General features: G+C 67.5%; 61 protein-coding genes, 1 tRNA gene and 1 pseudogene (2 of these 63 only partly in view). 26 read left to right on the plus strand and 37 right to left on the minus strand.

Going from position 1 to position 54,640, the window contains the following annotated elements:
• Positions 1-79, plus strand: the 3' portion of a protein-coding gene (locus tag AB0J62_RS06365) for a TerC family protein (protein WP_363864990.1). The gene continues 1,130 nt to the left of window position 1, outside the view; only the last 79 of its 1,209 coding nucleotides appear in the window; its start codon lies beyond the left edge, outside the window; the stop codon is at positions 77-79.
• Between the two features lie 57 nt (positions 80-136).
• On the opposite strand, the gene AB0J62_RS06370 is transcribed toward AB0J62_RS06365, so the two are convergent.
• From AB0J62_RS06370 to AB0J62_RS06385, 4 genes are read right to left on the minus strand one after another with little or no spacing between them, the layout of a single operon-like run.
• A complete protein-coding gene (locus tag AB0J62_RS06370; protein ID WP_363864992.1) occupies positions 137-967 on the minus strand; it encodes a carbohydrate ABC transporter permease in 831 nt (276 codons plus the stop codon).
• Entirely contained in the window at positions 967-1,851 is an 885-nt protein-coding gene (locus AB0J62_RS06375) for a sugar ABC transporter permease (protein WP_363864994.1), read from the minus strand. Before AB0J62_RS06375 ends, AB0J62_RS06370 begins: the two co-directional genes overlap by 1 nt.
• Positions 1,848-3,158 (minus strand): substrate-binding domain-containing protein, encoded by a 1,311-nt coding sequence (locus tag AB0J62_RS06380; protein WP_363864996.1) that lies wholly within the window; start codon positions 3,156-3,158, stop codon positions 1,848-1,850. Before AB0J62_RS06380 ends, AB0J62_RS06375 begins: the two co-directional genes overlap by 4 nt.
• Before the next feature lies 1 nt (position 3,159).
• Positions 3,160-4,986: a beta-L-arabinofuranosidase domain-containing protein gene (locus AB0J62_RS06385; protein ID WP_363864998.1), complete on the minus strand. Its 1,827-nt coding sequence runs from the start codon at positions 4,984-4,986 to the stop codon at positions 3,160-3,162.
• Positions 4,987-5,108: 122 nt separating this feature from the next.
• Between AB0J62_RS06385 and AB0J62_RS06390 the strand changes: the two genes are divergently transcribed.
• Genes AB0J62_RS06390 through AB0J62_RS06400 form a run of 3 tightly spaced genes read left to right on the plus strand, consistent with a single transcriptional unit; the run spans position 5,109 to position 8,158 of the window.
• Complete coding sequence (locus tag AB0J62_RS06390; RefSeq protein WP_363865000.1) at positions 5,109-6,107, plus strand: LacI family DNA-binding transcriptional regulator; 999 nt, start codon at positions 5,109-5,111, stop codon at positions 6,105-6,107.
• Between the two features lie 53 nt (positions 6,108-6,160).
• Positions 6,161-7,339, plus strand: a complete 1,179-nt coding sequence (locus AB0J62_RS06395) for a hypothetical protein (RefSeq protein WP_363865002.1) — start codon at positions 6,161-6,163, stop codon at positions 7,337-7,339.
• A 9-nt stretch (positions 7,340-7,348) separates the two neighbouring features.
• Positions 7,349-8,158: a TrmH family RNA methyltransferase gene (locus AB0J62_RS06400; RefSeq protein ID WP_363865004.1), complete on the plus strand. Its 810-nt coding sequence runs from the start codon at positions 7,349-7,351 to the stop codon at positions 8,156-8,158.
• On the opposite strand, the gene AB0J62_RS06405 is transcribed toward AB0J62_RS06400, so the two are convergent.
• Positions 8,141-8,935 (minus strand): methyltransferase domain-containing protein, encoded by a 795-nt coding sequence (locus AB0J62_RS06405; protein ID WP_363865006.1) that lies wholly within the window; start codon positions 8,933-8,935, stop codon positions 8,141-8,143. The two genes, AB0J62_RS06400 and AB0J62_RS06405, sit on opposite strands and share 18 nt — an antisense overlap.
• Before the next feature lie 163 nt (positions 8,936-9,098).
• Between AB0J62_RS06405 and AB0J62_RS06410 the strand changes: the two genes are divergently transcribed.
• A complete protein-coding gene (locus AB0J62_RS06410) occupies positions 9,099-9,851 on the plus strand; it encodes an isocitrate lyase/phosphoenolpyruvate mutase family protein (protein ID WP_363865008.1) in 753 nt (250 codons plus the stop codon).
• Here the strand turns inward: AB0J62_RS06410 and AB0J62_RS06415 are convergent.
• Positions 9,830-11,086: an AlkA N-terminal domain-containing protein gene (locus tag AB0J62_RS06415; protein WP_363865010.1), complete on the minus strand. Its 1,257-nt coding sequence runs from the start codon at positions 11,084-11,086 to the stop codon at positions 9,830-9,832. The two genes, AB0J62_RS06410 and AB0J62_RS06415, sit on opposite strands and share 22 nt — an antisense overlap.
• Before the next feature lie 84 nt (positions 11,087-11,170).
• Here AB0J62_RS06415 and AB0J62_RS06420 point away from each other — a divergent pair, with 84 nt between their 5' ends.
• Genes AB0J62_RS06420 through AB0J62_RS06435 form a run of 4 tightly spaced genes read left to right on the plus strand, consistent with a single transcriptional unit; the run spans position 11,171 to position 13,853 of the window.
• Positions 11,171-11,707 carry an AAA family ATPase gene (locus tag AB0J62_RS06420; protein WP_363865012.1) on the plus strand — a complete coding sequence of 179 codons (537 nt, stop codon included), beginning with the start codon at positions 11,171-11,173 and terminating at the stop codon, positions 11,705-11,707.
• A gap of 34 nt (positions 11,708-11,741) precedes the next feature.
• Positions 11,742-12,425 (plus strand): RraA family protein, encoded by a 684-nt coding sequence (locus tag AB0J62_RS06425; protein ID WP_363865014.1) that lies wholly within the window; start codon positions 11,742-11,744, stop codon positions 12,423-12,425.
• Complete coding sequence (locus AB0J62_RS06430; RefSeq protein WP_363865016.1) at positions 12,422-13,306, plus strand: oxidoreductase; 885 nt, start codon at positions 12,422-12,424, stop codon at positions 13,304-13,306. Before AB0J62_RS06425 ends, AB0J62_RS06430 begins: the two co-directional genes overlap by 4 nt.
• 34 nt (positions 13,307-13,340) lie before the next feature.
• Positions 13,341-13,853: a hypothetical protein gene (locus tag AB0J62_RS06435; RefSeq protein ID WP_363865018.1), complete on the plus strand. Its 513-nt coding sequence runs from the start codon at positions 13,341-13,343 to the stop codon at positions 13,851-13,853.
• Here AB0J62_RS06435 and AB0J62_RS06440 read toward each other — a convergent pair.
• Positions 13,846-14,730 carry an LLM class flavin-dependent oxidoreductase gene (locus AB0J62_RS06440; protein WP_363865020.1) on the minus strand — a complete coding sequence of 295 codons (885 nt, stop codon included), beginning with the start codon at positions 14,728-14,730 and terminating at the stop codon, positions 13,846-13,848. The two genes, AB0J62_RS06435 and AB0J62_RS06440, sit on opposite strands and share 8 nt — an antisense overlap.
• 92 nt (positions 14,731-14,822) lie before the next feature.
• Here AB0J62_RS06440 and AB0J62_RS06445 point away from each other — a divergent pair, with 92 nt between their 5' ends.
• The 3 genes from AB0J62_RS06445 to AB0J62_RS06455 are packed head-to-tail and all read left to right on the plus strand — an operon-like array spanning position 14,823 to position 15,938.
• Entirely contained in the window at positions 14,823-15,245 is a 423-nt protein-coding gene (locus AB0J62_RS06445) for a MarR family transcriptional regulator (protein WP_363865022.1), read from the plus strand.
• A complete protein-coding gene (locus AB0J62_RS06450; RefSeq protein ID WP_363865024.1) occupies positions 15,242-15,640 on the plus strand; it encodes an alpha/beta fold hydrolase in 399 nt (132 codons plus the stop codon). Before AB0J62_RS06445 ends, AB0J62_RS06450 begins: the two co-directional genes overlap by 4 nt.
• Positions 15,630-15,938, plus strand: coding sequence for a hypothetical protein (locus AB0J62_RS06455; protein WP_363865026.1), 309 nt, complete (start codon positions 15,630-15,632; stop codon positions 15,936-15,938). Before AB0J62_RS06450 ends, AB0J62_RS06455 begins: the two co-directional genes overlap by 11 nt.
• On the opposite strand, the gene AB0J62_RS06460 is transcribed toward AB0J62_RS06455, so the two are convergent.
• From AB0J62_RS06460 to AB0J62_RS06480, 5 genes are all read right to left on the minus strand, one after another.
• Entirely contained in the window at positions 15,910-16,074 is a 165-nt protein-coding gene (locus tag AB0J62_RS06460) for a hypothetical protein (protein WP_363865028.1), read from the minus strand. The genes AB0J62_RS06455 and AB0J62_RS06460 overlap by 29 nt on opposite strands.
• 262 nt (positions 16,075-16,336) lie before the next feature.
• Complete coding sequence (locus AB0J62_RS06465) at positions 16,337-16,855, minus strand: YciI family protein (protein ID WP_363865030.1); 519 nt, start codon at positions 16,853-16,855, stop codon at positions 16,337-16,339.
• The gene (locus AB0J62_RS06470) at positions 16,852-17,940 is read right to left on the minus strand and encodes a hypothetical protein (protein ID WP_363865032.1); all 1,089 of its coding nucleotides are present in this window, start codon (positions 17,938-17,940) and stop codon (positions 16,852-16,854) included. Before AB0J62_RS06470 ends, AB0J62_RS06465 begins: the two co-directional genes overlap by 4 nt.
• A 130-nt stretch (positions 17,941-18,070) precedes the next feature.
• Entirely contained in the window at positions 18,071-21,490 is a 3,420-nt protein-coding gene (locus AB0J62_RS06475) for a phosphodiester glycosidase family protein (RefSeq protein WP_363865034.1), read from the minus strand.
• Between the two features lie 110 nt (positions 21,491-21,600).
• Positions 21,601-21,954: a YciI family protein gene (locus AB0J62_RS06480; protein ID WP_363865036.1), complete on the minus strand. Its 354-nt coding sequence runs from the start codon at positions 21,952-21,954 to the stop codon at positions 21,601-21,603.
• A 120-nt stretch (positions 21,955-22,074) separates the two neighbouring features.
• Between AB0J62_RS06480 and AB0J62_RS06485 the strand changes: the two genes are divergently transcribed.
• Positions 22,075-22,467, plus strand: a complete 393-nt coding sequence (locus tag AB0J62_RS06485) for a hypothetical protein (protein ID WP_363865038.1) — start codon at positions 22,075-22,077, stop codon at positions 22,465-22,467.
• On the opposite strand, the gene AB0J62_RS06490 is transcribed toward AB0J62_RS06485, so the two are convergent.
• The 6 genes from AB0J62_RS06490 to AB0J62_RS06515 all read right to left on the minus strand — a co-directional run bounded on the left by AB0J62_RS06490 (position 22,457) and on the right by AB0J62_RS06515 (position 28,105).
• A complete protein-coding gene (locus tag AB0J62_RS06490; protein ID WP_363865040.1) occupies positions 22,457-22,732 on the minus strand; it encodes a YggT family protein in 276 nt (91 codons plus the stop codon). The genes AB0J62_RS06485 and AB0J62_RS06490 overlap by 11 nt on opposite strands.
• A gap of 600 nt (positions 22,733-23,332) precedes the next feature.
• The gene (locus tag AB0J62_RS06495; RefSeq protein WP_363865042.1) at positions 23,333-24,259 is read right to left on the minus strand and encodes a PIN domain-containing protein; all 927 of its coding nucleotides are present in this window, start codon (positions 24,257-24,259) and stop codon (positions 23,333-23,335) included.
• A 192-nt stretch (positions 24,260-24,451) separates the two neighbouring features.
• Positions 24,452-25,048, minus strand: a complete 597-nt coding sequence (locus AB0J62_RS06500; protein WP_363865044.1) for a hypothetical protein — start codon at positions 25,046-25,048, stop codon at positions 24,452-24,454.
• The gene (locus tag AB0J62_RS06505; RefSeq protein WP_363865046.1) at positions 25,045-26,823 is read right to left on the minus strand and encodes a hypothetical protein; all 1,779 of its coding nucleotides are present in this window, start codon (positions 26,821-26,823) and stop codon (positions 25,045-25,047) included. Before AB0J62_RS06505 ends, AB0J62_RS06500 begins: the two co-directional genes overlap by 4 nt.
• A gap of 132 nt (positions 26,824-26,955) precedes the next feature.
• Positions 26,956-27,720, minus strand: a complete 765-nt coding sequence (locus AB0J62_RS06510) for a hypothetical protein (RefSeq protein WP_363865048.1) — start codon at positions 27,718-27,720, stop codon at positions 26,956-26,958.
• A gap of 299 nt (positions 27,721-28,019) precedes the next feature.
• Positions 28,020-28,105 (minus strand) — tRNA-Tyr (locus AB0J62_RS06515).
• 82 nt (positions 28,106-28,187) lie between these two features.
• Here AB0J62_RS06515 and AB0J62_RS06520 point away from each other — a divergent pair.
• Positions 28,188-28,679 carry a YajQ family cyclic di-GMP-binding protein gene (locus tag AB0J62_RS06520; RefSeq protein WP_363865050.1) on the plus strand — a complete coding sequence of 164 codons (492 nt, stop codon included), beginning with the start codon at positions 28,188-28,190 and terminating at the stop codon, positions 28,677-28,679.
• Positions 28,680-28,746: 67 nt separating this feature from the next.
• Complete coding sequence (locus AB0J62_RS06525; RefSeq protein WP_363865052.1) at positions 28,747-29,685, plus strand: phosphotransferase; 939 nt, start codon at positions 28,747-28,749, stop codon at positions 29,683-29,685.
• Here the strand turns inward: AB0J62_RS06525 and AB0J62_RS06530 are convergent.
• Both AB0J62_RS06530 and AB0J62_RS06535 read right to left on the minus strand, forming a co-directional pair.
• On the minus strand, positions 29,669-30,916 hold the full coding sequence (locus tag AB0J62_RS06530; RefSeq protein ID WP_363865054.1) for a vanadium-dependent haloperoxidase: 1,248 nt from the start codon (positions 30,914-30,916) through the stop codon (positions 29,669-29,671). The genes AB0J62_RS06525 and AB0J62_RS06530 overlap by 17 nt on opposite strands.
• Complete coding sequence (locus AB0J62_RS06535) at positions 30,913-31,197, minus strand: hypothetical protein (protein WP_363865056.1); 285 nt, start codon at positions 31,195-31,197, stop codon at positions 30,913-30,915. Before AB0J62_RS06535 ends, AB0J62_RS06530 begins: the two co-directional genes overlap by 4 nt.
• 140 nt (positions 31,198-31,337) lie before the next feature.
• Here AB0J62_RS06535 and AB0J62_RS06540 point away from each other — a divergent pair, with 140 nt between their 5' ends.
• Complete coding sequence (locus AB0J62_RS06540) at positions 31,338-32,087, plus strand: response regulator transcription factor (RefSeq protein WP_363865058.1); 750 nt, start codon at positions 31,338-31,340, stop codon at positions 32,085-32,087.
• Here the strand turns inward: AB0J62_RS06540 and AB0J62_RS06545 are convergent.
• A complete protein-coding gene (locus AB0J62_RS06545) occupies positions 32,084-32,818 on the minus strand; it encodes a hypothetical protein (protein WP_363865060.1) in 735 nt (244 codons plus the stop codon). The genes AB0J62_RS06540 and AB0J62_RS06545 overlap by 4 nt on opposite strands.
• 10 nt (positions 32,819-32,828) lie before the next feature.
• A complete protein-coding gene (locus AB0J62_RS06550; protein ID WP_363865062.1) occupies positions 32,829-33,608 on the minus strand; it encodes an AraC family transcriptional regulator in 780 nt (259 codons plus the stop codon).
• Positions 33,609-33,709: 101 nt separating this feature from the next.
• Between AB0J62_RS06550 and AB0J62_RS06555 the strand changes: the two genes are divergently transcribed.
• Together AB0J62_RS06555 and AB0J62_RS06560 are read left to right on the plus strand one after the other, a co-directional pair.
• The gene (locus tag AB0J62_RS06555) at positions 33,710-34,576 is read left to right on the plus strand and encodes a phytanoyl-CoA dioxygenase family protein (protein ID WP_202871873.1); all 867 of its coding nucleotides are present in this window, start codon (positions 33,710-33,712) and stop codon (positions 34,574-34,576) included.
• Positions 34,573-34,869: a hypothetical protein gene (locus AB0J62_RS06560; protein WP_363865064.1), complete on the plus strand. Its 297-nt coding sequence runs from the start codon at positions 34,573-34,575 to the stop codon at positions 34,867-34,869. The genes AB0J62_RS06555 and AB0J62_RS06560 overlap by 4 nt, the downstream gene beginning before the upstream one ends.
• Positions 34,870-34,872: 3 nt before the next feature.
• On the opposite strand, the gene AB0J62_RS06565 is transcribed toward AB0J62_RS06560, so the two are convergent.
• Positions 34,873-35,889: a lactonase family protein gene (locus AB0J62_RS06565; RefSeq protein ID WP_363865066.1), complete on the minus strand. Its 1,017-nt coding sequence runs from the start codon at positions 35,887-35,889 to the stop codon at positions 34,873-34,875.
• Positions 35,890-36,020: 131 nt separating this feature from the next.
• Here AB0J62_RS06565 and AB0J62_RS06570 point away from each other — a divergent pair, with 131 nt between their 5' ends.
• Positions 36,021-36,887 carry an arylamine N-acetyltransferase gene (locus AB0J62_RS06570; RefSeq protein ID WP_363865067.1) on the plus strand — a complete coding sequence of 289 codons (867 nt, stop codon included), beginning with the start codon at positions 36,021-36,023 and terminating at the stop codon, positions 36,885-36,887.
• Here AB0J62_RS06570 and AB0J62_RS06575 read toward each other — a convergent pair.
• From AB0J62_RS06575 to AB0J62_RS06625, 11 genes and pseudogenes are all read right to left on the minus strand, one after another.
• The gene (locus tag AB0J62_RS06575) at positions 36,849-38,300 is read right to left on the minus strand and encodes an NADH-quinone oxidoreductase subunit N (protein WP_363865068.1); all 1,452 of its coding nucleotides are present in this window, start codon (positions 38,298-38,300) and stop codon (positions 36,849-36,851) included. The two genes, AB0J62_RS06570 and AB0J62_RS06575, sit on opposite strands and share 39 nt — an antisense overlap.
• Positions 38,297-39,850 (minus strand): NADH-quinone oxidoreductase subunit M, encoded by a 1,554-nt coding sequence (locus AB0J62_RS06580; RefSeq protein ID WP_363865069.1) that lies wholly within the window; start codon positions 39,848-39,850, stop codon positions 38,297-38,299. Before AB0J62_RS06580 ends, AB0J62_RS06575 begins: the two co-directional genes overlap by 4 nt.
• Positions 39,847-41,613, minus strand: coding sequence for an NADH-quinone oxidoreductase subunit L (locus tag AB0J62_RS06585; RefSeq protein ID WP_363865071.1), 1,767 nt, complete (start codon positions 41,611-41,613; stop codon positions 39,847-39,849). Before AB0J62_RS06585 ends, AB0J62_RS06580 begins: the two co-directional genes overlap by 4 nt.
• Positions 41,610-41,960 carry an NADH-quinone oxidoreductase subunit NuoK gene (nuoK, locus tag AB0J62_RS06590; protein ID WP_363865073.1) on the minus strand — a complete coding sequence of 117 codons (351 nt, stop codon included), beginning with the start codon at positions 41,958-41,960 and terminating at the stop codon, positions 41,610-41,612. Before nuoK ends, AB0J62_RS06585 begins: the two co-directional genes overlap by 4 nt.
• A gap of 1 nt (position 41,961) precedes the next feature.
• Positions 41,962-42,456 (minus strand): NADH-quinone oxidoreductase subunit J, encoded by a 495-nt coding sequence (locus tag AB0J62_RS06595; protein WP_363865075.1) that lies wholly within the window; start codon positions 42,454-42,456, stop codon positions 41,962-41,964.
• A 164-nt stretch (positions 42,457-42,620) separates the two neighbouring features.
• Positions 42,621-42,842 (minus strand): annotated as a pseudogene (locus AB0J62_RS06600) (4Fe-4S binding protein); the annotation flags it as partial.
• Positions 42,843-43,033: 191 nt separating this feature from the next.
• A complete protein-coding gene (locus AB0J62_RS06605; protein WP_363865077.1) occupies positions 43,034-43,711 on the minus strand; it encodes a methylenetetrahydrofolate reductase in 678 nt (225 codons plus the stop codon).
• Between the two features lie 90 nt (positions 43,712-43,801).
• Entirely contained in the window at positions 43,802-45,007 is a 1,206-nt protein-coding gene (locus AB0J62_RS06610) for an RNA polymerase sigma factor (protein WP_363865079.1), read from the minus strand.
• Positions 45,004-45,348, minus strand: a complete 345-nt coding sequence (locus AB0J62_RS06615) for a YciI family protein (RefSeq protein ID WP_363865081.1) — start codon at positions 45,346-45,348, stop codon at positions 45,004-45,006. The genes AB0J62_RS06610 and AB0J62_RS06615 overlap by 4 nt, the downstream gene beginning before the upstream one ends.
• A 34-nt stretch (positions 45,349-45,382) precedes the next feature.
• Positions 45,383-46,588: a HAMP domain-containing sensor histidine kinase gene (locus AB0J62_RS06620; RefSeq protein WP_363865083.1), complete on the minus strand. Its 1,206-nt coding sequence runs from the start codon at positions 46,586-46,588 to the stop codon at positions 45,383-45,385.
• Positions 46,585-47,241 carry a response regulator transcription factor gene (locus tag AB0J62_RS06625; RefSeq protein ID WP_363865085.1) on the minus strand — a complete coding sequence of 219 codons (657 nt, stop codon included), beginning with the start codon at positions 47,239-47,241 and terminating at the stop codon, positions 46,585-46,587. The genes AB0J62_RS06620 and AB0J62_RS06625 overlap by 4 nt, the downstream gene beginning before the upstream one ends.
• A gap of 107 nt (positions 47,242-47,348) precedes the next feature.
• On the opposite strand from AB0J62_RS06625, the gene AB0J62_RS06630 reads away from it, so the two are divergent.
• From AB0J62_RS06630 to AB0J62_RS06645, 4 genes are read left to right on the plus strand one after another with little or no spacing between them, the layout of a single operon-like run.
• Positions 47,349-47,870 (plus strand): hypothetical protein, encoded by a 522-nt coding sequence (locus AB0J62_RS06630; protein WP_363865087.1) that lies wholly within the window; start codon positions 47,349-47,351, stop codon positions 47,868-47,870.
• Positions 47,843-48,922: a peptidoglycan-binding domain-containing protein gene (locus AB0J62_RS06635; RefSeq protein ID WP_363865089.1), complete on the plus strand. Its 1,080-nt coding sequence runs from the start codon at positions 47,843-47,845 to the stop codon at positions 48,920-48,922. Before AB0J62_RS06630 ends, AB0J62_RS06635 begins: the two co-directional genes overlap by 28 nt.
• A complete protein-coding gene (locus AB0J62_RS06640) occupies positions 48,919-49,584 on the plus strand; it encodes an ABC transporter ATP-binding protein (RefSeq protein WP_363865091.1) in 666 nt (221 codons plus the stop codon). Before AB0J62_RS06635 ends, AB0J62_RS06640 begins: the two co-directional genes overlap by 4 nt.
• Positions 49,581-50,780: an ABC transporter permease gene (locus AB0J62_RS06645; protein ID WP_363865093.1), complete on the plus strand. Its 1,200-nt coding sequence runs from the start codon at positions 49,581-49,583 to the stop codon at positions 50,778-50,780. The genes AB0J62_RS06640 and AB0J62_RS06645 overlap by 4 nt, the downstream gene beginning before the upstream one ends.
• Before the next feature lie 12 nt (positions 50,781-50,792).
• Here the strand turns inward: AB0J62_RS06645 and AB0J62_RS06650 are convergent, their stop codons facing one another.
• The gene (locus tag AB0J62_RS06650) at positions 50,793-51,740 is read right to left on the minus strand and encodes a complex I subunit 1 family protein (protein WP_363865095.1); all 948 of its coding nucleotides are present in this window, start codon (positions 51,738-51,740) and stop codon (positions 50,793-50,795) included.
• Positions 51,741-51,800: 60 nt separating this feature from the next.
• Here AB0J62_RS06650 and AB0J62_RS06655 point away from each other — a divergent pair, with 60 nt between their 5' ends.
• The 3 genes from AB0J62_RS06655 to AB0J62_RS06665 are packed head-to-tail and all read left to right on the plus strand — an operon-like array spanning position 51,801 to position 53,660.
• Positions 51,801-52,982 carry an NAD(P)H-binding protein gene (locus AB0J62_RS06655; protein ID WP_363865097.1) on the plus strand — a complete coding sequence of 394 codons (1,182 nt, stop codon included), beginning with the start codon at positions 51,801-51,803 and terminating at the stop codon, positions 52,980-52,982.
• A gap of 34 nt (positions 52,983-53,016) precedes the next feature.
• Complete coding sequence (locus tag AB0J62_RS06660; protein ID WP_363865099.1) at positions 53,017-53,238, plus strand: ribbon-helix-helix protein, CopG family; 222 nt, start codon at positions 53,017-53,019, stop codon at positions 53,236-53,238.
• Positions 53,235-53,660 (plus strand): PIN domain nuclease, encoded by a 426-nt coding sequence (locus tag AB0J62_RS06665; protein ID WP_363865101.1) that lies wholly within the window; start codon positions 53,235-53,237, stop codon positions 53,658-53,660. Before AB0J62_RS06660 ends, AB0J62_RS06665 begins: the two co-directional genes overlap by 4 nt.
• On the opposite strand, the gene AB0J62_RS06670 is transcribed toward AB0J62_RS06665, so the two are convergent.
• Together AB0J62_RS06670 and AB0J62_RS06675 are read right to left on the minus strand one after the other, a co-directional pair.
• On the minus strand, positions 53,651-54,583 hold the full coding sequence (locus AB0J62_RS06670; RefSeq protein WP_363865103.1) for a GNAT family N-acetyltransferase: 933 nt from the start codon (positions 54,581-54,583) through the stop codon (positions 53,651-53,653). The genes AB0J62_RS06665 and AB0J62_RS06670 overlap by 10 nt on opposite strands.
• A protein-coding gene (locus AB0J62_RS06675) for an NADH-quinone oxidoreductase subunit C (protein WP_363865105.1) crosses the window boundary here: on the minus strand, positions 54,580-54,640 show its 3' end. The gene runs 680 nt beyond the window's last position; the window shows 61 of its 741 coding nt (coding positions 681-741); its start codon lies off the right edge, out of view; it ends in the stop codon at positions 54,580-54,582. Before AB0J62_RS06675 ends, AB0J62_RS06670 begins: the two co-directional genes overlap by 4 nt.

Consider the following 54,640-nt stretch of genomic DNA (forward strand, 5'->3'; position numbering starts at 1 on the left):
CCTGATGGCCCTGTGCCGCCAGGTCGGCGAGGCCCACGCCGCCGCCCACTCCGACCACGAGATCCGCCCCAGCCTTTGACCTTGTGCACGCACCAACCACTTCGGACCCGGTGAAATGGTTGGTGCGTGCTCAAAGTCAGCCTTTGACGGCCCCCGAGGCGAGGCCGGTGACGTAGAAGCGCTGCAGGCCGATGTAGAGGATCACGCAGGGGATCATCGCGATCACCGCGCCGGCCACGAGTGAGCCGAAGTTGATCTCGCCGTACGCGCCGGCCTGGACGTTCACCAGCGCGACGGGCAGCGTGTAGAGCCTGTCCTTCGTCAGGAACGTCAAGGCCCCGAGGAACTCGGTCCACGCGGCCAGGAACGCGTAGAGCGCGACGGTCGCCGCGCCCGGCATGATCAACGGACGTAACACCGAGCCGAGCATCCGCAGCGTGCCGCAGCCGTCGACGTGGGCGGAGTCCTCGAGCTCGACCGGGACCGAGGCGAACGAGTTCCGCATCACGAAGACGCCGAACGGCAGGTTGACCGTGGTGTAGAACAGCACCAGCCCGAGCAGGCTGTCCGTCAGCCGGAGCGTGTTCATCTCCAGGTACAGCGGGGTCAGGATCGCCTGGAACGGGATCATCATCGACACCACGACGAGCGCGAACAGCAGCGGCGCGCTCCGGAACCGGAACCGCGCGAACCCGTACCCGGCGAACGTCGCCAGCACCGCCGTCAGGATGGCGGTGCTCAAGGCAACGATCAGACTGTTGCCGACGGCCCGGATCAGGTTGCCCGGGCCCTCGATCAGCGTCCGGAAGTTGTCCCAGGTCAGATGGAAGAACGTCGATGCGTTCGGCGCCGCGACGATCACGTCGTTCGGCTGCACCGACCGGAAGAGTGCCCACAGCAACGGTACGGCGAAGACGAGTAAGGCGCCGCCGCCGCCGATGACGTAGAAGGTGTTCTTGAGTCTCATCAGTCCTTCTCCCGAAGCAGCCGGAACTGGGCCGCGGTGACGAGGCCGACCACGATGACGAGCACGATCGACAGCGCGGTCGCGGCACCGAGCTGCAGCTGGACGAAGGCCCGGTTGTAGATGTACTGGACCACCGTCGTGGTGTCGGTACCCGGCCCGCCGCGGGTCAGGATGTAGAACTGCGAGAACGCGAGCAGCGAGCCGATCACCGAGATGATCACGGCCATCGCGATCGTGCGTCGCAGGATCGGGATCGTGATCTCCCGCTCGGTCTTCCACCAGCCGGCACCGTCCAGTTCGGCCGACTCGTAGTACTCCCGCGGGATGGCCTGCATACCGGCCATCAGCAGCATCATCGTCAGCCCGCTGACTGCCCAGATGACCAGCACACAGATCAGTCCGGTCGCGAGCGGTCCGGACACCAGCCAGGCCGTCGTACCGTCGGTGATCCCGAGCTTCTTCAGCACGATGTTGATCACGCCGCTCTCCGGCTGCGCCTCGAGCACCGTGACGAAGCTGAGCGTCGACAGTCCGACGACGAACGGGAGGAAGAAGACCGTTCGCAACAGGGTGGAGCCCCGGCGCTTGCGGCGTACCAGGATTGCGAGTGCGTAGCCGAGCACCAGGATCGGCCCGGTCACGATGACCGTGTAGAGCAGCGTGTAGAGGACGGACTTGGCGAAGGCGGCATCCGAGACGATCGCGGTGTAGTTCTTCAGTCCGGTGAACTTCACCGAGCCGATCAGCGGCCAGTTGGTCAGCGAGATCACCAACGCGAACGCCAGCGGCACGAGCACGAACACGCCGACGAAGAGCACCGCGGGGGTGACCAGCAGCAGCCCGGTACGCCCCGGGTGCGTCAAGGAGGACCGTGGTGTACTCATGCCTGCCCCTGTTTCAGGATGCGGTCGTAGTTCTGCTGGGCTTCCTTCATGGCGGCCTCCAGCTCGCCGTCGAACACGGCGCGGCGGAACATCTGCAGCCACGGCCCGTCCGGCTGGTTGTAGAGGAGGTTGTAGGACAGCGTCGTCGGCGCGTAGCCCTCCTGGATGCGCTCCAGGGGCAGGGTCGCCAGCGGATACTTCTTCGCGAACTCCGGCGTCCGAGCGTCGGACCGAACCGGCGTATAGCCACCGGCCGGCAGATCGATCTGTTGTGGCAGATCCAGTGCGAACCGCACGAACTCCCACGCCCCCGACGCATTGCGAGCGCCGCGGGGGATGCACATGTTGTCGCCGCCGTCGAAGAAGGCCGAACCGCCGTCCGGCCCGGACAACAGTCGCGGTGTGACCTTCTTGTGGAAGGCATCGTCGGAAGCCGACACGACCACGCTGTAGTTCGACGGGAAGATGCCGATCTTGCCGGCCCGGAAGTCGCTGCCCCACCGGGACGCGTCGTCGGAGAAGTTTGCCCTCGGCACCAATCCGTCGACCCACAACTGCCGGTGCAGCTCGAGCATCCGCTGGACGACGTCGTTCCCGACGATGTGCCCGGACTGGCTGCCGATCGTGCCCTGGATCAGGTCGGTGTCCGCGGCCCACACCATCGGCTGTACGACGAACCCGAGCGCGCCCGGGCTGTTCGCCGGGAAGCTCCACGCGTAGATGTCGTCCCCGAGCTTGCGGAGCTTCTTGGCCGCGTCGAGCAAGTTGTCGAACGACTTCACCGCCTCGTCCGGATCGACCTCGGCGCGGTCGCACAGCTCGGTGTTGAACCAGAACATCGAGTTGTCCGCGAGGTACGGAACGCCGTACACCCGCTCGTTCTTCGTCGCCAGCCGCAGGTGACCCGGGCTGAGCTTGTCCCGGAAGTCGAGCGCGGCCAGCGGTTCGGTCAGATCGGTGAACGCGTCGCGGTAGATGAACAGCATCGAGTTGATGTCGTCGATGTCGACCAGGTCCGGCACACTCCGGCCGCGGATCGCGGTCGCCAGCTTGGTCACGTACTGCGCGTCCAGGACCGGCGTCAGCTCGACGGTGAGCCGGTCCTGGGACGCGTTGAACTTCTTCACCAGGTCGGTCAGACCGCTCTGGGTTGCCGCCCGGCACCACACCTGTACGGTGCCGGTGGCCTCCTGCCCGAAACCCGCCGCCTGGACGTCGGGTTCGGGCAGGACCGAGCTACAGCCCGGAAGCAGACCGGCCGTGGTCGCTCCGGCCGCAAGGCCGAGGAACTGCCGACGAGTGACCATGTCAGCCCCTGGGAAGCCAGACCCGCATGGCACCGATCTCCCGGTTGGCCCATGCGTAGTACGGCACCGCGGTCACGTCGACCTCGTCGCCCAGGACATCCTGAGCGTCGACGACGAACGGCCATCCCGGCCGATGCCCCTCACCTCGGCGGCCCCGGCCCTTCAGAACGGTGACTCCGTCCAGCAGTTCCGACTCCTCGGCGGTAGGTGCCTCAGGCAACAAGTGCAGGTCGTCTACGTCTGCCTCGTTGTCGGCCTGCTCGACGGCGTACACCAACGGTCCGCGCTCGAGCGCTACGCACCCGCGCACTGCGTCGACGCGCGGATCGGCGCCTACTACGCGAGGTGTGAGCGGCAGGTGCAGCTCGATCTCGGCTGCTTCTACCCGGGCATACCCACCGGCGGCGACCGGATCACCGTTCACGGTCGCGCCCTCCGCCCACCCAGGAATGCGGAGCTCGACAACGGTCGGTTTCGGAGCCGTGATGCGAACCGTGCCGTCCCATGGGTACGCGGTCTCCACCTGCAGGTCGCCGATCACGCCGGTGGCGTACTGGTGGATCTGGATGGCGTCGTCGGTGGCAGTGGCCAGGTAGCCGTCGAGGCTCGCCAGGGTGCGCATGATGTTCGGCGGGCAGCAGGCGCAGTCGAACCAGCCGCGTCGACCGAGCGCCGGACTGCGCCCGTTGTCCGGGTGCGCCGCCCCGCGCAATTGCAGCGGGTTCACATAGAAGTACTCCGTACCGGCCAACGACACACCAGCGAGGAAGCCGTTGTAGAGCATCCGCTCGATCGCGTCGGCGTACGACGCCTCGCCCGTCGCGAGCAGCATCCGCCACGCCCACTGGATACCGCCGATCGCCGCGCAGGTCTCCGCGTACGCGCGGTCCGCCGGCAGCTCGTACTCGTCGCCGAAGGCCTCGCCCTCCCACCGCGCACCGAGACCGCCGGTGACGTAGGTCTTCGTCGACCACATGTGGTCGAACTGCCGCTTCAGCGCGTCGAGCAGCTCCGCGTCGTCGGTCTCCAGCGCGACGTCGGTCGCGCCGGCCGCCAGGTAGACCGCGCGGACCGAATGCCCCTCGACCGTCGTCGCCTCGCGGACCGGGACGCGGTCGGAGAAGTACGTCGGCGAGTGGCCGTGGTTCTCGATGATTCCGTGCCCGCGCGCCTCGACGAACCACTTGGCCAGGTCGAGGTACGCCGCCGTACCGGTTTCTCGATAAAGCTCGACCAGGGCCATCTCGATCACCGGGTGGCCGTCGACGTCAACGGTCTTGCCGTCGCCGAACGTCGCCACCAGATGATCCGCGAGCTTGGTCGCAACCTCGAGCAGGGCGGTGTCGCCGGTGCAGCGGACCTGGGCGACCGCGGCCTGGATCAGGTGGCCCGCGCAGTAGTGCTCGTGGCTCCAGACGAGCTGCTGGTAGCGCCCTTCATCGCCGTACCTGAGCTGGACGACCGAGTCGAGGTACCCGTCCTCGCGCTGCGCGGCCGCGACCACGGCGGTCAGATCGCGGATGCGCTTGAGCAGGTCCTCGTCCGGGTTGCGCCCGTACTCCCAGGCCGCGGCCTCGAGCCATTTGTAGACGTCGGAGTCGGCGAAGACCGGACCGATCGCCTCGCCCTCGCCGATGCCGGCGGCCAGGCGGAGGTTCTGCAGGTTGCCGGCCTTCTCGAGCTGGTCCTGGCCGCTGGGGATCGCGTCGAGACCGTTACGGGTCTGCCGCGGCGCCCAGAAGCCGCCGGTGATCGTGGCCTGGCCGAGTCCGAGGGGGCGCCGGCGCCCCTTGGTCGTGGCGGCCGGGCTGCGGGTGACTGCACTCATCTCTCGCGGCTCCTGAGTTAGGAAAATTCAGAACACGTTTTCCTGGACGAAGGTAGAGCCGTTGGTGGCGGCGGTCAACCCTTGGGGCTAGACTTCCGGAAACCTCGGAAAGGAGTTGCCGGATGGCGTCACCGCTGCGCTCGCAGCCGCGGATCACCGACGTGGCCGCCTTGGCGGGTGTCTCCACGAGCACAGCGTCGAAGGCTCTCAACGACACCGGTCAGCTCCGCGAGGAGACCCGCGAGCGGGTGCGACGGGCCGCCGAGCAGCTCGGGTTCACACCGGACAGCCGCGGCCGGGCGTTGTCGTCCGGGCGGAGCTTCACGGTCGGACTGATCACGACCGACAGCTCCGGGCGGTTCAGCATCCCGATCATGCTCGGCGCGGAGGACGCGCTGAGCGCCGGCGAGATGGCGCTCGTGCTCTGTGACACCAGGGACGACCCGCTGCGCGAGCAGCACTACCTGAAGTCGCTGGTCTCCCGCCGGGTAGACGGCATCATCGTCACCGGTCGGCGGACCGAGCCGCGAGCGCCGATCGACGTACCGATCCCGGTCGTCTACGCATTCAGCCCGTCGACCGATCCGGACGACACGTCGGTGATCGTCGACGACCACGGCGGCGCCGCCTCGGCCGTGCGGCACCTGCAGTCGCTCGGTCGCTCCAAGATCGCGCATGTCACCGGCCCCGACTCCCACCACAGCGCGCAGGTCCGCGCCGCGGCCACCGTCGAGGCGGCCGGTGACGCGTTCGCCGGTGAGCCGCTGCACGGCGAGTGGAGCGAACGCTGGGGCCGGCACGCGGTCGACGTGCTGCTCCGGGCGCACCCTGCCGTCGACGCGATCGCCTGCGGCAGCGACCAGATCGCCCGCGGGGTCTGCGACCGGCTGCGCGAGCTGGGGCGCTCGGTCCCGGACGACATCGCGGTCACCGGTTACGACAACTGGTCGGTGATGGCACTCGCGAGCCGGCCGCCGCTCACCACCGTCGACATGGAGCTCGAGGAGCTCGGCCGGCGGACGGCGAATCTGCTCCTCGACGCGATCGCGGGCTCGGCCCATCACGGCCCGATGGAGCTGCCTACCCGTCTGATCACCCGGGAATCGACACTGGGAACCTGAACGTCACCTTCACGACTCCCAGTAGTCGCTGAACGGGCCCTAGATTTGTTCGGGTGCTGCGCAAGCTCGTCATCGGCGTAGCGGTGATCGCCACGCTCGTGGCGGGGGTGGGCACCGCACGCCTGGTTCTGGATCCCACCGGTGGCGTGATCAAGCAGCTCGCATTCCTGCGGGCCGAGATCGAGGACGGAGCGGATCGAGCTGCGCAGAAACAGTTTCCGGAGGGGTATTTCTTCCTGAACGTGCTGTACGGACTCAGCTGGGTCCAGGTCGGTCTCGACGACCCGGCACACTCGGCCGACGCGACCGCCGAGGTCCGCTGGTCCCTCGATCGACTCGCCGGCACGGACGGTACGGCGCCCTTCGACGAGTCGCTGCAACCGCAGTACGGCGTCTTCTACGCGGGTTGGACGAACTGGTTGCGGGGCGGGCTGATCGCACTCGGCCACTCCGACGCTGCCGACCTCGACACGTTCACCAGCGAGTCGGTCGAGCTCGCCACCGCGTTCCGGACCGCGAGGACGCCGTTCCTCGCGGCGTACCCAGGTCAGGCCTGGCCCGTCGACTCGGTCGTCGCGATCGCTTCACTACGCCAGTACGACGCATTGGTCGCGCCGCGGTTCGGGCAGATCGCGCGGAACTGGGTGACGATGGCCAAGACCAAGCTGGATCCGGCGACCGGGCTGCTCCCGCATCAGGTGGCGCCGCAGGTGTCCGGTGCGCGCGGCTCGTCGCAGGCGATGATCCAGCGCTTCCTCGTCGACATCGACCCGACGTTCGCACGAACGCAGTACGAGATCTTCAAGGACAAGTTCGTCACCGGGGCCGGCGTCCGCGAGTACCCGAAGGGCGCCGGCGGCAAGGGCGACGTTGATTCGGGGCCGCTGGTGTTCGGGATGAGTCTGTCCGCGACCGTCGTTGCGATGGGAGCGGCGCGGGTGCACAACGATCCGCTCGGGGACCGGCTCGGACGGGAGGGCGAGCTGCTCGGGCTTCCGCTCTCCGGGTTGAAGACCAAGCGGTACGTGTTCGGCGCGGTGCCGATCGGGGACGCGTTCCTGGCCTGGTCGACCTCCGCGCGGCCGTTGGTCGCGCCCGAGCAGCCAAAGTTCGACGGCGGCTCCTGGTGGTGGCGACTTCCATGGCTGCTGGTGCTGTGGTTGCCTGCACTGGTTCTGTGGTGCGGGCTCCGGCTCAGGCACCGGGGCCGACGACGCAGGCGTGCACACTAAGGTGGTTCTGTGCAACGGATCTCGTCGCGGAACGCCAGGTTCCAGGTGTGGCAGGCGTCGCTGACCAATCGGACCAAGCGGCAGCGCGCCGGCGAGTTCCTGGTCCAGGGTGTGCGGCCGATTTCTGTTGCCGTAGACAACGGTTGGCCGGTGCGGACGGTGATCACGGACGCCTCCCGGCCGCTGTCGAAGTGGGCGTCCGAGCTACTGCGGCGACTCCCGGACGTAGAGCGGGTCGCGATGGCGCCGGAGCTGCTGGCCGAGCTCGGCGAGAAGGACGAGGCGGCGGAGCTGATCGCCGTACTCGAGCTGCCGGCTGACGATCTCGACCGTATCCCGGTCCGGCCGGACTTCCTCGGGGTCGTGTTCGACCGGCCGACCGGGCCGGGGAACATCGGGTCGATCATCCGGTCCGCGGATGCGTTCGGCGCGGACGGGTTGATCGTCACCGGACATGCGGCCGACGTGTACGACCCGAAGGCGGTCCGCGCGACGACGGGATCGCTGTTCGCCGTTCCCGCCGTCCGCGCGCCATCCCATCGCGAGGTCCTCGACTGGGTCCGCCGTTCCTCGATCCCGATCGTTGTCGTCGGCACCGATGAGCACGGATCGACGGACGTCTACGACTTCGACTTCACGCAGCCGGTCCTGCTCCTGATCGGCAACGAGACCGCCGGCCTGAGCACGGCCTGGAAAGAAGCGGCCGACCACCTGGTCCGCATCCCCATCACCGGCTCGGCCAGCTCGCTCAACGCGGCCAACGCCGCAACGGCAGTGCTGTACGAGATCTCTCGCCAGCGTTCACGCCCGGCACAGTAGTTCACCGTGCAGGACGGAAATGGTCGCGTCCGGCGTGGTCGTCCACGTCCGCCAAGCCTGCGAGATCGCTTCTAGCTGCTGCTCCGGTACGCCGGATGCGCGGGCCTGGTCCGCGAGGGCGGACTTGAGGATGCGATCCGCCCACATGCCACCCCAGAACGCACGGTCCTCGGGGTTGGTGAACGCCCAGGTCGACGTCGTCGCATCGACGTTTTCGAAGCCGGCGGCCAAGGCCCAGGACAGGAGGCGTCGGCCCGCATCCGGCTCGCCGCCGTTGGCGCGGGCCATCCGCTGATAGAGCGCCATCCATTCGTCCAGCTCGGATAGCTCCGGGTACCAGACGAATCCGTGGTAGTCCGAGTCGCGGACCGCGACGATCCCGCCGGGCTTGCAGACCCGGCGCATCTCGCGCAAGGCCTGCACCGGATCTGCGACGTGCTGTAAGACTTGGTGCGCGTGCACGACGTCGTACGTATCGTCCGGCAGTTCCAGCGCGTGCACATCGCCGACGACGAACTCCACGTCGAGGTCCAGATCCGCGAACGTTGCCCTGGTGATGTCGAGCGCGGCGTCATTGGCTTCCAGCGCGGTGGTCCGGCCGGGCTCGACCAGGCGGGCGAGATCGGCGGTGATCGTGCCGGGACCGGCGCCGACGTCGAGCAACGACATCCCCGGCCGCAGGTGCGCCAGCAGATAGCCGGCCGAATTCTCCGCGGTACGCCAGCTGTGCGATCGCAGTACCGACTCGTGATGTCCGTGCGTGTACACGTTGTTCATCCCAGGCTCCTTTGCCCTCTCCGACAGTGTCCACGCTAATCCACAATCTTGATTTATGAGACATATTGTCTTGAAATACGAGACAACGTACATGACCGAATATGGCCAGACCGAGGACACGGCGGTAGGCGAACCTTGAGGAACAAACCTCAGGAGGATGCGGATGCGGAGCGAGCAGAACGAGTTGGCACGACAGTTGCGTGCCCTGCACGAGGGGCCGCCGCTCGTGCTGCCGAACGCGTGGGATGCGGGTTCGGCACGAGCGATCGAGGCCGCGGGAGCGAAGGCGATCGCGACGACGAGTGCGGGTGTTGCCTGGGCGCATGGTGTCGACGATGCCGGTGGGCTCGATCAGCAGTCGGCGGTCGCGGCGCTTCGGTTGATCTGCGCGGCGGTGTCGGTGCCTGTGACCGCTGACATCGAGGCCGGGTACGGCGATGTCGCGGGCACGGTGACCGGCGTACTCGAGGCCGGCGTGGTCGGCGTGAACCTCGAGGACAGCACCGGGCGGGTGCTCGATGATCCGTCGGTCCACGTCGAGCGGATCAAGGCGGCGCGGGCCGCGGCTGTTGCCGCGGGCATCGAGCTGGTGATCAACGCACGGACCGATACGTACCTGTTCGGCGACAAGACCGGCACGCTCGAACGCGCGAAGCTGTACGCCGATGCGGGTGCCGACGTCCTGTTCGTGCCCGGCGTGGTCGACGCGGCGACGATCGCGGAGCTCGTCGAGGGATCGCCACTGCCGCTCAACGTGATGGTCGGTCCGGGCGCTCCCACCGTCGGCGAACTCGCAGAGCTCGGCGTCGCCCGGATCAGCGTGGGCCCGGCGATCACCGGCGCGGCCTATGCCTTGGCAACCACTGCGGCAAAGGAACTGCTGACCACCGGCACCTACGACGCGCTGGTCAGCTGATAGACCGCGGCGAGCGAGCGCCACGGTTTGAGGCGCTCGCTCTCACCTGCCAGGGGCCAAGCGTCGCGCGCGCCGAGCCGGAGCGCGACCTCTTGTGCCGCGCGGTTGCTCATCACCCGCGTCAACGTCTTCACGTCAGCGTCGAGAATGATGTTGCCACCGGCAACTTCGCGGGCGAGCGGACCGACCAGCTCGGCATTGGTCAACGCGGCCGGCCCGGGGAAGGCGTGCGTCAGTCCGTGATCGAGCCCGGGCACGGGTACGCCGTACACCTCGACGAGCTTGTGCAACGCCTCGGTCGCGTCCTCCGGTGGAAGCTGATCGCGGACGAGCGCCGAAACCGCAACCTCGAACGGACCCCACGCACCCGGCACCCGAACGCCGGGCCGAGCCGCAACCAACGGCCCGAACTCCGGATCCGCCGCCAGCTGCGCACGGGCCGAGACCGGCTCGTAGTCCAGACCGACCAGGCACGCGGCCCGGTCCACGACATGCATCACGCCTTCCCAGAACGGAAGATGCGCGCGAAGGACCAGGTGATCATCGCCGCCCGCGCCCACCTCCAGCACACCCGGCTCACCGTCGATCGAGATCGTCCGCCGATACACACGGCCCTCGACCGACTCGACGCCCGGGATCGCCCTCGCCTGCAGGAACGCGCACATCGCCTCCCAGTCGTACGGCGGTGTGAACGGCAGTCGCAGTACCAAACCTCCATCGGCGGCCAAGCGATCGCCGCGACGCCGGCGATCGCGCAGCTCACGCGGTGACGCGCGGAAGATCTCCCGCATCGCCCGGTTGAACTGCCGCAGACTGCCGAAGCCCGACGCGAAGGCGACGTCCGCGATGCTGAGATCGGTGTCGTCCAGCAGTCGGCGCGCGAAGTGCGCCCGCCGCGACCGTGCGAACTGATCCGGAGTCACGCCCAGGTGGTCGTTGAACATCCGCCGCAGGTGCCGCGCCGACACCCCGAGCCGCGCCCCCAGCGCTTCCTCGCCGGACTCGTCCAGCAGGCCGGCGATGATCAACTGCACCGCGCGGCAGACCAGCTCCGGCGCCTCGTCCGCAACCGTCCCGGCGACGCGATACGGACGGCAGCGCAGGCAGGCGCGATACCCGGCCGCCTCGGCCGCGGCAGGCAGCTCGAACGTGCTCACGTTCTCCGCGAGCGGCTTGGCGCCACAGCCGGGCCGGCAGTAGATCCCGGTCGTCCGGACCGCCGAGTACGTCGTCACGGATCCAACGCTATTCACGCCCACCGACACTTTTCTCACCTGGTTTTACCCCGCGCGCCGACGGTCACCGCTAAGGTACGGCGGGTGCATTCGAAACCGATGCTTGTCGTGGTCAGCGGTCCGCCCGGGACCGGGAAGACGACGCTGGCGCACCGGATCGCGACCGCGATCGGCTGCCCGGCGATCTGCCGCGACGAGATCAAGGAAGGCATGGCGCACGCGACGCCGGGATTCGTCCCCGGGCCCGGGGACCCGCTCACGATGCGGACACTCTCGACGTTCTTCGACGTGATCGGTCTGCTGATCGGCCGCGGTACGACGGTCGTCGCGGAGGCGGCGTTCCAGGACCGGCTGTGGAACCCCGGACTGACCCCGCTGCTCGGCCGCGCGGACATCCGGATCGTGCACTGCGACGTACCGGCCGAGGTCGCACTCGCGCGGATCACCGCCCGCTCCGGCTCCGACCCGCGCCGCTCGGCGCACGAGGACGCCCAGATCAGCCCCGACGCCCGGCTCCGAACCCACAACTCCTTCCAGCCCGTCGACCTGCCGGTCCCCAGCATCACCGTCGACACCACGTATGAGCCGGCTCTCGACGAGATCCTTGCCTTCCTGTCCTAAGGTCGTCTCGGGAGCCGATCGAGAGGGGCCGGGGATGCTGGAACGGTTTGCGGAACTGACCACGGCGCATGTTGCCGATGCCTGTGTTCGCGCGGGTGTGCCGGTGCGGACGGTGTCGCTGACGGCTGTCGTCGGTCAGCGGGTCGCGGGGCGCGTGTTGCCGGCGCAGCATGTGGGCAGCGTGGACGTGTTCCTGGAGGCGTTCGAGTCCGCGGCTGCGGGCGATGTACTCGTCGTGGACAACGGCGGCCGGCGCGACGAGGCCTGTGTCGGCGATCTGGTGGCGCTGGAGGCGGCGGCTGCCGGGATCGCGGGGATCGTGATCTGGGGACTGCACCGCGACACCGTCGACATCACCGCGATCGGGATGCCGGTGTTCAGCCTGGGTGCCTTGCCGACCGGGCCGTTGCGGCTCGATCCGCAGCCCGCGGATGCGTTGTCCAAGGCAACGATCGGCGAGTGGACGGTGACCGGAGACGACGTCGTACTCGCCGATGAGGACGGCGCGCTCTTCGTCCCGGCGGATCGGGTGGCCGAGCTGTTCGGCCTGGCGGAGTCGATCCGGGACACCGAGCATCGGCAGGCGGACGAGATCCGGGCCGGCCGGTCGCTGCGGGAGCAGGTGCGGTTCGCGGAGTTCCTGGCCGCGCGGGCAGCCGATCCGTCCTTGACGTTCCGGCAACACCTCCGTGCGGTGAGGGGGGCGATCGAGGAATGACGACAGCAGCAGCGGCCGGCACCTGGAAGCTCGGCGACGTGACCGTCAACCGGATGGGCTTCGGCGCCATGCGGATCACGGCGAACCCGGATCGGTCGGTCGCGATCCAGGTACTGCGTCGCGCGGTCGAGCTCGGGGTGAATCACATCGACACGGCCGCGTTCTACGCGTCACCGGGTGGGACGCTGCAGGTCGGTGAGGGCGAGAAGCGATACGCGAACGAGCTGATCCGCGAGGCGCTGGCGCCGTACCCGGACGGTCTCGTCATCACGACGAAGGTCGGGCCGGGTGACGATGCGGAGCGCGGGTTCTACAACGCGACGACGGCCGCGGAACTGCGGGAGCAGGTGGAGACGAACCTGCGGCAGCTCGGCGTCGACGCGCTCGATGTGGTGAATCTGCGGATCGTCAAGAAGCCCGGCGAGGACTCGATCACCGAACGCTTCGGCTGGCTCGCGGAGCTCCGCGACGAGGGCCTGATCCGCCGGCTCGGCGTCTCGAACGTCCGGATCGACCACGTCGAGGAGGCGCTCGCGATCGCGCCGGTCGTCTGTGTGCAGAACAGCTACGCCGTCGACCTACGTCGCGACGAGGACCAGCTGATCGAATTCTGCGCCGAGCGCGACATCGCCTACGTCCCGTTCTTCGCGATCGCCGGCTCGTCCCGCGAAGGCGGCGCCACCACCGACCACTCGGCCGGCGTCGAGAAGATCGCCGCCACCCACGACGTCACCCCGCAGCAGGTCCGCCTCGCCTGGACCCTCCACCGCTCCCCCAACGTCCTCGCCATCCCCGGCACCGGCAACCCGTCCCATCTCGAGCAGAACATCGCCGCCGCAGCCCTCCAGCTCTCACCGGAAGAACTCGCCAGCCTGGACTGATCCCGCCGTACGCTCGGTGTCCAAGGGGGCACACATGCGTGGACGAATCATCGCCGTGGTTGGGCTTCTGGTCGCAGTACTGCTCGTCGGCCGGCTCGTCGACCGCAATCAGGGCAACGCGATCAAGGTGGGTGACGGCGAGACGACGGTTGGCCTACCGGTGGCCGGGCGCGATGTCGACGTCTACTTCTACGCGGCGGATCTGGAGGTCCGCGAGCCGATCCAGCTGGTGCAGGTCGTACCGAGGGTCGCGGATGACGGACTGAAGTTTGTCGAGGCTCGGGTTTATCGGCGGGACGCGTTCCCCGGCGGCGCATACATGAGCTGGACCGCCGGGAACCCCAGCGCCGGCGACCCGACCGGCGTGGCGTCCGTGCCGGTGGACGGGTATCGGTTGAGCGGAGATCCCGGCGATCGGGTGATCCTGTTCAAGGTGCGGGTGACGAGTGTGGAGCGTCCGCTCAAGGTGAGCGGGTTGCGGATCACTTACCGGAACGGCTTTCGGCAGCACACGCAGTACGTCAACGCGAACTACGAGATCAGGTGATCGCCGAGCGGACCGCGGGGACTACCTCCTGGGACCAGCGGGTCAGCTGGACGTCGTAGGGGTCCGCGCCGCGGGGGAAGAAGGTGAAGCCGGCGGCGTTGTGGTTGAGGATGGCGTCGGTGAGTTCCTCGACCCATTGGGACGGCGAACCGCCGATCCAGCGGCCGTCTTCATCTCGGGTACGGCGGAGCGGGGTCGCGGTGATCGCGCCGGGGAAGTTGTAGATCGTGGCGACGTCGGACGGTTTGCGACCGACGGACAGCGCAGCCTCGTCGATGATCGGGCGGGACCAGCGGTAGCGCTCGCTCAGCCAGTCGGCGGCGCGGCCGGGGATCCAGCCGTCGGCTTGGCGACCGGTCGCGGCGAGTGACTTCGGGCCGTTGGAGCCGGTCCAGATCAAGGGCGCCGGTACGGCGGCCGGCCGGAGCGCACCGATCGGGTAATGCTTCGTCGGCTGCGGGGATCCGCCGTCGGACATCGAATGCACCAACTGCATCGCCTCTTCGAACGCCTCGACTGCCTCGGCCGGACGCAGCTCCGGCACGCCCATCGTCGTGATCCGCTCCCACGCCCCACCGGCGCCGAGCCCCAGCACGAAGCGCCCACCGGACAGCGCCGACAACGACGTCGCCGTACGCGCGAGGACCGGCGCGGGACGCAGCGGCAGGTTGGTGACGTTCACGAACGCCGACAGCCGCTCGGTGCGGCCGAGAAGGAACGCGATCGCGGCGTACCCGTCGAGCAGGTCCGGAACGTACGGATGATCCGACAGGCTGACGTGGTCGAGCCCGTCCCGATCGGCCTGCTCAGCGAGCCGCAGGATCGCGGCGACGTCCCGCACCCCGTCCGGTGACCCGTATCCGAATCGCACGTTCATCTCGACTCCCTCAGATAGTTCGCTGTCCTAACTAGTAGTACCACGAATGATTAGAACAGCAAACTATTAGGCGACCGGACTATCATGGGGTCATGGTGACGACGACGGCTCGGGATTCCGACCTCGCGAGTGCGCTGGTCCAGACGATGCACCGGCTGCAGGACCTGCACGCCGAGACGAGCCGGCCGCTCGGCCTGACCCCGCAGCAGGCCCATCTGCTGTGCGTGCTGATCTCCGGCCCGCTCGGCATGACCGAGCTCAGCCGGATCCTGAGCATCGAGCGCTCGAGCCTGACGAGCATGGTCGACCGTCTCGAACGCCGCGACCTCGTCGCCCGCGTCGCCAACCCCACCGATCGCCGCGCCTGCCGCATCGAGCTCACGGCCGCCGGCAAGGACCTCGCCCACCAGTGTCACGACGCCGTCGTCGACCGCATCCAGGACCTCACCTCCGAGCTCCCCGCCGCCACCCGCACAACCCTCACCAAGGCCCTGCAGTCGATCCTCGCCCAATGACCTACCAGTACGCCGAGTTGGCCGGCGCGCGCATCGCCTACAGAGCAAGCGGTTCCGGCCCGGCGCTCGTGCTGATGAAGAACAACCGTCGCCCACTGGACTACCCCGTCGCCGACATGCTCGCCCAACGGTTCCGGGTGCTGCAGATCCACCCGGTCGGGTTCGGCGCCAGCGACCGCCCGGACGACTACGACTTCGGCAGCATCGGCGACCAGGTGCTCACAGTCCTCGACCGGGACGGCATCGATCAGTTCGCCATCTGGGGCTTCTCGCAGCCCGCCTGTATGTCCGCCGATCGCCGCCCGGTCAACGGATCGCGCGACCGCGCTCGTTATGGGTGGAGTCCCACCGATCGGCTTCCCGACCGACGGCGAGATGCGGCGGATGGAGCGTGAGCCGCGACTCCCCCGGCCCGCGCTGGAGTTCTGGCGGAGCTATCGCTCGTACGACTGGCATCACGAACTCCGGCTCTATTCCGGCACGAAGATCGCGTACCTCGGCACCGAGGACCCAGCGATCCGCCGGCTTCGCAAGCTCAAGCCGGTGCTCGAAGGCATCGGCTTCACGTACCTCGAGTTCGACGGCCTGACCCATTCCACCTGCGGCCTGGGCGACGCGTCGGCCGACGGTCGGCGCGTCGCCCAGGCTGTCGTGGATTGCCTGATCAGCCGCGGCGCAGTCGCTTCAGAGTGAACGACTCGAACTCCGACAGCTCCCCGCCGGACCCGAGTACGTCGTAGTACGTGACCGCCATCGTGGTCTGGCCGCCGGGGTGACCGGGGTCGACTGTGAAGGCTGCAAAGCCGTACGGGTGGGCGGCGTTGCGCACGCGGTCGTCGGCCAGGTTGGCTTGCCGAGCGTCGGCGTGCCCTGATCCCCGAAGCTGGTGAAGGTGAACTTGGCCCGGCCTTTCGGCGCGGTGTGGAAGGTCCCGAACTCGGCCTCGGCTCCTTCGTGTACGGCGGCCTACACGTACTCGTTGCCCGCGCGCAGCCGGCTGATCCGGGCGTGGTGGACGTACACGTTCTGCCCGGACTTGGCGTCGATGTAGCTGGTGCTGACCGCGGTCACGGTCCGCTCGGCACCAATTTTTACCGCCTGCCGCCGAACTCCCACGGATGTACTTCGGGGTTCTCGGCCTGGACCAGTACGGCGGCGGCCGCGGCGTCGGGCGCCTCGACGAGGGCCGCCCGCCCCACGTGGATGTCGCCGTCGAGCAGGTCGCCGTACACGATGAGGTGGTCCGACGTCAGCGGTCGCGGGCCGTCCTTGGTGAGGACCAGGTAGCGGCCGAGGCCCTCGACGGCGGTCGTGAACTCCCACATCGTGCGCCCGGTGAGGTTGCGGAAGCGGTACAGCTCGACCGTGTCGAAGGCGCCACCGACGTAGTACGGCTCGTCGTACGCGAAGATCTTCAGTGCCTCGTCGTCCGGGAGGTCGACGATGTGCAGACTGCCGGTCGATTCCTCCCGGTCCTCGGTGAGGGTCGGGCCGCGGGCGATCAGCTCCTTGGCGTACCGGTCCATGAAGGCCCAGTGCTCCTCGGTCAGCCGGCCCTTCAGTTCACCGGCGCCGGCACGATCGCGGCCGTAGACGAAGTACTGCGTCACTTGCCGGCCAGGTGCAGGCGCAGGATCGTGTCGTAGTCCACGATCTCCACACCCACCGCGGGCACCACCGTCTCGTGGCTCGGCACGATCAGCAGCTGCCGCGGGTCGGCGACGTCGACGTCGTACTTCGACTTCACCTGGGAGCGGTTGTCCGCGGTGCTGAGGTACTCCGTGTAGCGCTCGAGCTCGGCCGCGTTTTCGAGGACCGGTACCCGGAAGGAGCGGCGGCGCTTCTTGCCGTTGACCACGTCGACGACCGGGAGCTCGAGACGGCCGACGATGTGACGGCCGTCGGCGCGCTCGAGGATGAAGTCGGGCTGCAGGTCGTCGAGCGACGGCTGCCGGAGCAACCGGGTCGCGCCGAACGCCGACAGCAGGATGCTCTCGTGCTTGCCGAGGAACTCGTCGACGGTCGAATCCTGCAGACCGTGCGCGAGGTAGGTGCTCGCGAACGCGTCCGCCTTCAGCTCGGCCGGGTCGACCGGCAGGCTGATCGTGCCGATCGGGTCGAGGTGCGGCTGGGAGTTGGAGTAGTTCCGCAGGAAGTCCAGGTACTTGTCGACCGGCTCCGAGCGGTGGATCGCGAGTGCGAAGAACACCCAGTGCGCGCGCAGCGAGTCGCCGCCGCCGTGCACGAGCAGCGTCCGGTCGAACGTCGAGTAGTTGCCGGGCGCGAACCGCAACAGCTCGTCCGCCGGACCGACCAGCTCGTTCCCGAGCATGTTCACGGCCGTCGGGAACCGCTTGTCCAGCGAGTTCCGGCCGGTCTCGGTCGCGATCGTCGCGTCCTTGAACCAGTTCTGCCCTTCGAGGTTCGCCACCACGGTGCCACCGTCGCCGACGCCGAAGTACTCCTCGACGCTTGCCCGCTTCTGCCGCCGTACTTCGGGGCTCCGGTACTCGCGGCTCAGTCCGACCAGCTCGAGGATGTTCCAGTCCGGCGTCTCGGTCAGCACCATCATCCGCGGGAACAGCATCGGCCCGGGCAGCTCACCCCGGTGGCTCACCGGCAGGTGCCCGGCCGCCTCCTTCAGGTGTTCCCCCCAGAACTGCGCGTTCACCTTCACGAACTCAGTGGGTTTCATTGCTCTCCTCGCTCGGACATTCCGTCATAACCGACAACTCCCGCCCAAGCAGACCCTATTCCCCAGGCCTTCCCGACAGGCCGAGGCCCGGCCGGGGGCGTTCCCGGCCGGGCCTCGGTAGTTGCTTGGATCAGCGAACCACTTTGATCGTGGTTGCGGTCGTGATCGGCGCGAGCGACGCCTCACCGGAGTACGCACGCATCGAGTCGTTCGTGACCGACACGGCGACGGTGCCCGGACGCAGCGCGGTCAGAGTCCGGGTTACCGGATCCAGTACGGCGACCTTCCCGGCGTTCCGCGCCTTCTTGATCGCGTCTGATCCGGAGCCGATGGCGAGACCGGACGAGCCGCTCCAGTGCACCGACATCGGGTAGCGCAGCGGTACGACGCGAGTACCGGCGCCGACGCCCTCCGGCTGCACGATGCTGCCGTTGAGCTGGGCGGACGTTCCGGCCGGCAGCGAGGTCGGCGCGTTGAGCGTGATCGACTGCGCGAACGCCCGAACGTCTGCCTCGAGCCACTGCTGGTCGGCGGGTTTGTGCACGTCGACCGACCAGTCGACCCATCCCGTGAAGCCGCCGCGGTCCGGCGTACCGTACGGGTCTTTTCCGGACGACGGGAGCACCGTGTACGGCACGCCCTCGACCCGGTGCACGTTGGCGACCTGCGCGTGCGAGCCGACCATGGCGGCGCCCTTGTCGGTCTTGCCGCGGAAGTCGGTCAGCATCTTCTCGATCAGCGCGACCTCGTCGCGGTCACCGAGCTGGCTGGCCTTGGTCTCCTCCGGGTCGTCGACCGGGTGGTGCGCGAAGACCATCACATTGTGGATCGACTTGTCGCGGGCGGCCGTGTCCAGCGCGACCTTCAGCATCGGGAGCTGGTCCCATGCCGACGTACGCAGGGTGCCGAGCGAGCTGGCGAGCAGGATGAAGCGGGTGCCCTTGTGGTCGAACGTCCGGTACGGCTGACCGAACTCCTTGGTGAAGTTGGTCAGATCCTGCTGGACGTTGTTGAGCCCATAGGACTCGTGGTTGCCCGGCACGTAGTAGCACGGGACCGTCGAACCGTGCGGCGTGCTGTTGGGCGGCGGCTCCTGACCGACCGGGATCAGGTCGCAACCCGCGTCGGTGAGCACCTTGCGCGCGAGCGACAGATCCTCCGGCAGCCCACGGTCGGTGATGTCGCCGTTCAGGACGACCAGGTCCGGTTTCGTCTTACGGATCCGGGCGAGCGCCGCCGTCGCGACCTGCGACAGGGCCGGGTTGTCGGCGGTGAACTGGACGTCCGACAGCGTCGCGAACTTCCAGGTGTCGTGCCCGCCGGGCAGGCTGCCGTCGGCCGAGATGAGCGGGTCGGCGACCAGATCGGGCTGGGCCGGCAGGTCGACCGACGTGGGTACGTCGGCCTCGAACCGATCCAGGACGAACGTGCCCGCCTTCTGCTGGGCGACCGCGGTGTTGATCCCCTGAAACGACGAGATCGCGATCGGGTACACCGTGTTCGCCGGCAGCGTCCAGGTGATCGTCTGGTAGTCCGGGCTCGCCTTCAGGCCCGGGCCGTACACGCCGAGGGACTTGCCGTTCCCGTCGATGAGACCGAGGTAGTCGAGCCCGCTCGGCACGTCGATGCTCGACTTGATCCGCAGCCGCAGCCGCAGCGGCTGCCCCGGGACCTGGATCCGGTTCGCGGCGCCGACGGCCGAGATGCCGACGTTCCGCATCGCGGGGAAGTCGATGCGCAGCCCGTCGGGATCGACCGAGCGGGTGGTGGCCGCCGTACTGTTGTTGGTCCACCGGCTGATTACGTCGTCGTCGAACTCGTAGACGACCTTCGTCTGTACGCCGACCGTGATCGGCAGCTTCACTTCGTGGCCGGCGGCGCTCATCGTGAGGATCGTGCCGGCATTGGACAGCGGCGTGATCTTCAGCTTGCCGTCGACCGGCTGTACGTCGACCACTGTGTGGTCGTAGTCCAGCTTCAGGTCGCGCGGGTCGACGGGCGCCGTATAGCCCTGTCCGTCGCGGCCGGTGACCGCGACGCTGACGGCGTCGGCGGCGGTCGCGTCAGGAATCGACAGCTTGCCGGTCGACGGCTCCAAGCTCGTCAGCGGCCCGAGTACGTCGACCTTCTGCGAGGCGTGGACTTTGCCGTACGTCGTACTGACCGTGATCGGACCGCGCGCACCGGCGGTGAGTGACCCATCCTTGATGCTGCCGCCCTTCGCCTTCCACACAAGCTTTTTCGGGTCGGGCGTGACCGGGGTCAGGTGGTTGTCGACAGCTTTCACGGCGAGCCTGCGGTGCATCCCCGGGAAGACCTTGAGGCCGCCGTCCGCGGCGGCCTGGCCCGCGCCCGGCTTCAGCAACAGCTCGTCGACCTTGCCGTCACCCGGGCTGACAAAGACGCCGACGCCGTTCGGGTCGTTGCGCTCCTGGCCGTCCGACGGGTTGTTGCGGACCGAGACGCCGTCCTCGCCGAGGGCACGAGCGACCATCGTCGTCGAACCGCCGCCGTCGAGGTTGACCGCGGTCTCTACGCCGCGAGCCGCGAGTTCCTGTGCCTCGCGGTCGATGCCGATACCGCCCTTGCCGGTGCCGCCCGGGCCGTCCCAGGTGGCGAGAACCAGGGTGCGGCCGCCGTTCTTGAAGCCGAGCGCGGTCCGCGGGGCGATCGACGTGTCGAGACCGGGCACGACCTGGCCCTTGCTCACGATCGTCCCGCCCTGGCCGAGCGCGAACTTCATCGTCTTCGCGACGTCGTTGGCGAGCTCGTAGTGCAGCGTCAACGCGTCACCCGGCTGCAGCGCCCGCAGTTCGGTCGCTGCCGCGTCGCGGCCGACGAGGTAGAAGCCGTCCGCCGGGATCGGGCCGGAGCCGGCCGTCGGGCTCACGCTCACGACCTTGTTGTTCTGGACGAGCACCTCGGCGAGATCGGTGACGCCGGTGAATCCGCGGCCGCGGCTGTACTCACCCCAGGCCGACGTGTAGGCGACCAGGCCGTTCGCCGGGACTCCGCCGCCGTTCGCAGCGTTGAGGGTCAGCACCTTGTGGTCGGCGCCCGCGAACGTGGCGGTCGCATCCACAGCCAGATCGACCAGCTGCGCGATGCCGTCCTTGCTGACGCCGACATGCTGGCGGCCGCCGGCGTCGGCGGACTTGATCAGCTGACCGTTCTGGACCTCGCCGCCGAGGGCGGCGTTGCTGTTGCCGATGTCGAAGAACTCGCCGTTGACCCCCGCGACCGCGCCGGCTTTGTTGGCGGAGACGCTCAGCGGGCCACCGGATGCGACCGGGCCGGAGGTGAGCAGATCGGTGCTGACCGCCTTGTCAGCAAGATCGATGCTCAGGTACTGCGCGTCGATCCAGCCACGCTGGTCGACGCTCTTCACGTGATCGAGCGCGATGCCGGGCCCGACGCGCTCGGTCGTGTTGACCAGGGCGAGCCCGCCGGCCGGCGCGTCGGCGGCGTACCCGAGCGCTGGAAGGGACCACAAGGACGCAGCGGCCGCGGCGGCCACGCTGCCGGTCGCCAGACGATGAGGAGATTTCACTCCGCCACCGTCGACGTACGGAGCAACGCCTCGGTTAACCGTTGACGACATCATCCGGTCAACCCGTAGACCAGTTACCCCTCCGCCGCGGCCTGGACCTAGCGGTTCAGTTACGCATCCGGATGGCGTCCGAACAGGCGTACCTCCTGCGGCCACCCACAGGCCTCGGCAACCTTGCCGGCCCACATCTTGGCGACCTCGTCGTCGGGCACGTCCACCACGGTGAGCCCGCCGAGGAACTCCTTGGACTCGACGTACGGCCCGTCGGTGATCAGCACGTCACCGCTGTTCGGGTCGGCGGTGTAGATCGGTCCGTCCTCCTCGAGTCCGCCGGCGAACACATACACCCCCGCCGTCTTCATCTCGTCCACCACAGCCTTCGCCAACGGCGCCCGCTGCCCGAACCATTCCGGCGTGTGGTCGCCCACCCACTGCTGGTTGAAGTAGATGAGGTACTCAGGCATGCCCTGCTCCTTAGCTAGAGCGGACCCCGCGTCCGCCTCTACCCACGCTACGAACGCCATGCCCCGGATCCGACAACCGACTCCGGAATTCTGAGAATCAGGCCCGTTACGATCTCGCTCATGGCCCACTACCTCTTCAACCTGACGAAGACGGACCCGCCCACCGGCCAATCCCTGCCCGACCTGGCCGCGGCCTTCCTGCGCTCCAACAGCTGGCCCGTCGACCCCGCCGAGCCACACGCCCAGGCCCTCACGGCAGGCGACCAGGTCCTCCTGTACCTCGGCCCGCCGTACCGCGTCTTCATCGGCCGCGCCGAACTAGCCTCCGCGTGGACCGACGCCACCCACGGCGTACAGCTGACTCACATCGAGCACTGGACCCGACCCGTCCCGATGGAAACCGTCCTCGCCAGAATCCCCCCGACCGAGAACGCCCACGCCGATTTCCCCCGAGCGGTCGTCCGAATCACAGCCGTCGAATACGAATCCGCCGTGGCGACAGCTACAGACTGAAAGCAATCGACCGCAGAATCAGCGCCGCGAAAAACACCGCCGTAAACGCCAGATCGAACGCCATCCCCCCGGCCCGCACCGGCCGCAGCCGACGCCGCACCGGCGCAATCACCGGCTCCGTCCAAGCATGCGTCACCCCCCGAACCCGCCCCACCCACTGCGGGCCGCCGGCCAACACCCCCGTCCAGTCCAGCACCATCCGCACAATCAACAGCAAGATAAAGGCCGACAAGACGTACCCCACCAGGGCACCAATGAGGCTCATAACCCACACTCCTCCACGACCACCCGGCCGTCTCCCCCAGTATCACCACCCCACCCCACCCAAATTGCCCCAAACCCCATCTTCTTAGCCGACTATCAGCCGCCGAGCGAAGCGAAGGCCCAGCCAACCGCAAACCTGACCCAACAGGTGGGCTGACCGCCCAACTCAACCCCGGAGCCGAGCGAAACAAAGGCCCCGCGGCCGCCCAACCTGAGCCAGCAGGTGAGCTGACTGCCCACCCCAGCCACGGAGCCGAGCGAAGCGAAGGCGCAAGGGGGTGCGGGTGGCGGAGCCCCCGCTCGCGGCAAGCGAAGCGCAGCCGCACAAAACGACGAAGGCGAGGCGGTCAGCGCAAGAATTGCGCGACACACCTCGCCCATCGCCTTCGTGGCGGGTGCAGGGTTCGAACCTGCGTAGGCATACGCCGACAGATTTACAGAGACCGCGTTGGCCGCCGTTCACCTCGGAAGACAGCCAACCTGGCGGCATCGTCGACACGACCTCGACAAGCGGCATCGAGGTAGCCCTCAACTAGCGAAAGCGGCGCTGCGTCCCCCAAGAATCGTCTTCGCTGGCCGCCGGCACTACCTGTCCGTGGGGCTACGGGCTGCAGCGCCACCACGAGATCGCCCACCGCCTCTTCTTCGCAGCCGCAGGCTTGCCTGCGGCTGGTGGGCTTGCCTTGCGATGGTCGTCCGGCAATCTCACTGGTGTCAGGCCCATCTGGCGTGCTCGCAGTCGCATGCCAAAGTCGTTAGTCAGGACGCGAGCCCCGGTGTCCGGACAGAGGCCAGCCAGATCTCCCGCGCACCGCAAGATCGCGAGGTCGACGTCGGAACCGCGGTCGTCCGTGTCTACCCAAACCTCCAAGGAGACTCCTGGCCGGAGCTCTACCGCCTCGCCAGGTGGAGTCCCATCTAGAACACGCTCCAGATAGCGGATCGCCGTAGCTGCCCTCTTAGCCAGCTCGCCCTCGCCGTACTTCTGCCGATCCAGCTCGTCAATCACCTGGAGTGGAACGACGAGTCGGACGACCCGAGTGTCCTCGCCTTGATCGCGCAAGACTTCGCGCCACAGAATGTCGCCGGGCTGCCGCCAATGGTTCAGCATGTTTGTGTCGTAGACGACGGGGAGGCCGGGCCTGGCCGCCAGCTTCTCGAGCGCACCAAACTCCGCTCGCGCCTCCTCCAGTGCCCTCACCTGGGTCTCTAGCTCGGTCCTGAGCGCATAGTTCTCCGCGCTCACCGCACGCATGACGTTGGCTGCATGATCCGGATCTTGGATCGGGCCTGTGAATGCCGCGCGATCCCGGCCGATCTTCATCAGATTCCAATAGGCCACGGAATGCAGACCACCGCCCAGATCTGGCGCCGCAAAGGCCACCTTGAGAGTCGAATAGGTGCGGTAGACAGCGTTGATGTAGTCACCATGGAAGTCCTGCGAACCTAGAGCGTTGCGGAACTCCAACTCCGCCCGTCTGAGTACGTCGTCGGCGTACGCCAGCGTGACACCTGGATTCAATCTCATGCGGGAGATGCTGGCAGAGTCGCCGAACCATGGCGAGCGTCCAAGAGTGGTTCTTTACAGCCCACCCCTCAACCTGCCCTCTGACCAGGCAAACGCTGTTCGTGGACGACGTGAAGGCACGATCGGGGCCGGAGGGCGCCGAATCACGGCCTCAGCAGGCATCACACTGTGCGGACGTGGCGCTGCGGCGATCTATCCAGATGAGCGCTTGTGTAAACGCTTCGCGGATCCCGGTGACGGTTCCCTCAGAGAGAAGGCCGCCACCTCTGGCCAGTTGCCGGGCCATCGCTGATCGAGCAATTGCTTGATGTCGGATATGGCATCAGCGAACTGGTCCCGCAGCCCGCCCATCTCGTCCAGCGTCCCACCGACTGTCTGGTACTCGGCCAAGTTGGCCCGTTTACGCTTCGGCAGGGCGCGCGTCGCTTCGATGCGGCCATCAGGTGCACGCATCCAGAAGCTGTGTGCGACGGCGTTGCGCCGTTCAATGAGGCCAGCACAGTCGTCCCAAAGTCCGTGAAGGAAATCGGCACTCGCTACCGACACCAAGACGTCTTGTAGCCTCCGGCAGACGCCGAGCGCTGCGCCTCCGCTCTCCCCCAGCAAGCGGTCCCGGATCTCGTCGCGAACCACTGTTGGGGCTTGCCCGTCCTCACCGCCTTTGTGCCACAGAAGTACGGATGCGAGCACAACCAGCATGTTCTCCAGTGCCGCCGCGTGGACAATCACCTCGCCAATTGCGGCGAAGTCGTCGCGCGTCAGGTCGGCCGGCCTCGCCGGTTCGCTCATACTTGAGTCCCTTCTCCCGCAATCGACTCGCCAGCAAGCGCCCCCTCCGGTTCGACCGGAACAGCAGTGACGAGCACAACGTCGCTGTCACCAGGCACCAGACGAATCGAGTCGCCTGCCCGGAGAGCGCCAGATTCTAGGGGAGCAGCGAGTCGGGCAGTAGGCAGATGATACCGGACCTGCATATCAAGCTCAATTTCCCGGCCATTGATGGGGAAAGTCAGCGGACGAGAGAAAGCAACCTGGAACTGCTCATGCGTCAATGACGCTTCAGTCGTCCCATTGTATGTAAGTGGAAGCTCCCTCCATTTCTCCTCCAGAGTTTCTCCCTGAAGCAATTTAGCAGTCCTGGCGAGCCTTTGCAGGTAGACCTCATCGACGGCATCGAGGTCAGGCATCGTTATACGTTCGAAGGTATGCCGCTGAATCTCCCGCAGCGCCTCAATCACCTTCAGAAGTGGCCCCCACTTATCAACGTCCACCTTGTGCGTTTGCCAGATAGCCGTGAGTGGCTTTCCATCGCGGATTGCAATCTGTAGACCGGTCTCATCAGTAATGCTCGCAAGGAACTGCACCGAATCATGAATGACGCCGGGCGCCTTCGCCGCCACCGGGGCCACTTGTATGTGGATCCGAGCTTCCTTGCCGACCGCGCCAGTCGTTACCTCGACCGTCAAGAGGCTCGACGGATCCTTTGCGGCGAGGAAGATCCCACCGGTCGTTGAATCGACCGCGCCCATGACCGTTACGCCCTCAAGATCAATCGACCTCAGAATCTCCGCACCATCAGCAGATACCAACCGAAGTTCGAGATCTGGGTATTCATCTTGACCCGAAGCAGGGAAGAACGAGATTCTGCCGAGCCGACCCCCGCCCCCATCAATCCCCGGTGGACCCACCAGGTCCTTAACTCTACCAGCGACGCCATCTATTGGCTTTCCAAAGTTGAAAAAGTCGAGCAGCGCGGTATGCTCCTCCGTCCCAGGCTTAGCCTCAAGCTGCAGCGTTCCGGTGATCGGACGAAAATGGAACGAGTGTTCAGACAGTGGAATGAGTCGCAAGATGGAATAGTATGAGTCGTCGAGCTGCTCGTATTGGATCCATGCAACTGACCTTGAAGAATCAACGTCCTGCATCCACGGCACCTCGGACAGCTTCCCCGCACGAATCTCGAACTCATATCGATAAAACGGGTCAATCTCGTTCAGAGCCGCCGCCAATGAGCGGTGCCTATCTTTGACGGCTTCGAGTAGATCGGATTTCGAATCACCCGATGACGGCAGAGCCTTACCAGCATTGGTCGCGAGGGTCATCAATTCGATTACCCTCGTCGCACCATCGCCAAAGTAGTAATCCACGAGACGCGGGTTCCCGGCAGCCATCCCGTCCAACTGCTTGCGCCCAAGCCAACCAACATGATCAAGGCCAGCGGAACTGGTCAGTTCTTCGAGCCATTGCAAGCGATCATTCGTTGGGTCCCAAGGCATCACAAGGTTCCAGGAGTGCACGGGCATCCTGGGCAGGGACTTTTCCACGAAGGTCTTCCATGACTCTTCGACGCTGGCAACCTCACGGGAAGCTAGCGGCCGCGAATAGCGCTTGACCTGATACACATCCCATGCGCTCGCCTCATCATTCCAGATGCGAATATCAATGCCTTTGTCGCCACGAGATGGTGTTATTTGATTTCCGCGCGGACGTCCGAGAAGGAGCATCGCGGCGACGAAATCCTCGACCTTCTCACCAGACTCGCGTTCCCAGTTGATTGTGGTCATCTTCCCCCTGTTGGCCGGGCTGTGACAATCGCAGCCTGTATGTTGCTGCTCGGCGGACTCAGCAGATCATGGCGTCGTCTAGCGGCTGCAGAATCCTCCCTACACCGATTGCTTCGCCGAGCCTCACTCGTGTTAGCCAGAACGCCGGCGGAAAGTGAGCTTAAACTGCTCAAATCGCTTCAGATGGTCTCGCATCGCTTCGGCGGCACTATCCAACCTCTCTCGATCCTGCTCACTGGCCGCAAGAACGCGTTCAAGCCGTTGCGCTTCCACCTCGTTTCCTTCCATCCGAGCCACCTTGATCTTTTCCTCAATCTCGGCGAGACCCTGATCGATAACGCGGCGGGCCTGATCGGCTAGCCTCACCCCTTCTGCCGAAGCTTCGAGAGCCCTACTTGACAACACATAATCCTGAGTACTGACCTCGTATCCCGCTACCTGGGGCACAGACCCTTCCCACTCGATAAGCGGACTTGGGATACGCCCCTCCTTGAGATGCCAGTTGTGGGACTCGTTGTACTGTGCCGCCTCATATCCGGCCGTGAAGGACGCAGAGATCACGGCTTCCACATCCTTCTTGAGGTCTTCCAGCCTCGCCGTCGTCGGTACTGCGCTAACGGCGTCCTCGGTCTCATCCGAGGGCCGCGCGGCCTCTTCGATCTGAGCCCGCACCGTCTCCACTAAGATGCCGGCCGACTTCGAGATGTCCTGGTTGGCCGCAATCTGCTCACTCGGATCGAACTTCATCGTTCCGACTGGCGTATCTGCTTCCCTGAGTCGCTGGACAACGTCACCGAGCTTGGTCCGGAAGAGGATGAGCCCGAGCACAACAACGGCCGGCCATACGACGACCCGAGCCGATTCATTGATCTGGTTCCAGATCTCAACCCCCTGCATGCGCTGATTCTGACGTATCCCGGTCGCATCGGCATCCAGGCGGTGAAGTCGCCCGCGAGCGGCCGCTTGCCTGCACCCGGCCCCGGATCAACCCCAACACAGGGCGGATCCTGCGCGGGCATGGCGCCGGACGTGCGAGGAGCGCCCAGCAGTCCGGTGGGCGTTGAGTCTGTCCCGACGGAACTTCGACACGTATTCGACAGGAACGGCCGTAGATCTCCGGTGACAACCGGACACAACCGGACACAGCAAGAGAGCCTCTGGTCTGCGTTTCCGCAGGTCAGAGGCTCTTTTGGTGCTGGTGGCGGGTGCAGGGTTCGAACCTGCGTAGGCATACGCCGACAGATTTACAGTCTGCTCCCTTTGGCCGCTCGGGCAACCCGCCAGGGTGCTGCCGGTTCGTGAACCGGCGTGGGAGACGATACAACAGGTAGTGGCCCTGACAGCAAATCGGAAAGGATGTGCCCATGGCTTCGGAGTCCTCCTTCGACATCGTGAACAAGGTGGACCGTCAGGAGGTGGACAACGCCGTGAACCAGGCGGCGAAGGAGATCAGCCAGCGGTTCGACTTCAAGAACGTGGACGCCGGGATCAAGTGGTCCGGTGAGTCGATCGACATGCAGGCGAACACCGAGGAGCGGGTGAGCGCCGTGCTGGACGTGTTCAAGGACAAGCTGGTCAAGCGGCAGATCTCGCTCAAGGGGCTGGACGCGGACGAGCCGAAGCTGTCCGGGAAGATCTACAAGATCACCGCCACGATCGACGCCGGCATCACGCAGGAGAACGCGAAGAAGCTGTCCAAGCTGATCCGCGACGAGGGCCCGAAGGGCGTCAAGGCGCAGATCCAGGGCGAGGAGCTCCGCGTCTCCAGCAAGAGCCGCGACGACCTGCAGGCGGTGCAGGCCCTGATCAAGGGCCAGGACCTCGACTTCGCCGTCCAGTTCGTCAACTACCGCTGACCCGCCGACCCCGCCACGCCCGGTAATCGGTTCGCACCCGCGACGGTTGCCGGGCATGCTGGCGGGCGTGGGTGAGACGTTGCTGCGGAAGTGGCTGCTGGCGGACTTCGGGCTCGAGGTGGTGGAGCTCACACCGGTGGCGTACGGCGCTGATATCGCCGCGCAGGTGTGGAAGGCGGGTACGGCGACCAACACGTACGCCGTGAAGTGGAGCGCCGCCGGGACGAACACCGGTCACCAGGTCGCGGCGTTCCTGGCGGACAGCGGGCTGCCCGGCGTACCGGAGCTGATCCGGACCACGGAGGGCGGCCTGTGGTCCGTCCATGCGAAGAAGCGGCTGACGATCACGCCGTGGATTGACGGCGTACGCGCGGCTCAATCGGGGCTGACGGACCAGCAGTGGTCGGAGTACGGCGCGCTGATCCGGCGGGTGCACGACTCGGAGCCGCCGGAGCGCCTGAGGGATGCCCTGCCGAAGCACAGCCACATCGACGTACGGACGCCGGCCATCGCGGAGGAGGTCGGCAGGCGCCTCGAGACGCCCGAGGGGGAGGTCGAGGAGGAGCTGGCGGCGGTGTGGAAGCAATACGAGCACATCATCGCGGACCTCAGAACCAACCGCCCGCCGGCGCCGTCCGGCCCGCGGGTGGTCTGCCACGGCGACCCGCACCTCGGCAACGTCCTGGTCGACGAGCACCTCCACCTCATCGACTGGGACGACGTCATCTTGGCGCCCCGCGAGCAGGACCTGATGTTCATGCTCGGCGGCATGGGCGCCGTCGGCCCCACCACGCCGGCGCAACTAGAAGCGTTCCTCGACGGCTACGGCCCCCACGCCATCGACCAGGACGCCATCCATTACTACCGCCACGTCAGAGCCTTCGAGGACGTCATCGGCTGGTCCCACCAGGCCATCACCGGTCCCGACGAGTCCTACGCGCTGGCCGTGGTCAAGGGCATCCTCGACCACGGCCTGGCGGCTCTGGCGGTCAGTGCCGAGCGCTGATCCAGCCAGCAACCTGAGTGCCCAGTACGTCGCCGTCCACCATCGAGTGACGCAAGTGCAGCCCTGAGACGATCCGAGCCTCCCGTACGTCGCTCCGTACGGCGGACAGGTCCGGGTACACACGCGTCGTACCGGTGACCAGGCTGGACACCCCCACACGCACATGTGAAGTGTGGAAGAACGCCTGCAGCGCCGTAGTCACGCCAGCCGTGAAGCAGGCATGGCCGGACGGGTACTCCGGATGGTTCGCGTTCAGCAGCGGCTGCCAGCTCGGATCGGCGTGAGTACGCGGGTTGCCATCGGTGTCCGCGCGCTGCACAGCATGCACCGGCCGCCACGACAGATAGTGGAACTTGGCATCCCAGCACGCGATCACCGAGTCGCCGGCCGACACATGTGCCAGTGCAAGCAGCTGCGCCGCACCAGACAGTGACAGGTGCCGGTCAGCCGCCAGTTGCAACAGCGTCCGACTCCACTGCTGCGCAGTCTGCTCGGACCAGAACAGAGCCGTCTCGGTCTGCCGAGCAGTCCGAGTCGTACTGTCCTTCTGGCCGAGCGAAGCGACCTCAGCCACGTCCCGTGCGTACCGCTTGCTCGTCAGCGCATCCGGCCCGTCCGGACGGAACTGCGCGCGATACCTGAGCGCCAGCGGCCGGACCTGAGTCAGCACGATGTCCACCGGCGGTGTCGGCAGCGTCGGCTCCCACACACCCGGTCCCGGCGTCCGCTGCACATACGGCACGGTGTTGCCCAGCCCATCCCCCGCACGCCACGCCAGCACTGCGGCCGCCACCGACCGCCCCAATGCCACGCCGCGGTCCTTCGCGCGCCCGGCCGGCACGCCGGCCAGATAGTCGGCGTACGTCGAGTCCAGCCCAGCGGCATTGGGTACGCGAGCCCGCAGTACGCCGTACGCCGCCGTCGCAACCGCCGCCGCGGGAGACGCCCGATGATCCGGCCGTACGGCGAACTTGAACGGCCGGCCGTATCCCAGCCCGGCCACTGTGTCCGCGATCGCGATGTGCACGATTCCGAGCAGCACCTCCGAACTGGCCGGCGGACGACCGGCAACGATCGCCTGCGTCGCGTACCGGCTCCAATCAAGCACCGGCGCAGCATTGGCCGAACTCGCCCCGGCCGAACTGGCGGGGGCCGGTGGCGACAACCCCGCCCCGGTCAGAACCAAAGCTCCACCGACCAGCAACGCGACCCGCCGCGGCAGCAGTCTCATGAGAGCCCCGCGTGCATCCGGGGCCGATGCAGGACGAAGGCGGTCAGGATCGATGCGATGACGGCCGCGCACAGCATCAAGCCGATCACCTGCAGTGTGGACGGTCCCACCGCGTGAACGATCGATGGTGCGACGTCCGACGGCGGGGCACTCGTGGGTGCGGCGACGGGTGAATGCCCCGAGGGATCACGCGGCTCCATGGCGAACGCCGTACCGGACAAGGCCACCGCGGACAGGACCAGCGTGACGAGCAGTGCGGCCAGACGAGTCAGTAGTTTCATGGTCGTTCCTTCCCGAGAACGGGCGGCGAGATACCGCCCTCATCCACGGTTGCCGCGACCGGACCCCGCGGGCCATACGCAGTTCGGCGTATTGCCCCGTGCGGGATCGGGCCTAGGCTGAATTCCAGGGGGAGGAAGCCATGGAACAGTTGACAGTCACCGAACGCGATCTGCGCCGCATGCTCGACGTCGTCGATCACCAGCGGTGGGGCGGCGCCGGGCAGGAGTTCCCGCGGGAGGTACTCCGTGCGCTCCGCGAGCTGATCCCGGCCGACGACATCACGTTCCAGGTGAGCCGGCCGCACGACCGCGTCTTCATCGGCCTGGAGGAGCTGACCACCCTGCCGCTGGAGACGGAAGACGAATGGGACGACCTGTTCTGGCAGTTGTACTGGCGGCACAAGACCTGCAGTCGGCCCCAGCAGACCGGTGACCACGAAAGCGTCTGGATGCTGTCCGACTACCTGTCCTCGCGTCAACTGGTGAACAGCGAGGAGGGCCTGTGGGATCGGATGCACGGGGTACACAGCGAGATCGCAGTGCCGTTCCCCGAGCACGACGGTGAGGACCGCCGGTTGCTCCTGTTCCGGACCGACGGACCTGGTTTCTCGGAGCGTGAGCGGTTGATGCTTCAGCTGCTCCGGCCGCACCTGGTCGACATCCGCCGCGACCTAGAGCGCCGTCGGGCCGGCATCCCCGATCTGACCAGTCGCCAGTGGGAGCTGCTACGTCTGGTCGCGGCCGGGCACAGCAACACCCAGATCGCCCGCCGGCTATTCGTTGCCGAGGGCACCGTTCGCAAGCACCTGGAGAACATCTACGAGCGCCTCGGCGTGAACAGCCGCACCGCCGCCGTCGCTACGGCGTTCCCCGTCGCCAATACGGCCTAGGCGTGGCGGAGCCAGATGTTAGGCTCCACGTACGTGCCGAGGTCGGCGTCGCGGTCGACCTCGAGAGTCGTCAGGCCGGAAGGGATCGTGTAGGTGCCGGACGACGGGAACAGCATCGACGTCCACTTCTCCCATTCGGCGACCGTGCCGGTCATGGTCTGCGACGCGGGCGCCGGGGCGAGCAGAGTCGCGCCGAGGCGGACGTGCGTGCGGAGCCAGGGGTCCAGGGGCAGACCATCGGAACGGGTCCAGGTCATGAAGGTTTCGATCGGAGTCAGCGGGTAGCGCGACTTCAGGGTAGGGCGGACCGGCGCGATGACCTGCGGGAGGCCGCCGGCGATCGCACGGTCGCGGACGGCCGTGATCACGCGGCCGGCGTGGCCCTGGCCCTGTTCGTCGGAGCGTACGGCGGCCGCCATCAGCACGAAGGTGTTGGGTACGACGCCTTCCTCGTACGACGTCACCGCGCGCGCCAGCGAGTCCGTGAACCCACCGGGCAGATCGGCGACCGTCCCGTCCCACGCGATCGGCACTCCCCAGCACCCCGCGATCAGCCGCTCGTCGGACGACACGAGATAGAACTCCCACTGCGGGAAGTACTGCACGCGCCGCTCCCGGTACGGCTTCACGCCCTCGTCGTGGAAGATGAACTCCGGCCACTCCTCGACGAAGCGCCGCTCGGCCTCCTCGTCGTACTGCGGGGCGTCGGCGACCGGGATCAGCTCATACATGCCTGGAACGCTAGCCCGCCGCCCCCGCTCCGGCCACCGCATTACGCACCGCGCGCGGCGACGCGCCGAGCTCGCGGTGGCAGGTCTTGTTGAAGGCCTGCAGGTCAGGGATCCCCACCGATGCGGCCACCGCGGGGATGGACAACGTGGACGACACCAGCAGGTGGCGGGCGCGGTTCATCCGGCGGGTGCGGATGTAGGCGATGACCGTCTGACCGGTCTCGTGCTGGAAGAGCCGGGTCAGGTGGTTGTGCGAGACACCGGCCAGCCGGGCCAGCGCGGGCACGGTCAGCGGTTGGGCGAGGTTCGCCTCGATGTAGGCGACGGCGGCCGCGACGGCTGGATGCCCGGTCTCGGTCGTGGCCGGCGTGAGGTCGGCGATGCGCCACAACGCGGTCCAGACCTCGGCGGTGGTGCGGCCGGAGCCGGACGGGGAGGATTCGATGGCGGACCGCAGCAGCGTGGAGAGCAGGGGCGCAATCGCAGCCGCGTCCTGTACGACGGGGACATGCGACGGCTGGCCGGACACACGCGGGCGGAAGTGGGCGTACAGGTGTTCCGAACGGCCCAGGTAGTCGAACTGCACCGACGCCCCCGCGGGTGTGAGAGAGACGCAGCCCGGCGTGACGGCGTAGGTGGTGCCGTCGACGGTCAGGTCGGCCGTGTAGTTGTAGACGTGCAGCTGCCAGAGGTCCGGCAGGCGGAAGACATCCCTGCGCTTGCGCACCCCGTGGATCCCCGCGCCGACGTTCACCACCTCGGGCGGACTGGCCAGATGCAGCTCGATCATGGTGAGAAATTACCACTAGTGGTGATCACAGCCCACGCGAGACAACGCTGTCCAAACTTACGCTGGAGGAGTAGTAACCACTACCCACCATGGGAGTCTTGATGCCCCATCCGCATCGCAAGCACCTGCTCACCTCGGTACAGATGGCGCATTTCGTGGCCACCGGCGCGCTCCGGATGGACGCCGTCGTACCGGACGACATGAACCAGCAGGCGATCGAGGTCCTGAAAGCCGGGGTGCCGGCCGTCCCGTACGGCACTCCGTTGTCCGAGGCGTTCGTGGACAGCGACTTCGTCCAGCGGCTGGTGGAGTTGCCGGAGGTCGCCGGCGCCATCCACAGCCTGGTCGGCCCCGAGCCGACCGTCGACCACCACGCCGTGCACATCCGCAAGGCGCACGAGGGCGAGGCGCAGAACCTGCACGGTGACGCGATCATCGACGTTCGCACCGACGCCTTCGACGTACAACTCATGTACTACCCGCAGGACGTGACGCTCGAGATGGGCGGCACGCTCAGCGTTCCCGGCAGCCACCTGCGCCGGACCAACGAGTCCGACACCGGCCGCTACCAGAACCTGCTCGGCCAGACCCGACTGGTCTGCCCGGCCGGCACCGTCCAGTTCCTGCACCACGGCATCTGGCACGGCGGTCGCAAGAACGACAGCGACCTGGACCGCTACATGTTCAAGATCCGGTTCAACCCGACCGTCCGGCAGGTCCGGCTCTGGAACACCGACGACCTGTACGACGACGCGGTCGCGGCCGAGCTCGAGCAGAACTTCCCCTGGTACGAGAACGCTACCGGCCGGCTGGAGAAGTACAACCGCATCGTGCTGTGGCGGGCGATCAGCGGTGATGACACCTACGACCCGAACTACTGGGTCACCCGCGTCTCGAACCGGCCGCAGCGCGTCATCACCGACCGCGCCAACAACCCGCACGCCAAGGTCAAGAAGGAGATGGTATGACCGCCACCGCAGAGACCCCGCTCCGGACTGGTCTGCGCCAGCAGGTGCTGGTCCTCTACCTGGCCTCCTCCGCGCTGGACGCGCGCGTGGTCGGCTGGTCGACGTACGACGGCACGGGCGAGACCCACCCCACCACGGGTGACTCCGACGAGCCGCCGTACACGACCGGACTGGACGCGCTCAAGGACGGCTGGCGTCTGTTCCAGGCGTCGCAGCTGAACCCGCCGTACCCGGGTCACGAGTACGACGTGTCGTTCCTCAAGCACGAGTTCTTCTTCGAGAAGCTCGTCTAGGACCTACACCGGCAGGATGCACACCGGCTTCGGCCAGCTGACCGGCTCACCTGTAGCGGTCAGCCGGCCGTCGTCGGCGATGCCGAACGTCGCGATCTGGTCCGAGCGCTCGTTGGCGGCGTACAGCGTCCGTCCGTCGTTGCTGAAGGCAAGGTGTCGCGGCCAGTCGCCGCCGGAGCCGATGGTCTGCACCAGTTCCACCGACAGGCCGTCGGCCGCGGTCGCGAAGACCGCGATGGTGTTGTCGCCGCGGTTCGAGCCGTACAGGTACCGGCCGTCGGCGGAGATCAGCAACTCGGCCGGGAAGTTCTCCCCCGGCGAGTCGGCCGGCCTCGTCGAGGCGGTCTGCACGGTCTGCAGCTTCCCGGCGGCGTAGCTGCAGACGGTCAGCGTCGAGTCGAGCTCGTTGATGACGTACGCCGCGCCCGCCGTCGGGTGGAACACGACGTGCCGCGGTCCCGCACCCGGGTGGATGTGCAGCCGGTCGACCTCCTCCAACTGCCCGTCCTCGGTGAGCGTCGACGAGTACACGGTGTCGGACCCGAGGTCGACGTCGAACACGTAGTCACCGGCCGGGTCGAACGCGATCTGATGCGCGTGCGGACCTTCCTGACGCTCGGCATTCGGTCCGGTCCCGGAGCGCTGAAGGAAGTACGCCCTCTCGCCGAGCGAGCCGTCCTCGTTGATCGGGTGGACGGCGACGGACCCGGACGTGTAGTTGGCCGACAGGACGAACCGGCCGGACGGGTCGACGTCCACATGGCAGGGGTGCATGCCGCCGGTCGGCTGCTGGTTGAGCAGCTCGAGGCCGCCGTCCGGCTGGATCGCGAACGCGGCGATCCGGCCGTTGTCCTCCTCGTCGGTCGAGTAGAGGAACCGCCCGTCCGCGGACCTGACCAGGAACGACGGGTCGGCGATCGTCGCGACAGTCTGCAGCCCGTCCAACGTGCCGAATGCGATCCCGTCCCCGCCGCCGGCCTGACTGGTGTAGCTCCCGACATAGATCCGCTCAGAAGTCATGAGCCCTACCCTGCCAGGTCGGCGGCTTTCCGGCACACCTCTGTCCAAACCGTAGAGCGCGCTGCCCCAGCCGAGGTCGTGGACCTGCTGGTCGGTCGAGGACGGCGATCACCTCGCCTAGCCTAAGGCGCATGGATACCACGGCGTTCCTGCAACGGATCGGACTCGACGAGTACGACGGCCCGCCGCGGCTGGAGGCGTTGACGCGACTGCACGAGGCGTTCGTCGATCAGGTGCCGTACGAGTCCATCCAGTACCAGCTGACGCCGGGTGGTCCGCTGGAGCCGGAGGACGTGGTGAAGCGGATGATCACGCGGGAAGCCGGCGGGTACTGCTTCCAGCTGAACGGGTCGTTCGCGCTACTGCTGACGGAGCTCGGGTACGGCGTGCGGATGAACCGCGGCGGCGTACAAACGGCCAACCGTCCCGGCGGCGTCGACGCCAGCCACATGGTCCTCACGGTGACCGGACTGATCGAGGACCCGGACCGCGTCTGGCTGGTCGACGTCGGTCTCGGTGATGGGTTGCGTCAGCCGATGCCGCTGGAGGTCGGAGAGGCGTATCAGTATCCGTTCACGCTGCGCCTGCGTCCGTCGGAGCTGACCGACGGCTGGCGCCTCGACCACGACCCGCGCGCAAATCTCATCGGCATGGACTTCGAGTCGGCGCCGGTCGGGCTGGACGCCTTCGCCGACCAGCACGCCCGTTTGTCGACCGAGCCCACGTCACCTTTCGTGCGACTCGCGTCCGCGTTCCGTCGTACGCCGAAATCCGTCGTCGTACTCCGCTCTGTCGGGCTGAGCGAGACCTTCGCCGACCGGGTCGACAACACCCTGCTCGAAAACCCGACCGACTACTTCACTGCCCTGGCCGACATCTTCCACCTCCCGCTCCCCCACTACAGCGCCACCGATCGCAACCAGCTCTGGCGCCGCGTGTGGTCGCAGTACGAAGACTTCCTAAGTCGCCAGCGCGAAGAGGACGCTGGGGAGGACTGAGACGACCGCGGTCAGGGCTGCGAACAGGGAGAGCATCGCGACGGCTGGGGTTTCGATGTCTACCGAGAACGGGTCGTCGGCGGGCAGCCGGAAGAGTTCGGCGACCCAGCGGAGGTAGACGGCGAGTCCGATCATCACGTTGATGGCCATCACGATCGCCAGCCAGCCGAGGTGTGCCTCGATGACGGCCTGGAAGGCGGCGAACTTCGTGAACAGGCCCGCCAGACCCGGCGGCAGACCGGCGAGAACGACCAGGAAGAAGATCAGCGCCGCGGCGAGACCGGGCTCGGAGCGGACCATGCCGCGATAGTCGGTCAACAGCCCGCTGGGGCGATGACGCTGTACGACGGCTACCGCTCCGAACGCGCCGAGCGTGACCACGACATACGCCGCCAGGTACCCGACGACCGCCTGCGCATCGCCGACGGCCAACGGCGCGAGCAGGAAGCCAACCTGACCGATCGAGGACCACGCGAGCAGCCGGACCGCCTCGACCTGACGCAGCGCGGCGAGGTTCCCGACCGTCATCGTGAGAGCCGCGAGGATCGCGATCACGGTCCGCAGGTGCGAGCCGTCCGGCGCGATCCCGGCCGTCACCAGCACGAGCAGTCCGGCGACGCCGGCCGACTTCGAGACGACCGCAAGGAACGTGGTGACCTCGATCGGCGCTCCGACGTACGTGTCCGGCAACCAGGCGTGGAACGGCACCGCCGCGATCTTGAACGCGAACCCGACGATCACGAACAGCCCGGCCGCGAACGCCACCCGCCCGAGGTCGGGATCGAGACCCGTCAGCCGGTTCGCGATCGTGGTCAGGTAGAGCGAGCCGGTCACGCCGTACAAGTAGGAGACGCCGAAGAGCATCACGGCGGTCGACAGCACCGACACCAGGAACGCCTTCATCGCGCCCTCGGACCCGCGCCGGTTCCGCCGGAGTCCGACCATCGCGAAGCTCGGCAGCGACACCACCTCGAGCGCGATCACCAGCGTCGCGAGATCCCGCGCGCCCGCCAGTACGGTCGCGCCGGTCAGCGCGCTCAGCAGCAGGAAGTGGTACTCACCGATCGGCACGTCCGAGGCCAGGAGCCGGTACGTCGACAGGCCCACCACGCCGAGCCCGCCGACCAGCAGCACCGCCCACAACCCGGCCGTCAACGGCTCGAACACGAAGCTGCACTCCGCCGGCCCTTCGACCGCCGGCCGGCAGAACGCGGGCTTGAAGCCGCCTCGCTGCGCCCACACGAACACGAGCCCGAACAGGATCACCGCACTCGTCAGCAGCGTGACGACGGTATGCCGCAACTCGGCCGAAGCGCTCTTCCAGAAGCTGTCGACCAGCAGCACCGCCACCGCGCCGATCGCCAGCACCAGCGGTACGGCGATCGCCTGCCAATCGGTCCAGGTCAGCGTCATAGGAACGTCCACTGGTTGAGCAACGTGAAGGGCCAGAGGCCGAGGAACACGGTCAGCACGACCAACGGCACGAAGGTCACGAACTCGATCCGGCTCAGGTCGACGGCGAACGCGGCGGGCGGGTTCTCGGCGGGGTCACCTTGGCACAGCTCGCGGATCAACCGGAGGAAGTACGCCGCGGTCAGCACGGCGCCGAGCCCGGCGATCACCATCAGCACGACGAAGGTGGCTCGAGGCAACCAATCGGCCGGGTGGTAGGCGCCCAGCAGGACAAGCATCTCGCCCCAGAACCCAGCCAGGCCGGGCAACCCGAGCGACGCGAGACAGGCGTAGGTGAGCAGCCCGCTGATCCGGGGAAGGCGCGCGTAGAGCGCCCGGCCGATCGCCCGCAGGTCGCTGGTGTCGTGCCGGTCCTTGATCGCGCCGGCCAGGAAGAACAGCAGGCCGGTGATGATGCCGTGGGCAAGGTTCGCGTACAGGGCGCCGTTCAGACCCTCCGGCGACATCGTCGCGATCCCGAGTCCGATGAAGCCCATGTGCCCGACGCTCGAGTAAGCGATCAGCCGCTTCACGTCGGTCTGAGCCAGACAGGCCAGCGACCCGGCGATGATCGCGACGACCGAGAACCCGGCCAGGTACGGCGCGATGGTGGCGGTCGCGTCGGGCAGCACCGGCAGCAGGATGCGGATCATCCCGTAACTGCCCAGCTTCAGCAGTACGCCGGCCAGCAGCACCGAGCCGACCGTCGGCGCCTTCGCGTGGGCGTCCGGCAACCAGATGTGCAACGGCCAGAGCGGCATCTTCACCGCGAGCCCGACCGCGATCAGGATCGCGGCGGCGAGCGGAACTCCGTGTCCACCCTTGATCGGATGCTGCCCGAGGAACACCAGATCGAACGTCCCGGCGTGCCGATAGATGAGCAGGAAGCCCAGCAGCATCAGGGCCGATCCGAGCACTGTCATCAGGATGAACGTGGTCGCAGCGCGCCGACGGCCGGCCCGATCGTGGTCGTCACCCCAGCTGTCGATCACCAGCCACATCGGGATCAGCACGATCTCGAAGAACACGAAGAACAGCACTAGGTCGGCGGCCGCGAACGTGCCGATCACCCCGGTCTCGATCACCAGCAGCAGCGCGATCAGCGAGCGGGTCCGGCCGATGCGCGGCGTGATCTTCAATGAGTACACGCAGCAGAGCAGGACCAGCAGCGCCGTCAACGCGATCAGCGGGAGCGAGATCGTGTCGACCGCCAGATGGAATCGCACGCCCAGCGACGGGATCCACGGCACGTTGATGTCGACGTACGGCGTCAGTTTGCCTGGCAAGGTCCGCGGCCCCGCGCCGTACACATCCACGAGGTCGGTGGTGCACGGACAGTGCGGGCGGCGCATGTCCCACCAGAGGACGAACGACGCGACCAGCAGGACCCCCGACACGACCGTCCCGACCAGCGCCGCGACACGATCGGCCGTCACCACCGGCAACGCCCACAAGACAACAGCCGTCAGCGTCGGCACCGCGATGAGGGCGATCAGCAACCATTCGCTCACGAGCCGATCACCCCCGCCAGGATCGCCAGTGCGACCGCACCGATCACGGCCGCGGTCAGGTACGTCTGCACGTTGCCCGTCTGCAGCTTCCGGAAGCCCTGCGAGGCCAGTACGCCGGCCCGCCCGGTCGCCCGTACATAGGCACCGATCACGTCCCGGTCGTTGCCGACCGCGAGCTTCGCCAGCCGTTCCACCGGCACGACGAACAGTCGCTGGTACGCCGGATCCACGCCGTACTCATGCTCCAGCACAACCGGTCGCGGATCAGCGCCCCGCTGCCAGAGTGAGTACGCCGCGAAACCGCCGAGCACAGCGAGAACGGTCGTGATCAGCGCGATCGGCAGGTTGAGGTGGACGCCGTCGGTGTAGCCCAGCCCGATCGCGCCGATTGCGAGCAGCACCATCGGCGCGAGCATCAGCCACGACCCGTCGCGAAGCTTGTTCGCGTCGGGCTCGTCGAGATGCGCCATCGGGTCGTCGCCTTCGAACGCGCCGACCGCGCCCGCGAGGGCCGGAGTACGGAAGAACACCCACAGCCACATGCGTACGCAGTAGAACGCCGTCATCGCCGCGGTCAGGCAGACAGATACGAGCACGATCCAGCCGACCGTCGAACCGTCCTTCGCCTGCTCCCACGCGGCTTCGACCACCGAGTCCTTGGAGAAGAACCCGGCGAACCCCGGTACGCCGGCCAGCGCCGCGAGGCCGATCGTCATCGTCACGAAGGTCACGCGCAACTGTTTCCGCGAGGCACCGCGGCGGGTGTAACGACGCAGTACGACGAAGGCGGCGCTGCCGACCTGGTGCAGGAGTACGCCGGCGCAGAGGAACAGCAGGCCCTTGAACGCTGCATGCGTCAGCAGGTGGAAAAGCGCCGCACGTCGACCGTCATGCGTACCGAGCGAGAGCCCGGCGAACATGATCGCCAACTGGCTGACGGTCGACCAGGCCAGCACCCGCTTCACTTCCACGGCCGCCATCGCGCAGGACGCGGCGAACAGCATCGTCACGCAGGCCACAATTGCCAGCACGGTCAGAGTGGTCCGCGCCTCGACGAACACGCTGTACAGCCGGGCGATCAGGAAGACACCCGCGGCAACCATCGTCGCCGCGTGGATCAGCGCACTGACCGGACTCGGGCCGGGCATCGCGTCGGGAAGCCAGGTCTGCAGCGGGACCTGCGCGGACTTGCCGATAACACCGACCAGCAGCAGGATCGTGCCGATCGTCAACGTATGCGGCTCGATCGGGCCGCTGCCGAGCTCGGAGATCCGGAAGGTGTGGTAGCCGACACCGAGGACGAAGATCCCGAACAGGAAGCCGACATCGCCGAGCCTCGTCATCAGGAACGCCTTCATCGCACCGGCCCGGGCGTCACGGCGCTCCCAGTAATGACCGATCAGCAGGTACGAACAGGCGCCCATCACCTCCCAGCCGATCAGCAGGAGGAACAGGTTGTCCGAGATCACGACGGTCACCATCGCCGCGGTGAACAGGGTGACAAGAGCCGTGTACGACGCGATGCGCTCGCGGACGTAGCCGATCGAATAGATCTGGACGCAGGCGGAGACGACACCGACGACGGCGAGCATCAGCACGGTGAGCCCGTCGGTGCGGAACTCGTACGAGAACCAGAAGTCCTCGCCGATCATCGCGCCGCCGGCCTTGGTCTGCTGCGGGTCCACGCCGTACAGCAGCGCCGCGGCCAGCACGACGAGGAGCGAGAAGCCGACGCCGGCCACCCGCCAGGCGGTGGCGATCACGTGGCCTTCTCCTGTTCGACCAGCTCGTCCCGTTCGGCATCGTCCTGTTCGGCGAGGTCCCGCGCGGCGTCCGCGTCAACGTGACCGTGGCCGCGGAACAGCAGCAGGACGATCGCCAGGCCGAGACCGATCTCGGCCGCCGCGAGCGTGATCACGAAGACGGCCAGCGCCTGACCGGTGGCGTCGTCGATCCGCCAGGCGTCGAAGGCGACGAGGTTCAGGTTGACCGCGTTCAGCATCAGCTCGAACGACATCAGCAGGGTGATCACGTTACGGCGCGCGAGAACGCCGTACACCCCGATGCAGAACAGCACGACGGCCAGCAGCAGCGGGAGGATCAACGGCACGTCAGTCCTCCTTCTTCCGCACCGACAGGGCGATCGCGCCGATCAGCGCGGCCAGCAGGAGGACCGAGAGGACTTCGAACGGGAGCACCCAGGTCTTGAAGACCTGCGTTCCCACGGCCTGGGCGGATCCGTCCGCCACCGGCTTGATCTTCTCGTTGCCAAAAGCAAGAACCACGCCGGCGCCGAGGATCAGCGCGAGCACGGCCGCCACGACGGCCGCGAACGGGCTCCGGCCGGTCGTCAGGCCGGGCAGCGGGTTCGTCGGTGCCTTGGTCAACATCAGCGCGAACAGCACGAGGACGACGATCGCGCCGACGTACACCAGGATCTGCACCAGCGCGACGAACTCCGCATGCAGTACGCCGAAGCAGCCGGCGATCGCCCCGAGCGCGACGACCAGCCACAGCGCGGCGTGCACGATCCGCTGGGAGGTCACGACCAGGACCGAGGCGATGAGGGCGACGGCTCCCGCAACGCTGAACAGGGCTGTTGTCACGCCTCGTCCTCTTGCGTCGGGCCGGTGGTCTCCGCCGTCGCGACGGGGGTCTCTGTCGTCGGGCCGGGGTCGATGGGTTGCGGCGCGGGCACGGTCCACATCCAGTCGCGGAGGCGGTCCTTCTCGTGGGTCAGGTTGCGTATGTCGGTCTCGGCGTACTCGAACTCCGGCGACCAGAACAGCGCGTCGAACGGGCAGGCCTCGATACAGATCCCGCAGTACATGCACAGGCTGAAGTCGATCGCGAACCGGTCCAGCACGTTCCGGCTGCGCACCCGCGCCTGCTCACCGACCGACGGCGCGGTCTCGGTGTGCGAGTCGATGTAGATGCACCAGCTCGGGCACTCGCGGGCGCACAGCATGCAGGAGGTGCAGTTCTCCTCCATCAGCGCGATCACACCACGACTGCGCGGCGGCAGCTCCGGCAGGACATCCGGATACTGCTCGGTGACAGACCGACGGGCCAGCGTCCTCGCGGTGACCTTCAGCCCCTCGACCAGTCCCTTACCCGGCACCCCCACGCTCCACCTCCCGTCTCTAAGCAGGACACTAGCCTCCCACGACCCGATCCGGCGCGCTAAAGCTCGCGCTCGAGCCGGGCGGCAACCTGCCGGTACCGGCTCACCGGTATCAGATGAACGCCGTCGAAGGCACCCGAGTCACGGATCGCGAGGATTTGCTCGCAGGCGTGGTCGACGCCGGCGTCGCGATCCCGGTCGACCGCCTCGATCAGGGCCGGCGGGATCTTGAGCTGGGGCAGGGCGGCGAGGTCCTGGGCCATCTTCGCCGAGGCCAGCACCATCACCCCGGCGTACACCGGGATGCCGAGGTCGATCGACTCACGCCAGCGGAGGAGCTCGTCGAGGTCGTAGCTGACCTGCACATACAAGAAGTCGGCCTCGGCCTTCCAGCGCGGAACCTTCGTCAGGCGGGTCGCGGCGCCGACCTGGAAGGGGTTGCAGCCGGGGTACGTCGTGTCGCGCGCCTGCTCGATCATCGTGCGGACCGTGAGCTGGCTGGTCCGGGCACCTTCCGCGGGTTCGTCGCCGTGGACGAACAAGAACTGCTCCACGCCGTACGCCGCCGCCGTCAGCAGGTCTCTGCGGAAGCCGAGCAGGTTGCGGTCACGGGAGTTGAGGCAAGCGATGCCCCGGGCCCCCATCAACTGCACCTCGTTGGCCACCGCGACGCTGGACACGGTCGCCCGGCCGATGTGATTGTCCGGGATCAGGAACCCGTCCGCGATCGGACTCATCACCCCGATCTGATGCCGAACCCGCTTCAGATCGGGCCGGGTAGGCGGCTCCACCTCACAGACCAACTCAAATCCCCGCACGGGTGGACCTTACGCCAGACGGGTTCGAAGGAAGTTCTGTTCCGCCTGGTTGGGCGTCAGCGAGAGAGCCCGCCTGTACGCCGCCTGCGCCTCGTCCGCGCGGTCCAGCTGGCTGAGCAGGTCAGCTCGGATGGCGTGAAAGAGGTAGTACGTGTCGAGGTCGAGCGCGTCGACGAGGGTCAGAGCCGCAGCGGGGCCATCGACTTCAGAGACCGCTACGGCTCGGTTGAGGGCAACCACCGGAGAGGGCTCAAGGGTCAGGAGGTGGTCGTACAGCTGGACGATCTGGCGCCAGTCCGTCGACTCGGCCGAGGTCGCGTCGGCGTGGACGGCGTTGATGGTTGCCTGGAGTTGGTACGGGCCGGGCTGGTTGCGGCGCAGGCATTGGCGGACCAGTGCCTGGCCCTCGGCGATCAGCGGGCCGTCCCAGAGTGTGCGGTCCTGCTCGCGGAGGCGGATCAGCCCACCGTCGGCCCCGACCCGCGCGGGGCGGCGGGCTTGTTGAAGGAGCATCAGAGCGAGCAGACCCACGGCCTCGGGTTCGTCGGGCATGAGGTCAGCCACCAGCCGGCCGAGGCGGATGGCTTCGAGCGCGAGTTCGTCGCGGACCAGCGACTCGCCCGACGAGGCGGCGTACCCCTCGTTGAAGATCAGGTAGACGACTGCGAGTACGCCGCGCACGCGCTCCGGCAGATCGGCCTCGTACGGGACGCGGTACGGGATGCCGGTCGCGCGGATCTTCGCTTTGGCGCGGACCAGGCGTTGCGCCATCGTCGGCTCGGGGACGAGGAACGCGTGCGCGATCTCGGTAGTGGTGAGGCCGCCGAGCATGCGGAGCGTGAGCGCGACGCGGACGTTCAGCGCGAGGGCCGGGTGGCAGCAGGTGAAGATCAGCCGGAGACGGTCGTCGTCCACGGCACCCACCTCCTCCGGCTCGTCCTGGGCATGCAGCAGTGCCGCCTGGGCCGCCTGGGCCTGCTTGTCGGCCCGTACGGACTCGCGGCGCAGGCGGTCGATCGCCCGGTTCCGGGCGGTCGTGATGATCCAGCCGGCGGGACTCGGCGGTACGCCGCTCTCCGGCCATTTCTCCACCGCCGTCGCGAAGGCATCCTGTACGGCGTCCTCGGCGATCTCCAGATCGCCGAAGACCCTCGTCAAGACCGCGACCGCGCGCCCGTGCTCAGCGCGGAAGATCCCGGCCAGATCAGGTGTCACGACTGGAATGGTCTGACTTCTACGGACAGGTTGCGGAGGACCTTGGCCAGGCGGCGGGCCCAGTGGAGGGCGGCGTCGAGGTCGTCGACCTGGATGACGGTGAAACCGCCCAGGTGCTCCTTACCCTCGGTGAACGGGCCGTCGGTGATCAGAACCTCGTCACCGTGGGCTTTCAGCACGGTCGCGGTGTCCGGCGGGTGCAGGCCGGCGGCGAACACCCAGACGCCGGCCGCCTGCATCTCCTCGTTCAACGCCTGAAGCTCCCGCAGGATCGGCTCCAGGACCTCGGGCTCGGGGATCGGGCCGTCAGGCTGATAGATGCTGAGCAGGTACTGGTTCATCGTGTCCTCCTTCTCGTCATCTGTACGAATGGCCTCAGCCCGGATCGACAGGCAGCTCCACAGTAATTTCCAGACCGCCTCCGGCTCGCGGTACGGCGGTGACGGTCCCGCCGTGTGCCTCGGCCACCGAGCGGACGATCGACAACCCGAGCCCGGCGCCCTTCCCGCTGACCAGCCGCTCGGCGCCCAGTCGGTAGAACGGCTTGAACAGGCTCTCCACCTCGTACGGCGGAATCTCCGGCCCGGTGTTCGTCACCACCACCTGGACGTGGTCCCCGGCCGTCTTGCTGACCGCCCAGACCCAGCCGCCAGACGTGTTGTGACGGATTCCGTTCTCCACGAGGTTGTGGACCAGGCGTTCCAGCAGAAGAGCGTCGCCGCGGGTCGGCGCGTCGCCCGGGCCGCGGATCAGGTCGACCCCCATCGCCGACGCCTCAGCCGCCAGCTGACCGCAAACGTGCGTCACGACGTCAGCCAGGTTCACGGGATACACCGTCGTCAGCTGCTTCTCGGAGTCCGCGAGGATCAGCAAGCCCTCTATCAGCTGCTCGTGTCGCGCGTTGATCGTCAGCAGGCTCTCGCCCAGTTCCTTCACGTCAGCCGACGCCGTACGCCGGTGCATCGCGACCTCGACCAGTGCCCGGCCGAGCGTCAACGGCGTACGCAGCTCATGCGACGCATTGGCCACGAACCGGCGCTGGCCGTCGAACGAATGGTCCAGCCGTTCGACCATCGTGTCGAACGCATCGGCCAGATTCTTCACTTCGTCGTCAGGCCCCTTGAGCGCAATCCGCTCGTGCAAAGCCGCAGGTGAAGCGGAGATCCGGCGAGCCGTGTCGGTGACTCGATGCAGCGGCGCCAGCACCCGCCCGGCCACGAGCCAACCGAATCCCGCCGCCAGTCCACCCACTACGACCAACGCGACACTCCCCTGGATCAGCAACGACTTGATCGCCGCCTGTCGGACCTGCTCGCGTTGCTGCTCGAGCACCTTCTCCGCATCCGACCCGGTGAGTACGGCGCCGTCCTTGTTCATCACGTAGACGTCGTTGCTCGGCGGCGGTGGCTTCTGAGCACCAGGCCCTGGACTGAGATACGTCCCCTTCACGATCACGCGGTACTGCTGGCCGAGGTTCGCGTTGAACAGCGCATACGTCACCCCGAGCAGCACTACGCCGGCCACCATGAACAACCCGCCGTACAGCAAGGTCAGCCGGCCCCGCAGCGTCAGCCGCCTCATGGGATGCGGTAGCCGACGCCGGTGACGGTCTCGACCAGCCCCGGCTCGCCCAGCTTGCGGCGTAGCTTGAGGATCGTCAGCCGCACCGCCCCGGTGAACGGATCCACGTGCTCGTCCCATGCCTTCTCCAGCAGTTGTTCGGCCGACACGGTCGCGCCGGCGGCCCGCAGCAGCTCCGCGAGTACGGCGAACTCCTTCTTCGACAGGGGCACGTACCGGCCGTCGCGGAACACCTCGTGCCGCGCCGGATCCAGCGTCACGCCGGCACGTCGCAGTACGGGCGGATCGGCCGGGCGACTCCGCCGCCCCAACGCCAGCACCCGGGCAGCCAGCTCAGCGAACGCGAACGGCTTGGTCAGGTAATCGTCCGCACCGAGCCCGAGCCCCTCCACCCGGTCGGTGACCGCAGCAGCGGCCGTCAGCATCAGCACCCGGGTATCCGACCCGGTCTGCACCAACTGCCGGCACACCTCGTCGCCGTGCACGACCGGGATGTCGCGGTCCAGCACGAGTACGTCGTACGCGTTCACCGACAGCCGTTCGAGCGCGGTACCGCCGTCACCCGCCACGTCGACCGCGTGTGACTCGTCACGCAGCCACTCCGCGATCGCTGCCGCCAGCAACGGTTGGTCCTCGACCACCAGAACCCGCACGCACCCCATGATCCCCGACGACCGTGTTTCTTCCGTGTTAGCGCGCTCGGAAACGGCCGGGAAACGGCGTACGGCGAAGGCTTCGGGGAAACGAGAGGAGCGCACCGATGCGCAAGACCATCCTGGCCGCCACCGCGCTGGCCATCACCGTACTGGGGGCCGTACTCATCACCGGCTGTGGAGCGGACAAGCCCGACACTCAGGTCGCCTCCGGCAGCGGAGGGGCCCAGTCGACCGCCCCCAGCAGCGCGCCGGCCAGCCTCAGCCAGGACGAGATGGCAGTCAAGTTCACCCAGTGTCTGCGGGAGAACGGCCTGAACGTCCCGGACCCGGAGCCGGGCAAGGGGCCGATGCTGAAGTTCGACAAGAACTCCGGTGTCACCCAGGAGCAGGTGCAGAAGGCGATGGAGGCCTGCCGTGAGTACGACCCGCAGTCGCAGGGCAGCGCCAATCCGCAGCAGGCGGAGAACGGCCGCAAGTACGCCGAGTGCATGCGGAAGAACGGTGTCGAGAAGTTCCCGGACCCGAAGCCGGACCAGCGCGGCATCATGATCGGCCCGGGCGTCGCCGACGACCCCGACTTCCAGAAGGCGCAGGACGCGTGCCAGAGCATCCTGGCGGCGCGGTGATGCGGAAGGCACTCACGGCTGTGGTCGTCCTGGCCGCTGGGGGCGCGGCGAGCGCGTTCCTGGTGAACCGGGGCGACACCAGCCAGGCATCGAACCAGCCGGCACAAGCTCTGCCGGTCAACACCACCAAGGTCACCCAGCAGACCCTGAAGGACACCGAGACCCAGGACGGCCAACTCGGCTTCGGTACGACGTCCTCCGCCGTCAGCCGGATTGCCGGCACGGTCACCGCCGTACCGGACAGCGGGCAGGAGCTGCGTCGCGGGAACACCGTCTACAGCATCGACAACAAGCCGACGATCCTGCTGTACGGCGCGCTCCCGGCGTACCGGAAGCTGTCGATCGGGGCCGAGGGCAATGATGTTCTGCAGCTCGAGCAGAACCTGAAGGCGATGGGGTACACGGGATTCACCGTCGACGACGAGTACACCAGCGCCACCGCCGAAGCCGTCGAGGAGTGGCAGGACGATCTCGGCCTCGACGAGACCGGGGTCGTCGAGCTCGGTACCGTGCTGTTCGCGCCCGGTCATATCCGCGTCGACAGCGTGCAAGGCCAGGAGGGCACACCGCTCGGCCCGAACCAGCCTGTGCTCTCCTACACCGGCACGACCCGGGCCGTCACGGTCCGGCTCGACGCGGCGGACCAGCGGCTGGCCACGCCCAACACGGCGGTGACAGTAGCGCTGCCTGACGGCAAGACCGTGCCGGGCCGGATCGAGAAGGTGTCGACGGTGATCATCCCGGCGGAGAGCCCGGACAAGGACCCCGAGACCAAGGTCGAGGTGATCGTTGCCATCGCCAACCAAAAGGCCGTGGCCGCTTGGTCGTCAGCGGCAACTGATGTCACCTTCACCGCCTCGGAACGCAAGAACGTGCTGACCGTCCCGGTCGCGGCTCTGGTCGCGCTCCGCGAGGGCGGGTTCGGCGTCGAGGTCACCGACGGTACGACCTCGCACTACGTCCCCGTTAAGACCGGGTTGTTCGCGAGCGGTCAGGTCGAGATCAGCGGTTCCGGAATCAAGGCCGGCACCACGGTGGGGATCCCGAAGTGATCGAGCTGAGCGAGGTCACCAAGGTGTACCCGGGCGGTGTGAACGCGCTGGGCGGAGTCAGCTTGCGGATCGAGGCGGGCGAACTGGTCGCGATCGTCGGCCCGTCCGGCTCCGGCAAGTCCACGATGCTCAACGTGCTCGGCACTCTCGACCGCCCGACCTCCGGCACCGTCCACATCGATCGGTACGACGTTGCGCGGCTCTCCGACGCCGGGCTGTCGGCGTTGCGCGCGACGCGGATCGGCTTCGTGTTCCAGCAGTTCCACCTCGCCGCGGGCGTGCGCGCAGTGGACAACGTCGCGGACGGCCTGCTCTACTCCGGCCTTCGACTGTCCGTACGACGCAAGCGCGCCGCGGCCGCACTCGTACGGGTCGGGCTCGGGCATCGGCTGGATCACGAGCCGCACGAGCTGTCCGGTGGTGAACGGCAACGCGTCGCCGTCGCGCGAGCGGTCGCCGGCGAACCCGCCGTACTGCTCGCCGACGAACCGACCGGGGCACTCGACTCCGCATCCGGCGCCGGCGTGATGGAACTGCTGCGCGACCTGCACGCGGCCGGTACGACGGTCGTCGTCATCACGCACGACCGGGACATCGCCGCTTCCCTCCCCCGCCAGGTCCGCATGCGCGACGGGCGCATCATCGAGGAGGTGAGGTCATGAGGGGCGAGCTCAAGCCGGCGTCCCTGAAGCTGGCGGACATTGTCCGGGTGGGCGCCGTCGGTCTGCGGACCCGGCCGACCCGCGCGTTCCTGTCCGCGTTGGGGATTGCGATCGGGATCGCCGCGATGGTCTCCGTGGTCGGGATCTCGTCGTCCTCCCGGGCCGAGCTCGACGGGCAACTCGATGCCTTGGGCACCAACCTTCTGACGGTTGCCCCCGGCACTCGATTGACGGGTGAGCAGGCCCAACTACCACTCACGGCCGAAGCGATGGTCCGCCGGATCGCCCCGGTCCGGGCCGAGTCCGCGGTCGGCAAAGTCGACGACACGTCCGTCTACCGGACCAACAAGATCCCGGACGTCGAGACCAACGGCATCATCGCGTACGCCGCCCGCACCAACCTGCTCGACACGATCGGCGCGACCGTTCGCAGCGGCAAATGGATCGACGCGGCCACCGGCTCGTACCCGGCAACCGTGCTCGGCTCGAGCGCTGCCGACCGGCTCGGGATCACCAAGGCGGGGCCGGACACCCAGGTACTGATCGGCAACATCTGGTTCACGGTTCTCGGCATTCTCGAGCCCGCCGCGCTGGCACCCGAGCTCGACAGCGCAGCCTTGATGGGGTGGCCGGCGGCCGGTCGGCTCTCCTTCGACGGTCATCCGACCACGATCTACACGAGGTCGGACGACGCGCAGGTGCCGGCGGTCCGATCGGTGCTCGGGGCAACCGCCAACCCCGAGGCGCCGAACGAGGTCGAGGTCTCGCGGCCGTCCGACGCGCTCGCCGCGAAGCAGGCCGCCGGACAGGCGTTCACCGGTCTGCTGCTCGGGCTCGGCGCGGTCGCGCTCCTGGTCGGCGGCGTGGGTGTTGCCAACATCATGGTGATCTCCGTGCTCGAACGCCGCGCGGAGATCGGCCTGCGCCGGTCGCTCGGCGCGACCCGCGGTCAGATCCGCACCCAGTTCCTCACCGAGTCGCTGTTGCTGTCCGCGCTGGGCGGGGTCGGCGGCGCGGCCCTGGGATCCGCGGTCACGGCGGCGTACGCGTCGTACCAGAATTGGCTGACGGTGATCCCGGTCTGGGCGCTTGCCGGTGGAGTCGTGGCAACGCTCGTGATCGGTGCGCTAGCCGGCTTGTATCCCGCCGTACGCGCCTCCCGGCTGTCGCCGACCGAGGCGCTGGCCACGCCCTAGAAGATCGCCGCCCTAGAAGATGACGACGCCGATGCCGGTGAGCGCGAGCTGGAACAGCGCCACCGGCACCAGGCCCTGCCAGGCAAGCTTCTGCAACTGGTCCGCGCGCATCCGGGGGAACGACACGCGCACCCAGATCACCACGACCGAGACCAGCGCGACCTTCATGATGGTCCAGATCCAGCCGATCGATTCAGGTCCCGGTCCGCTCCAGCCGCCGAGGAACAGCACCGTTGTGAGCCCCGCGAGGACGACGATCCCGGCGTACTCGGCGAGCAGGAACATCGCGAACCGCAGACCGGTGTACTCCGTGTACGGGCCGAAGATCACTTCGGAGTCCGCGACCGGCATGTCGAACGGCGGCCGCTGGAGCTCGGCGAGACCCGCGATGAAGAACACGATCATGCCCGGCAGCTGCCAGAGCAGCCACCACGGGTTCCACGCGTGCGCGATGCCGGTCAGGCTGAGCGAGCCGGCCGCGACAGCGACACTCGCGGCCGAGAGCACGAAGGGCAGCTCGTAGCTCATCAGCTGCGCCGCGACCCGGAGTCCGCCGAGCAGGCTGTACTTGTTGCCGCTGCCCCAGCCCGCCATCAGCGACCCGAGTACGCCGATGCTCATCACCGCGAGTACGAAGAACAGACCGGAATCCAGGTCGGCGCCGACGATGCCGGGCGCCAGCGGGATCGCGGCGAGCGCGGCGAGGTACGGCAGGATCGCGACGATCGGGGCCCACTCGAAGACGCGCTTGTCCGCGGCCGCCGGGACGACGCTCTCCTTCTGGACGAACTTCACCCCGTCGGCAACCAGCTGCGCCCAGCCGTGGAACGCGCCGGCGTACATCGGGCCGAGCCGTGACTGCATGTGCGCCATCACCTTGTGCTCGGCCTGACCGACCAGCAACGGCGCCACCAGGAAGGCGACCAGGACGCCCACCACCCGCACCACGAACTCCAGCATGTGCGCAGCCTATCGACTCCGGCTTGACCTCAACCAACGTTGAGGTCGAAGGATCGGGTCATGACTACCGTACTTGTCACTGGAGCCACCGGTCGGGTCGGCCGGCATGTCGTCGCCGGACTGCGCGCGGCGGGGGTGACCGTTCGCGCTCTCGTCCGTACGCCGGAACTCGCCGGCCTCCCGCCCGCCGTCGAGCTGATCCAGGGCGACGTCCACGACGTCGGCGCCGTACGACGGGCTGCGGCCGGCGTCGATGCTGCGTTCCTGCTGTGGCCGTCGTTCAGCGCGGACGGGGCGTCGCAGATCGTCCCGTTGTTGCCTTCGCGAGTCGTGTATTTGTCGTCGCTCAGCGCCGCCGAGGGTGGGGTCTGGGGTGAGGTCGAGCAGTTGCTGCGGGATGCCGGCAAGGCGTGGACGTTCCTGCGGCCGAGCGGGTTCGCGGTGAACGCTCAGGCCTGGGCCGGCGACTTCCGCGCCGGCGACACGCTGCGGCTGCCGTACCCGGAGGCGTCGCGGTCGATGATCCACGAGCGCGACATCGCGGCGGTCGCCGTACTCAGCTTCGTCAACCCCGGCCACGTCGGCCAGATCTACGAACTCACCGGCCCCGAGGCACTCACCCAGGCCGAGCAGGTCGCCACCATCGCCCGTGCCGTCGGCAAGGAGATGCACGTCGTACCACTCGTTGAGGACGCGGCCCGTCAGGCCATGCTCGACCAAGGCGCGGACCCAGCCCTCGCCGCCAGCGCCGTCAGCTACTGGGCCTCGCTCGTCGACAACCCCGAACCCGTCACCACCACAGTCGCCGAACTAACCGGCCGCCCAGCCCTCACCTTCGCAGAATGGACCCGCGAGCACGCGGACGAGTTCCGCATCCCCTCCACCGCCGAGGTCGCCCAGGGGTACGTCGACGCACTGTCCGCCGGCCGCCTGGACGAGGCACTCGCCTACCTGGCACCCGACGTGATCCGCACGGCCCCACTCGAATCCGCGACCGAACTCAAAGGCGTCGACGCCATCCGCGAAAACGCCCGCCGCCTCAACACCAACGTCGAATACCTGACGGTCGAGACCCTAGGCCCACTCCTCCACTCCAACCACTTCGCCACCCGCTTGACCTTCACCCAACGCAACACCACCACCGGCGCCCAATCTCAAACCACCAAACTCTCCCTCTGCACCGTGGAGTCCGGCCACATAACCCGCGAAGACGTCTTCTACCACACGCCGCCACACGCCTGATATCGTTAGCTATCGAGAGGGAGGTGACACCACCATGAGCGATGTTCTCATCCGCGATGTCCCCGATGAGGTGCTCGCGGTCATCGACCATCGAGCAGCTGACCTAGGTCTGTCCAGGAGCGAATATCTGCGTCGGCAGCTCAGCCAGGAAGCCGCGCGCTCCGAGGTTGCTGTGACCCTTGCGGACCTTCAACGGCTCTCTGAATTGGCTCGCGATCTGGAGGACCCCGAGGTCATGGCCCAGGCCTGGTCATGACACCAACTCTCGACTCTCGGCGCTGGCTGATCGACAAGTCCGCACTTGTACGTCTCAGCACGGCTCCCGATTGGGAGGTATGGGCGAGCCGCATCAATCGCGGGCTCGTACATGTCACCACTATGACCTTGCTGGAGCTCGGGTTCTCGGCGCGATCCGCGGACGAGCATCGCTCTCTCTTGCAGCAGCCACCCGTCGCAGCTATGCCAGTGGAGAACGTCACCCCAGCGACTGAGCGTCGCGCCGTCGTCATTCAGGCGCAGCTCGCATCCGCGGGCGAGCACCGAGCGCCTTCGGTGGCAGACCTGCTGATCGCCGCCACCGCGGAGCAGACCGGCCTGATCCTGCTCCATCTGGACAAGGACTTCGAGCTGATCGCCAACCTCACCGGGCAGCCGACGGAGCGGCTGGCTCAGTCCTGAGGCAGCGGGAGTTGGACCCAGCCGCCTACGTCGTGGCGGCCGGCGGTCAGGGCGGCGGTGCGGGCGCCGTGGTTGGCGGAGTGGATGGTGCCGATGAAGATGCGGGTCGGGTCGGGGAGGGCCTGGGCGAGGAGGGTGCTCAGGTGGGGGCCGTAGCCGTGGCCGCGATGGTGCTTGGCGAGGATGAGCTCGAGGACGACGTACGCCGGAAGGCCTAGGGCGTCGTCGGGCTTGATGATGGCGGCGGCGTACCCGGCCCATTCGTCGTTCACCGTGATCTCGAACAGCAGACCGTCGGCGGCGGATTCCTCGAGATCCTCGAGGTCCTGGATGGTCGCTTCTTCGGTGTGGTGCGGGTGGTCCGCGTCCACGGCTTCGTACGCGCGGCGCGCCTCGTCGTAGTGTTCGACGCTCTTCGCCGGGCGGAGCGCGAGACCGGGCGGTACGTCGTGTGGCTGCAGCTCGCTGATCGGTGCGGCGAGGAAGCGGCGGTCGGGCACGGTGCCGTCGATGCCGGCCTCCGCGCTCCAGAGGCGGAGGTAGAGCGGGTTGTGGACGCCGTAGTACTCCTGGGCTGCCTCGGCGAGCGCTGGTAGGTCGCTCGGCTGGGGTGAGCGGCTCATCGGGGTAGCGTCGACGAACGGTCTGGCGACGTTCATGTTCTCGAAGCGCATGCTGAACATCACCTGGAGGTCGTTGCCTACGGCAACCCAACGGTTGAGCATCGCCTCGACCGGTTTCCCCGGCGCCAAACGCGCGGTCCGCTGGGTCGCGATCTCCAGGTCCTCGGCCAGCAGAATGTCCAGCGCCGCATGCTCCTCGGCCAGGATCGCCAGCCGGCGCGCGTCGTCGACCCACGTACGGGTCAACGGATGCTGACGCTCCAACGTGTACCGCGCCAACTCCTCAGCCGAAGGAATCACGACGACTCGCCCAGCGGCGCGTCCGGGGGGCTCGCCGGAGCCGCGTCGGCGGGTGGG

The sequence above is a fragment of the Kribbella sp. NPDC049584 genome, assembly GCF_040675555.1.
Classification (GTDB): Bacteria; Actinomycetota; Actinomycetes; order Propionibacteriales; family Kribbellaceae; genus Kribbella.

Coding starts and splice junctions, on each gene's coding strand:
- AB0J62_RS06665 (WP_363865101.1), top strand. CDS start 53,235: ATGACACCAACTCTCGACTCTCGGCGCTGGCTGATCGACAAGTCCGCA.
- AB0J62_RS06470 (WP_363865032.1), bottom strand. CDS start 17,940: ATGAAACCCACTGAGTTCGTGAAGGTGAACGCGCAGTTCTGGGGGGAA.
- AB0J62_RS06645 (WP_363865093.1), top strand. CDS start 49,581: ATGAGGGGCGAGCTCAAGCCGGCGTCCCTGAAGCTGGCGGACATTGTC.
- AB0J62_RS06660 (WP_363865099.1), top strand. CDS start 53,017: ATGAGCGATGTTCTCATCCGCGATGTCCCCGATGAGGTGCTCGCGGTC.
- AB0J62_RS06520 (WP_363865050.1), top strand. CDS start 28,188: ATGGCTTCGGAGTCCTCCTTCGACATCGTGAACAAGGTGGACCGTCAG.
- AB0J62_RS06500 (WP_363865044.1), bottom strand. CDS start 25,048: ATGAGCGAACCGGCGAGGCCGGCCGACCTGACGCGCGACGACTTCGCC.
- AB0J62_RS06405 (WP_363865006.1), bottom strand. CDS start 8,935: ATGAACAACGTGTACACGCACGGACATCACGAGTCGGTACTGCGATCG.
- AB0J62_RS06480 (WP_363865036.1), bottom strand. CDS start 21,954: ATGCCTGAGTACCTCATCTACTTCAACCAGCAGTGGGTGGGCGACCAC.
- AB0J62_RS06510 (WP_363865048.1), bottom strand. CDS start 27,720: ATGCAGGGGGTTGAGATCTGGAACCAGATCAATGAATCGGCTCGGGTC.
- AB0J62_RS06380 (WP_363864996.1), bottom strand. CDS start 3,158: ATGGTCACTCGTCGGCAGTTCCTCGGCCTTGCGGCCGGAGCGACCACG.
- AB0J62_RS06655 (WP_363865097.1), top strand. CDS start 51,801: ATGACTACCGTACTTGTCACTGGAGCCACCGGTCGGGTCGGCCGGCAT.
- AB0J62_RS06505 (WP_363865046.1), bottom strand. CDS start 26,823: ATGACCACAATCAACTGGGAACGCGAGTCTGGTGAGAAGGTCGAGGAT.
- AB0J62_RS06605 (WP_363865077.1), bottom strand. CDS start 43,711: ATGAGTCCGATCGCGGACGGGTTCCTGATCCCGGACAATCACATCGGC.
- AB0J62_RS06550 (WP_363865062.1), bottom strand. CDS start 33,608: ATGATCGAGCTGCATCTGGCCAGTCCGCCCGAGGTGGTGAACGTCGGC.
- AB0J62_RS06445 (WP_363865022.1), top strand. CDS start 14,823: ATGGTGACGACGACGGCTCGGGATTCCGACCTCGCGAGTGCGCTGGTC.
- AB0J62_RS06385 (WP_363864998.1), bottom strand. CDS start 4,986: ATGAGTGCAGTCACCCGCAGCCCGGCCGCCACGACCAAGGGGCGCCGG.
- AB0J62_RS06545 (WP_363865060.1), bottom strand. CDS start 32,818: ATGTATGAGCTGATCCCGGTCGCCGACGCCCCGCAGTACGACGAGGAG.
- AB0J62_RS06410 (WP_363865008.1), top strand. CDS start 9,099: ATGCGGAGCGAGCAGAACGAGTTGGCACGACAGTTGCGTGCCCTGCAC.
- AB0J62_RS06390 (WP_363865000.1), top strand. CDS start 5,109: ATGGCGTCACCGCTGCGCTCGCAGCCGCGGATCACCGACGTGGCCGCC.
- AB0J62_RS06490 (WP_363865040.1), bottom strand. CDS start 22,732: ATGAGCCTCATTGGTGCCCTGGTGGGGTACGTCTTGTCGGCCTTTATC.
- AB0J62_RS06425 (WP_363865014.1), top strand. CDS start 11,742: ATGCTGGAACGGTTTGCGGAACTGACCACGGCGCATGTTGCCGATGCC.
- AB0J62_RS06575 (WP_363865068.1), bottom strand. CDS start 38,300: ATGACGCTGACCTGGACCGATTGGCAGGCGATCGCCGTACCGCTGGTG.
- AB0J62_RS06495 (WP_363865042.1), bottom strand. CDS start 24,259: ATGAGATTGAATCCAGGTGTCACGCTGGCGTACGCCGACGACGTACTC.
- AB0J62_RS06565 (WP_363865066.1), bottom strand. CDS start 35,889: ATGACTTCTGAGCGGATCTATGTCGGGAGCTACACCAGTCAGGCCGGC.
- AB0J62_RS06375 (WP_363864994.1), bottom strand. CDS start 1,851: ATGAGTACACCACGGTCCTCCTTGACGCACCCGGGGCGTACCGGGCTG.
- AB0J62_RS06435 (WP_363865018.1), top strand. CDS start 13,341: ATGCGTGGACGAATCATCGCCGTGGTTGGGCTTCTGGTCGCAGTACTG.
- AB0J62_RS06440 (WP_363865020.1), bottom strand. CDS start 14,730: ATGAACGTGCGATTCGGATACGGGTCACCGGACGGGGTGCGGGACGTC.
- AB0J62_RS06620 (WP_363865083.1), bottom strand. CDS start 46,588: ATGAGGCGGCTGACGCTGCGGGGCCGGCTGACCTTGCTGTACGGCGGG.
- AB0J62_RS06560 (WP_363865064.1), top strand. CDS start 34,573: ATGACCGCCACCGCAGAGACCCCGCTCCGGACTGGTCTGCGCCAGCAG.
- AB0J62_RS06485 (WP_363865038.1), top strand. CDS start 22,075: ATGGCCCACTACCTCTTCAACCTGACGAAGACGGACCCGCCCACCGGC.
- AB0J62_RS06615 (WP_363865081.1), bottom strand. CDS start 45,348: ATGAACCAGTACCTGCTCAGCATCTATCAGCCTGACGGCCCGATCCCC.
- AB0J62_RS06630 (WP_363865087.1), top strand. CDS start 47,349: ATGCGCAAGACCATCCTGGCCGCCACCGCGCTGGCCATCACCGTACTG.
- AB0J62_RS06450 (WP_363865024.1), top strand. CDS start 15,242: ATGACCTACCAGTACGCCGAGTTGGCCGGCGCGCGCATCGCCTACAGA.
- AB0J62_RS06540 (WP_363865058.1), top strand. CDS start 31,338: ATGGAACAGTTGACAGTCACCGAACGCGATCTGCGCCGCATGCTCGAC.
- AB0J62_RS06650 (WP_363865095.1), bottom strand. CDS start 51,740: ATGCTGGAGTTCGTGGTGCGGGTGGTGGGCGTCCTGGTCGCCTTCCTG.
- AB0J62_RS06430 (WP_363865016.1), top strand. CDS start 12,422: ATGACGACAGCAGCAGCGGCCGGCACCTGGAAGCTCGGCGACGTGACC.
- AB0J62_RS06535 (WP_363865056.1), bottom strand. CDS start 31,197: ATGAAACTACTGACTCGTCTGGCCGCACTGCTCGTCACGCTGGTCCTG.
- AB0J62_RS06455 (WP_363865026.1), top strand. CDS start 15,630: ATGGAGCGTGAGCCGCGACTCCCCCGGCCCGCGCTGGAGTTCTGGCGG.
- AB0J62_RS06370 (WP_363864992.1), bottom strand. CDS start 967: ATGAGACTCAAGAACACCTTCTACGTCATCGGCGGCGGCGGCGCCTTA.
- AB0J62_RS06570 (WP_363865067.1), top strand. CDS start 36,021: ATGGATACCACGGCGTTCCTGCAACGGATCGGACTCGACGAGTACGAC.
- AB0J62_RS06530 (WP_363865054.1), bottom strand. CDS start 30,916: ATGAGACTGCTGCCGCGGCGGGTCGCGTTGCTGGTCGGTGGAGCTTTG.
- AB0J62_RS06555 (WP_202871873.1), top strand. CDS start 33,710: ATGCCCCATCCGCATCGCAAGCACCTGCTCACCTCGGTACAGATGGCG.